The sequence below is a fragment of the Parablautia sp. Marseille-Q6255 genome (assembly GCF_951230155.1).
Taxonomy (GTDB): domain Bacteria; phylum Bacillota; class Clostridia; order Lachnospirales; family Lachnospiraceae; genus Choladousia.
In genome coordinates this window covers 115,344-173,014 of the sequence record NZ_CATNVD010000005.1, presented here as the reverse complement: position 1 = coordinate 173,014, position 57,671 = coordinate 115,344, and the positions used below count along the sequence as shown (strand labels likewise).

49 protein-coding genes (2 of these 49 cut by a window edge) are annotated in these 57,671 nt (G+C 51.1%); 7 read left to right on the top strand and 42 right to left on the bottom strand.

Annotated features, from left to right (window positions below):
• Nucleotides 1-1,017 carry the 5' portion of an ABC transporter substrate-binding protein gene (locus QOX44_RS05375; RefSeq protein WP_283681886.1) on the bottom strand. It extends 135 nt beyond the left edge of the window, so the window shows 1,017 of its 1,152 coding nt (coding positions 1-1,017); its start codon is at nt 1,015-1,017; the stop codon falls past the left edge of the window.
• A 348-nt stretch (nt 1,018-1,365) separates the two neighbouring features.
• Between QOX44_RS05375 and QOX44_RS05370 the strand changes: the two genes are divergently transcribed.
• A complete protein-coding gene (locus QOX44_RS05370; RefSeq protein ID WP_283681885.1) occupies nt 1,366-2,382 on the top strand; it encodes a LacI family DNA-binding transcriptional regulator in 1,017 nt (338 codons plus the stop codon).
• Nucleotides 2,383-2,498: 116 nt separating this feature from the next.
• Here QOX44_RS05370 and QOX44_RS05365 read toward each other — a convergent pair whose 3' ends face one another.
• The 7 genes from QOX44_RS05365 to nrdR all read right to left on the bottom strand — a co-directional run bounded on the left by QOX44_RS05365 (nt 2,499) and on the right by nrdR (nt 12,481).
• On the bottom strand, nt 2,499-3,026 hold the full coding sequence (locus QOX44_RS05365; protein WP_283681883.1) for a GNAT family N-acetyltransferase: 528 nt from the start codon (nt 3,024-3,026) through the stop codon (nt 2,499-2,501).
• Nucleotides 3,027-3,214: 188 nt separating this feature from the next.
• Nucleotides 3,215-4,489, bottom strand: a complete 1,275-nt coding sequence (locus tag QOX44_RS05360; RefSeq protein ID WP_283681882.1) for an adenylosuccinate synthase — start codon at nt 4,487-4,489, stop codon at nt 3,215-3,217.
• 128 nt (nt 4,490-4,617) lie between these two features.
• Nucleotides 4,618-6,051, bottom strand: a complete 1,434-nt coding sequence (gene purB / locus QOX44_RS05355; RefSeq protein ID WP_283681881.1) for an adenylosuccinate lyase — start codon at nt 6,049-6,051, stop codon at nt 4,618-4,620.
• A 116-nt stretch (nt 6,052-6,167) separates the two neighbouring features.
• A complete protein-coding gene (locus QOX44_RS05350; RefSeq protein ID WP_283681879.1) occupies nt 6,168-6,962 on the bottom strand; it encodes a hypothetical protein in 795 nt (264 codons plus the stop codon).
• Between the two features lie 46 nt (nt 6,963-7,008).
• Nucleotides 7,009-8,280 carry a DUF5716 family protein gene (locus tag QOX44_RS05345; RefSeq protein ID WP_283681877.1) on the bottom strand — a complete coding sequence of 424 codons (1,272 nt, stop codon included), beginning with the start codon at nt 8,278-8,280 and terminating at the stop codon, nt 7,009-7,011.
• Between the two features lie 15 nt (nt 8,281-8,295).
• Entirely contained in the window at nt 8,296-11,850 is a 3,555-nt protein-coding gene (locus QOX44_RS05340) for a DUF5717 family protein (RefSeq protein ID WP_283681873.1), read from the bottom strand.
• A 181-nt stretch (nt 11,851-12,031) separates the two neighbouring features.
• Nucleotides 12,032-12,481 (bottom strand): transcriptional regulator NrdR, encoded by a 450-nt coding sequence (nrdR, locus tag QOX44_RS05335; protein WP_283681872.1) that lies wholly within the window; start codon nt 12,479-12,481, stop codon nt 12,032-12,034.
• 189 nt (nt 12,482-12,670) lie between these two features.
• Here nrdR and QOX44_RS05330 point away from each other — a divergent pair, with 189 nt between their 5' ends.
• A complete protein-coding gene (locus QOX44_RS05330; RefSeq protein ID WP_283681942.1) occupies nt 12,671-12,928 on the top strand; it encodes a YlmC/YmxH family sporulation protein in 258 nt (85 codons plus the stop codon).
• A 10-nt stretch (nt 12,929-12,938) separates the two neighbouring features.
• On the opposite strand, the gene sigG is transcribed toward QOX44_RS05330, so the two are convergent.
• From sigG to aroD, 4 genes are all read right to left on the bottom strand, one after another.
• Nucleotides 12,939-13,718 carry an RNA polymerase sporulation sigma factor SigG gene (sigG, locus tag QOX44_RS05325; protein WP_283681871.1) on the bottom strand — a complete coding sequence of 260 codons (780 nt, stop codon included), beginning with the start codon at nt 13,716-13,718 and terminating at the stop codon, nt 12,939-12,941.
• 118 nt (nt 13,719-13,836) lie between these two features.
• Entirely contained in the window at nt 13,837-14,577 is a 741-nt protein-coding gene (gene sigE / locus QOX44_RS05320; RefSeq protein ID WP_283681869.1) for an RNA polymerase sporulation sigma factor SigE, read from the bottom strand.
• Nucleotides 14,492-15,367 carry a sigma-E processing peptidase SpoIIGA gene (locus tag QOX44_RS05315; protein ID WP_283681865.1) on the bottom strand — a complete coding sequence of 292 codons (876 nt, stop codon included), beginning with the start codon at nt 15,365-15,367 and terminating at the stop codon, nt 14,492-14,494. Before QOX44_RS05315 ends, sigE begins: the two co-directional genes overlap by 86 nt.
• A 188-nt stretch (nt 15,368-15,555) precedes the next feature.
• The gene (gene aroD, locus QOX44_RS05310; RefSeq protein WP_283681863.1) at nt 15,556-16,350 is read right to left on the bottom strand and encodes a type I 3-dehydroquinate dehydratase; all 795 of its coding nucleotides are present in this window, start codon (nt 16,348-16,350) and stop codon (nt 15,556-15,558) included.
• 222 nt (nt 16,351-16,572) lie between these two features.
• On the opposite strand from aroD, the gene aroE reads away from it, so the two are divergent.
• Entirely contained in the window at nt 16,573-17,439 is an 867-nt protein-coding gene (aroE, locus tag QOX44_RS05305) for a shikimate dehydrogenase (protein WP_283681861.1), read from the top strand.
• Nucleotides 17,440-17,523: 84 nt separating this feature from the next.
• A complete protein-coding gene (locus QOX44_RS05300; protein WP_283681860.1) occupies nt 17,524-18,282 on the top strand; it encodes a hypothetical protein in 759 nt (252 codons plus the stop codon).
• A 197-nt stretch (nt 18,283-18,479) separates the two neighbouring features.
• Here the strand turns inward: QOX44_RS05300 and ftsZ are convergent, their stop codons facing one another.
• From ftsZ to QOX44_RS05150, 30 genes are all read right to left on the bottom strand, one after another.
• Nucleotides 18,480-19,622, bottom strand: coding sequence for a cell division protein FtsZ (gene ftsZ, locus QOX44_RS05295; RefSeq protein WP_283681940.1), 1,143 nt, complete (start codon nt 19,620-19,622; stop codon nt 18,480-18,482).
• 246 nt (nt 19,623-19,868) lie between these two features.
• Nucleotides 19,869-21,005 (bottom strand): cell division protein FtsQ/DivIB, encoded by a 1,137-nt coding sequence (locus QOX44_RS05290; RefSeq protein ID WP_283681859.1) that lies wholly within the window; start codon nt 21,003-21,005, stop codon nt 19,869-19,871.
• 155 nt (nt 21,006-21,160) lie between these two features.
• Nucleotides 21,161-22,405, bottom strand: a complete 1,245-nt coding sequence (gene murA, locus QOX44_RS05285) for a UDP-N-acetylglucosamine 1-carboxyvinyltransferase (protein WP_283681858.1) — start codon at nt 22,403-22,405, stop codon at nt 21,161-21,163.
• Between the two features lie 66 nt (nt 22,406-22,471).
• Nucleotides 22,472-23,563, bottom strand: a complete 1,092-nt coding sequence (locus QOX44_RS05280; RefSeq protein ID WP_283681857.1) for an FtsW/RodA/SpoVE family cell cycle protein — start codon at nt 23,561-23,563, stop codon at nt 22,472-22,474.
• A gap of 11 nt (nt 23,564-23,574) precedes the next feature.
• Complete coding sequence (gene murD, locus QOX44_RS05275; RefSeq protein WP_283681855.1) at nt 23,575-24,933, bottom strand: UDP-N-acetylmuramoyl-L-alanine--D-glutamate ligase; 1,359 nt, start codon at nt 24,931-24,933, stop codon at nt 23,575-23,577.
• Nucleotides 24,934-24,963: 30 nt separating this feature from the next.
• Nucleotides 24,964-25,935 (bottom strand): phospho-N-acetylmuramoyl-pentapeptide-transferase, encoded by a 972-nt coding sequence (gene mraY / locus QOX44_RS05270; RefSeq protein WP_283681939.1) that lies wholly within the window; start codon nt 25,933-25,935, stop codon nt 24,964-24,966.
• A 67-nt stretch (nt 25,936-26,002) separates the two neighbouring features.
• Nucleotides 26,003-27,742 carry a peptidoglycan D,D-transpeptidase FtsI family protein gene (locus QOX44_RS05265; RefSeq protein WP_283681853.1) on the bottom strand — a complete coding sequence of 580 codons (1,740 nt, stop codon included), beginning with the start codon at nt 27,740-27,742 and terminating at the stop codon, nt 26,003-26,005.
• Nucleotides 27,743-27,974: 232 nt separating this feature from the next.
• The gene (locus QOX44_RS05260) at nt 27,975-30,254 is read right to left on the bottom strand and encodes a peptidoglycan D,D-transpeptidase FtsI family protein (RefSeq protein ID WP_283681852.1); all 2,280 of its coding nucleotides are present in this window, start codon (nt 30,252-30,254) and stop codon (nt 27,975-27,977) included.
• A 9-nt stretch (nt 30,255-30,263) separates the two neighbouring features.
• Nucleotides 30,264-30,773: a hypothetical protein gene (locus QOX44_RS05255; RefSeq protein ID WP_283681850.1), complete on the bottom strand. Its 510-nt coding sequence runs from the start codon at nt 30,771-30,773 to the stop codon at nt 30,264-30,266.
• 16 nt (nt 30,774-30,789) lie between these two features.
• Entirely contained in the window at nt 30,790-31,731 is a 942-nt protein-coding gene (gene rsmH, locus QOX44_RS05250; protein WP_283681849.1) for a 16S rRNA (cytosine(1402)-N(4))-methyltransferase RsmH, read from the bottom strand.
• Nucleotides 31,732-31,746: 15 nt separating this feature from the next.
• Complete coding sequence (gene mraZ / locus QOX44_RS05245; RefSeq protein WP_176850988.1) at nt 31,747-32,178, bottom strand: division/cell wall cluster transcriptional repressor MraZ; 432 nt, start codon at nt 32,176-32,178, stop codon at nt 31,747-31,749.
• A gap of 309 nt (nt 32,179-32,487) precedes the next feature.
• On the bottom strand, nt 32,488-32,658 hold the full coding sequence (locus QOX44_RS05240; RefSeq protein WP_283681848.1) for a hypothetical protein: 171 nt from the start codon (nt 32,656-32,658) through the stop codon (nt 32,488-32,490).
• Nucleotides 32,655-33,524 (bottom strand): prolipoprotein diacylglyceryl transferase, encoded by an 870-nt coding sequence (gene lgt / locus QOX44_RS05235; RefSeq protein WP_283681847.1) that lies wholly within the window; start codon nt 33,522-33,524, stop codon nt 32,655-32,657. The genes QOX44_RS05240 and lgt overlap by 4 nt, the downstream gene beginning before the upstream one ends.
• 29 nt (nt 33,525-33,553) lie before the next feature.
• Nucleotides 33,554-34,651 carry a redox-regulated ATPase YchF gene (ychF, locus tag QOX44_RS05230; RefSeq protein WP_283681846.1) on the bottom strand — a complete coding sequence of 366 codons (1,098 nt, stop codon included), beginning with the start codon at nt 34,649-34,651 and terminating at the stop codon, nt 33,554-33,556.
• A gap of 398 nt (nt 34,652-35,049) precedes the next feature.
• A complete protein-coding gene (rsgA, locus tag QOX44_RS05225) occupies nt 35,050-35,925 on the bottom strand; it encodes a ribosome small subunit-dependent GTPase A (RefSeq protein ID WP_283681845.1) in 876 nt (291 codons plus the stop codon).
• Nucleotides 35,925-38,312, bottom strand: coding sequence for a protein kinase domain-containing protein (locus QOX44_RS05220; protein ID WP_283681844.1), 2,388 nt, complete (start codon nt 38,310-38,312; stop codon nt 35,925-35,927). Before QOX44_RS05220 ends, rsgA begins: the two co-directional genes overlap by 1 nt.
• A gap of 17 nt (nt 38,313-38,329) precedes the next feature.
• Nucleotides 38,330-39,049: a Stp1/IreP family PP2C-type Ser/Thr phosphatase gene (locus QOX44_RS05215; RefSeq protein WP_283681843.1), complete on the bottom strand. Its 720-nt coding sequence runs from the start codon at nt 39,047-39,049 to the stop codon at nt 38,330-38,332.
• Nucleotides 39,046-40,101 carry a 23S rRNA (adenine(2503)-C(2))-methyltransferase RlmN gene (gene rlmN / locus QOX44_RS05210; RefSeq protein WP_283681842.1) on the bottom strand — a complete coding sequence of 352 codons (1,056 nt, stop codon included), beginning with the start codon at nt 40,099-40,101 and terminating at the stop codon, nt 39,046-39,048. Before rlmN ends, QOX44_RS05215 begins: the two co-directional genes overlap by 4 nt.
• The gene (gene rsmB / locus QOX44_RS05205; RefSeq protein WP_283681839.1) at nt 40,082-41,503 is read right to left on the bottom strand and encodes a 16S rRNA (cytosine(967)-C(5))-methyltransferase RsmB; all 1,422 of its coding nucleotides are present in this window, start codon (nt 41,501-41,503) and stop codon (nt 40,082-40,084) included. Before rsmB ends, rlmN begins: the two co-directional genes overlap by 20 nt.
• Complete coding sequence (locus tag QOX44_RS05200; protein ID WP_283681836.1) at nt 41,496-42,242, bottom strand: zinc metallopeptidase; 747 nt, start codon at nt 42,240-42,242, stop codon at nt 41,496-41,498. The genes rsmB and QOX44_RS05200 overlap by 8 nt, the downstream gene beginning before the upstream one ends.
• Nucleotides 42,243-42,247: 5 nt before the next feature.
• Entirely contained in the window at nt 42,248-43,207 is a 960-nt protein-coding gene (fmt, locus tag QOX44_RS05195) for a methionyl-tRNA formyltransferase (protein ID WP_283681834.1), read from the bottom strand.
• A 64-nt stretch (nt 43,208-43,271) separates the two neighbouring features.
• Nucleotides 43,272-43,769, bottom strand: coding sequence for a peptide deformylase (gene def / locus QOX44_RS05190; RefSeq protein ID WP_283681832.1), 498 nt, complete (start codon nt 43,767-43,769; stop codon nt 43,272-43,274).
• Between the two features lie 88 nt (nt 43,770-43,857).
• Complete coding sequence (gene priA, locus QOX44_RS05185) at nt 43,858-46,092, bottom strand: replication restart helicase PriA (RefSeq protein WP_283681830.1); 2,235 nt, start codon at nt 46,090-46,092, stop codon at nt 43,858-43,860.
• Nucleotides 46,093-46,101: 9 nt separating this feature from the next.
• On the bottom strand, nt 46,102-47,571 hold the full coding sequence (locus tag QOX44_RS05180; protein WP_283681829.1) for a UDP-N-acetylmuramoyl-L-alanyl-D-glutamate--2,6-diaminopimelate ligase: 1,470 nt from the start codon (nt 47,569-47,571) through the stop codon (nt 46,102-46,104).
• Nucleotides 47,572-47,745: 174 nt separating this feature from the next.
• On the bottom strand, nt 47,746-48,315 hold the full coding sequence (locus tag QOX44_RS05175) for a class I SAM-dependent methyltransferase (RefSeq protein ID WP_283681827.1): 570 nt from the start codon (nt 48,313-48,315) through the stop codon (nt 47,746-47,748).
• A 12-nt stretch (nt 48,316-48,327) separates the two neighbouring features.
• Nucleotides 48,328-48,963 (bottom strand): CPBP family intramembrane glutamic endopeptidase, encoded by a 636-nt coding sequence (locus QOX44_RS05170; RefSeq protein WP_283681825.1) that lies wholly within the window; start codon nt 48,961-48,963, stop codon nt 48,328-48,330.
• An 85-nt stretch (nt 48,964-49,048) separates the two neighbouring features.
• Nucleotides 49,049-50,188, bottom strand: a complete 1,140-nt coding sequence (locus tag QOX44_RS05165) for a hypothetical protein (protein ID WP_283681823.1) — start codon at nt 50,186-50,188, stop codon at nt 49,049-49,051.
• Nucleotides 50,189-50,200: 12 nt separating this feature from the next.
• The gene (locus QOX44_RS05160) at nt 50,201-51,190 is read right to left on the bottom strand and encodes a YARHG domain-containing protein (protein WP_283681821.1); all 990 of its coding nucleotides are present in this window, start codon (nt 51,188-51,190) and stop codon (nt 50,201-50,203) included.
• A gap of 62 nt (nt 51,191-51,252) precedes the next feature.
• A complete protein-coding gene (locus tag QOX44_RS05155; RefSeq protein WP_283681819.1) occupies nt 51,253-53,943 on the bottom strand; it encodes a hypothetical protein in 2,691 nt (896 codons plus the stop codon).
• On the bottom strand, nt 53,897-55,660 hold the full coding sequence (locus QOX44_RS05150; RefSeq protein ID WP_283681818.1) for a serine/threonine protein kinase: 1,764 nt from the start codon (nt 55,658-55,660) through the stop codon (nt 53,897-53,899). Before QOX44_RS05150 ends, QOX44_RS05155 begins: the two co-directional genes overlap by 47 nt.
• 231 nt (nt 55,661-55,891) lie before the next feature.
• Here QOX44_RS05150 and QOX44_RS05145 point away from each other — a divergent pair, with 231 nt between their 5' ends.
• The 3 genes from QOX44_RS05145 to QOX44_RS05135 form a co-directional block, all read left to right on the top strand.
• Entirely contained in the window at nt 55,892-56,584 is a 693-nt protein-coding gene (locus QOX44_RS05145) for a response regulator transcription factor (RefSeq protein ID WP_283681815.1), read from the top strand.
• A gap of 4 nt (nt 56,585-56,588) precedes the next feature.
• The gene (locus QOX44_RS05140) at nt 56,589-57,515 is read left to right on the top strand and encodes a sensor histidine kinase (RefSeq protein ID WP_283681812.1); all 927 of its coding nucleotides are present in this window, start codon (nt 56,589-56,591) and stop codon (nt 57,513-57,515) included.
• Between the two features lie 137 nt (nt 57,516-57,652).
• Nucleotides 57,653-57,671: the 5' end (the start) of an ABC transporter ATP-binding protein gene (locus QOX44_RS05135; RefSeq protein ID WP_283681810.1), read on the top strand. 908 nt of this gene lie beyond the right edge of the window; 19 of the gene's 927 nt are visible here — the first part of the coding sequence; the start codon lies at nt 57,653-57,655; the stop codon falls past the right edge of the window.

Here is a 57,671-nt window from a genome sequence, read left to right as displayed (position 1 = left end):
CATAGCGTCACGAACCTCTGTACGATCTGTTGAGCCTGCCGTCTCAATCGCCTCACAGATCACATAAATATGATCTCTAATCTGTGCAGCTGCTTTTGCACAGGCTTCATCATATGTCTCCTCATACTTTTTAGAAAATTCAGCCCCCATTTCATTTGGAGAGTCTGGTACCCAGGCTGTAATACTGTAAGCATCATTGATCGACTCTCCTGCCAGGTCAACCGTTACAGGATCACCAAACGCATTAGAACCATAAATCGGCTTCTCAATTCCCAGGGCCTTTGCCTGCTGAATCAAAATGGCTGCTTCAGTCTGAAGACAAGCTACAACCAATGCATCAGAATCTGACTGCATGGCTTGACTAAGTTGTGCGGTAAAATCTTTCGTTCCGTTTGTAAAAGGAATTACTTCATCAACGGTTCCGCCATTCGCTTCAATGCCTTCCTGAAACAGTCTTGCCTGATCAGCAGAAGCCGTTTCTGTATCATGAATGATCGTAAAACTTTTTGATCCCATTTCATTTACTGCATAATCCATAAGTGCCGCACAGAGTGTTGAATCACATGCTCTTAGCTGAAACAGCCATTCTCCAGCTTCACAAGTCTCCTGGAGGGTCGGGCTGGAACCTTGCGTAGTTGTCAAGATCTGAGATGCCTCTGCTGAAGCTGCAATTGCAATATTATCGTTTGAATTATCAGAGCCAATGATCGCAACGATGTCATCGTCTGCTGCCAATTTTAGATACGCATTTGTAGCGCCTACATCCGTCCCCGTTGTATCCTGCACCACCACTTCAATATCTTTTCCCAGAACTCCGCCTGCTGAATTAATTTCTTCTACAACCAGCTCCAGAGCATTCGTAGCATAACTTCCTTCTGAAGCGCGATCACCACTAAGCGGTACAGTCAGACCGATCTTAATCGTATCCCCTGCTGCAGATGTTGGTACAGCCCCCATAACTGTCCCTGTCACCATAAGCATTGAAAGAATCATTCCTGCCATTTTTTTGTTCATCATACCTTCCTCCTTTTCTGTAAACGTTTTCTCACTCACTAAAAAATATATGGAAAATCATGGAATTTATAGTGTTTTTATTTGTTTTCTATATTTCCACTTTTCCATTTTTTGTGAATACGTTTTCTTTATAGGCCTATTTTACACATTATACGAATACTTGTCAATATAACCTTCTATACTTTTAGATATTTCATCAGTTTTTCACAATTTTTCGATTATTTTTTTGTTATATTTAACGATCCATGGCGTTTTATTTTAGAAATCTCTTGCTTTTTTCATTTTTCTCATATATCATTTGAGTAAACCTTTTCTTGTGTTATATTTTAAATATTCTTTGAGGTGAATACTATGGCAAACCCAACTATAAAAGACGTAGCATGTGAAGCTGGTGTTTCTATTGCTACTGTCTCACGCGTATTAAATAAAAATGCATCTGTAAACAATGAACTGGCTGCAAAAGTCAATCTTGCTATAGAAAAGCTTGGATATTATCCCAATTTTATCGCGCGTACCTTAAAAAACGAAAGTTCGAAAACAATCGGTTTTGTAGTATCTGATATCGCTAACAGTTTTTTCACTACTATGGCCCGCGCAGTTGAAGATATTTTGAACCAGCACGGATATAATCTGTTTGTCTGTTCCACAGATGACAGTCAAGATCGAGAAGAGAAATATTTATCATTACTCCGTGAAAAACAGGTGGACGGTATTATCATCAACTCAAGCGGAAAAAATTATAAACTGATTACGCAAATCAGCCATCAGATTCCCATTGCACTTTTTAGCCGACGTGTACCTGATCCAGACTTCAAAGGAGATTTTGTTGACAACGACAACTTTTCCGGATTGCGGGATTTGACACAATATCTAATTCGTCTCGGGCACACAAAAATTGGACTGTTAAACGGGCAGTCTTACGTTTCTTCTTCTCAGGAACGTCTCTCTGGATTTCAATATGCAATGCGTGAAATCGGTATTAATGTAGACGAGAACTATCCTTATCTCTATCGCGGTCACTTTAATCGTCTTTCTACCGGTATGGAAGGCACCAAATATCTTTATGCCCAGGGAGCAACTGCTGTTATTTCCTCAAATAACCTTCTTGCGCTTGGTGCTATGAAATATTGTCGCAATGCTCACATTGCTATTCCTAAGGATTTATCTTTATGTAGTTTTGGAACTATTGAAAACCACGACTTACTTTATGTCCAGCCAACCTGTGTAGACCAGTCCTCAGCTTCTATGGGCACTCGGCTGGCTGAGCTCATTATCGAGCGAATCGAAGCTAAAAATGACATTCCCAACCGGGAAATACGTTTTTCTACTAATCTGATCATCGGTGACAGCACATATCCGCCAAAGTAGTCTGTTTAAACTGACGAAAAACAAACCGTTCGTTTCCAAACGGAGTGAGTCTCAATATAATCTACGACTCACTCCGATTGAACTGCATACGCATCCACCTTTATCTCACTATTCTCCTACACCCTGCACTCCATCTGGCAGTCATACGGTTCTGCCTCTGTGTGCTCCTGATTATAAACTGCTGCCTCCACACATCCCATGCTTCGATAGAACGCCTGCGTTTCCACTGCGGAATGAGCGGAAATATAAAGCTTCTCTGCGCCATGCGCCTTTGCCCAGTCCTTCGCGGTCAGAAACAGCGTCCTGCCGATCCCTTTACTTCTCATATCCTCTGAGACGTGCAGGCTCGACAGATCCAGATACTTCTCTTCTCCGCCGAATAGCCCTGCCTCAACGGACACAAATCCCTTCAGCTCACCCTGATAAAAGGCGCCGCAGACAAGGCCGCCTGTTTCAACGGTATTTTTCAGGCATCCGATCAGTACCTGATAATCTGCCTCACTCCAGTCATCAATAAACGCAGCAGTTTTGATCACCCATTCGCCGCCCTCTCTTCTCCAGCATTTTTCGACAATCTGATGCCTGATAAAATGCAAAAACAGCTCCCGGTTTATCTCATCCTTTGCTAATACTCTGTATTCCATTGTACCTGTAACCTCTTTCTGTCAAACTGCAAGAAAGAAACAGAGACTGTCCTCAGCCTGCCTCACGGATTCTGTCCGGGCGCTTTGCACAGTCTCTGGTCTTTCTTACCTGTATGGATTTCTTACCCTCATTTTTTCTTTCCCATATCGGCCGCCAAACGTTCCTTTTTCCTGTCCCGGAACGATCGTTATCTGTAAATGATATCGTCTCTTCCAGGGCCGTTTGATACCATCGTGATCGGGAAGCCGATCTGCTCTTCTACAAACTCTACATACTTTCTGCAGTTCGCCGGAAGATCCTCGTACTTCTTAATGCCGCGTATATCACAGTTCCATCCCGGCAGCTTCTTCAATACCGGCTTTGCCTTTTCAAGCAGAGCAGTCGTTGGAAACTCTGTTGTCACCTCGCCGTCGATCTCATACCCGACACATACCGGGATCTCCTCCAGATAGCCCAGAACGTCAAGCACGGTAAACGCCACATCTGTCGTACCCTGAATACGGCAGCCATATTTAGATGCCACGCAGTCAAACCATCCCATTCTTCTCGGACGTCCTGTTGTGGCGCCAAACTCACCGCCGTCGCCTCCGCGTCTGCGCAGCTCGTCTGCTTCCTCTCCGAAAATCTCACTGACAAATGCCCCCGCACCAACTGCACTGGAATAAGCCTTGCAGACAGTCACGACCTTCTTGATCTCATACGGCGGGATGCCTGCGCCGACTGCACCGTAACCTGCCAGCGTCGAGGAAGAGGTCACCATTGGATAAATACCGTGATCCGGGTCCTTTAAAGAGCCAAGCTGCCCTTCCAGAAGGATATTTTTCCCTTCCTTCAGCGCCTGATATAAAAATGCTGATGTATCGCACACAAACGGTCTGACCATCTCACGATAACCGTGCAGCTCCTCCAGAAGCCCTTCCGGTGTCAGAAGCGGCTTGTGGTAAAGATGCTCCAGTATCGGATTCTTGAGATCGCAGATGCGCTGTACCTTTTCTGCAAGCAGCTCCTCATCAAAAAGCTCGCTCACCTGGAAACCGATCTTGGAAAACTTATCTGAATAAAACGGCGCAATACCGGATTTTGTGGATCCGAATGATTTTCCGCCCAGCCGCTCCTCTTCATACTGATCAAAGAGAATGTGGTAGGACATCACGATCTGTGCACGGTCCGATACGAGAATCTTCGGTGCCGGAACGCCTCTGTCTACAATGCTTTTCACTTCATTGAACAGTACCGGGATATTAAGCGCTACTCCATTTCCGATAATGCTCGTTGTATGATCATAAAATACTCCGGACGGAAGTGTATGCAGAGCAAACTTGCCATAATTATTTACAATCGTATGACCGGCATTTGCTCCTCCCTGAAAGCGCACGATGATATCCGCCTTCTCCGCGAGCATATCTGTGATCTTTCCTTTACCTTCGTCTCCCCAATTGGCCCCTACTACTGCCTGTACCATAATAATTCCTCCTGAATCCACCGCAAAATCTGTGTGGTAATCCGTATTAAACATTTCCGTGCAGCCATGACCTGCACTCCGTGCACATTATACTACACTTTCTCTGATAAGTAAATTATATATTCTGATCAGACATTGATCTCCACCTGCACGCCAAGCAGCTCTTTATTTGCCGCAAGCACCGGGTTCACAACATCCGTGACAAACTTCTCTACCTGCTCTTTTGAGCGTCCCGTATAGCGTGATGGATCCATGGACTTTTTCAGATCCTCCAGTGACATATTAAAGGACGGGTCTGCCGCGATCAGCTCGAGAAGATTGTTTTCTTTTCCTTCTTCTTTGACATTGCGTCCTGCCTCCATAGACAGCGTGCGGATCTTCTCATGGAGTTCCTGACGGTCTCCTCCTGCCTTTACTGCATCCATCATGATGTTCTCTGTCGCCATAAACGGAAGCTCTGACATCAGGCGCTTCTCAATAACCTTCGGGTATACCTTCAGTCCGTCTGTCACGTTCAGGCACAGATCCAGTATACCGTCCACAGCCAGAAAACCTTCCGGGATGGACAGACGCTTGTTTGCAGAGTCATCCAGAGTACGCTCAAACCACTGACAGGAAGACGTGATCGCCGGGTTTAACGCATCACAGAGCACGTAGCGTGCCAGAGACGCGATACGCTCACTTCTCATCGGATTGCGCTTATATGCCATCGCAGAGGAACCGATCTGTGTCTTTTCAAACGGCTCTTCCACCTCTTTTAAGTGCTGCAGCAGACGGATGTCATTTGACATCTTGTGCGCGCTCGCGGCAATACCTGCAAGTACGTTCAGGACTCTCGTATCCGTCTTTCTGGAATACGTCTGACCGGATACTGCGACACATGCCTCAAAGCCCATCTTCTGTGCGATCATCGGATCGATCCGGTCGATCTTTTCCTGATCTCCGTCAAACAGTTCCAGGAAGCTTGCCTGTGTTCCTGTCGTTCCCTTGGAGCCAAGCAGCTTCATTGTAGAAAGCACGTGATCGAGATCCTCCAGGTCCATCAAAAACTCCTGTGCCCACAGGGTTGCTCTCTTGCCCACTGTCGTAGGCTGCGCCGGCTGGAAATGAGTAAATGCAAGTGTCGGAAGCTCTTTGTACTGCTGCGCAAAATCTGCCAGCTGAGCAATGACATTTACCAGTTTCTTCTTCACAAGCAAAAGCGCCTGCGTCATCACGATGATGTCTGTATTGTCCCCTACATAGCAGGAGGTCGCTCCGAGATGGATGATCGGCTTTGCCTTCGGGCACTGCACACCGTACGCATATACGTGTGACATAACATCATGGCGCACGATCTTCTCCCGCTCCTTTGCCACATCGTAATTAATATCATCCTGAAATGCCTTCAGCTCCTCGATCTGCTCGTCTGTAATATCGAGGCCAAGCTCTTTTTCTGTCTCAGCAAGTGCGATCCACAGTCTTCTCCATGTGCGGAATTTCATATCCGGAGAAAAAATATACTGCATCTCTTTGCTCGCATAACGCTCCGAAAGTGGACTCTGGTATCTGTCTGTACTCATAAGAATCTCCTTTTCTATCACTGTGTTAGCTTTTTCCTTTTACGTTCTGATTTTACATGATATATCTAAATAACGCAATAGCAACGTGCACATATCTTCAGACGGTTTCTCACGATTCAAAGCTTCGTACTTCTGCAATACTGCTCCTTCAGATCCTTTATCAGCATCTGCGTACTGCCGTCAAGGGTGCGCTGCATCTCTCTGCGAAATTCCTCTTTGCTTAATACCTTTGCATTATATTCCTGGATTTTCTGGACCAGATACGTGTCTGCCTGCAGCTTCTCAAGCCTTTCCCGGTACGCTTCCTCTGACAAGAACAGCGGAAGCGCGCTCACATATTTGCGGAAGGTCTCCTTTGTTTTCATCAGGCTGTAGGATTCCCAGTAACATTTTGCCGCCTGCTCAAACTGAAACAGCCCCGCATAGGCACATCCCAGATTATTCCAGACTGCCGCATAAAACTGTGTGCCAAGCTTGCCCGGATTTCTCCGTTCCAGGATCTGGTCATATTCCCATACCGCCCGTGCAAACATCTGCTCCTTTACCAGATAGTCGCCTCTTAGCTTCTGCTTCATATCCTCCGACTGCACTTCAAGCTTTGTCAGGCGCTCCTGAAACTCTCTTAACTCCTGCTGCGACAGATATCCTGCCTCGCGAAAGATCGGCATAATAAAAAATACCGCGCTTTCTTTTTTCTCAAGCTGTGCATAAAGCTGCCTGTACAGCCGCGTAAGTCCCAGCTCATCCCGGATCCAGTCGCACAGGCCTTCATTCATGATCGTCTCATCGATCAGACAGATATTGTGGTAAAGATAAAAACACAGCTCCTCCAGAGAATAAATGCCTGTCCGTATGCTTTCAATATAATATGGTTTTTCCGCCTGCTTTCGCAGACACAAATCGTAGCTCATAAAAAACACGCTCCTGACTGTGTATAAATCTTGGTCTTAAGGGCTGCTAAAATGTGACGGTCCGCTCCCATACCAGCCCTGACGGCTTATAAAAGCCTCCAAACCCCAGATCCTCCACCTCGATATGGCATCTGGACGGTGAGGAAAAATACACATCCAGACGCAGCCGCGTAGCGCGGTTTGGCCGGTCCGGAAGCCCGGGCAGACGCATCATATGCACGATGCTCTCACCCTCCGCCATCGGCTGTGAGATCACACGGATCTCCCGCTCGTGGTTCAATGTAAACTCGCAGACATGATGCGCCTCATACCAGTTCACACCTGCACTGATCAGAGGATAAAAGGTATCTTTTCCACGGATGCGCATCTCCATTCCCAGGTTCCGGTCTATCATATCACGGCCGCCAAACAGCAGATCCTTCATCACGATCAGACCTGCGCGCTCCATCGCCGCATAGCAGGCTCCCTTGGAATAGAGGTTTTTGCCCTGAAATGCATGCCGCTTGTAGCACAGATACTGGATGGACCGCTCCGCCCAGCTCTTATTAAAATAATCTCCCATCAGATAGCTCGTTGAGATCGTCCGTCGTTCAAATACCTTTTTCAGGAGCTCAAAAAACAGCCTGTCCTTCTCCTTTTTCCAGTCCTGCTCGCTGCGCCCCGCGCGCACCGTCTCATCCATCGGCTGTCTTGCCACCTTATCCACGCGCGCGATCGCGGGCTTTGTCGTGCGGTCGATATGCAGAATATATCCGACGATCGCTTCCTGCTCATACTCAAGCAGCGCCACATCCTGATACCACAGCTCTTTTTTCTGGTTGACTGTATAATAATAAAAGGAGGAAAGATAATCCTGCAGATAAATCCTGCGGCGGTCTACCCCGCTTTGTACCAGCGCTTCTACAAGGACTGCCCCGAGCTCCTCTGTCAGGTCACGTACCGTCACCATCACATGCAGCGTGGAATTATGCACAAGGAGCTTCAGCGTCTGAAAGCACTGTGTGAAGTAAATGCAAAACAGCTTTGCCGCAGGCATAAGCTCACCCTGATCTTCGATACGCTCCGAGCGGCAGATCTTCCCGAAAATATCAGAAATGCGAAACGCATCCGGCTTCTCCTCCTGCTGCGGCGCCCCATCCCAGAAATCCCAGTTCCCGGAGGCATCTCTGCGCAGCGCCATCGGAAACTGAAGCTGCTCAGAGGCATCCGGGGCGCCGACTGTGACGGGTTCCTTTACCGACTGATGATAATACGTAAGCTGCGCATACGCTTCATTTAGTTCTATCCCAAGTATCAATTCATTTGTTGCCTGTATCATAAGCTCTCCACCTACTTATACGAGTGTAAATACTTCTTTTGCCAGGTGCTCCATCGTCAGATAGGCCTCCAGCTCTTCTCTGACTTTTTGCTCATCACCTGAAGCTGCCGCACGTGAGATCCCGTTTAGCATCTCATACCGGGAGGTGCCTTTGCCGCATGCCGGGGCGGCCCGCAGCACACGGCGATCCGAGCACTGCTTTCCATTTTCCTGCTCCTCTTCCAGGCGACATTCCAGCTCCTCTCCCTCAAACAGAGTAAATTCTTTTACAAAAATCCCCTCAAAATAGTTTTTTACATCTTCTTTTACATACGTCTCTTCTCTGCCCAGAATACGGTAGCTGATCGAGACACGGCTACGCGGATCGCACACATACTCTGCAAACACACGTCCTGCCATCTGATAGGGCCGGAGCAGCTCTTCATCAAAGCGCTGCCAGAAAGCGAACCGCATACCCTTCGCTGAAAATTCTTCGAGCATTTTGGAAACCCGCGCGCGCTGTCCGTCGCTTAGGTGCACTGCCTTTGCATAATACTGCAGCAGCGCCAGACGGCACACTTCCTCCTGCTGGGCAAGCCTGCCTCTGTCATCCAGGTATTGATATTCCCGCTCAATATACCGGAACACGCAGTCCGCTACCGGTACATTTTTCACAAAGTACTCGTACGACTTCAGATTGACATAGGCGCGGCACAGCTTTTTACGCCCCATCTTTTTCAGATACGACTCAAAGATCTGCTCACTGCCCTGTGTCGCGCTTCGCGTAAACAGAAGCATCATCATAATTTTTTCTTCCAGGAGCATCGTATCCAGATCAAACTGCGTGGCTGCCTGCCAGATGCGCTCCATTTCACGCACCGGTCCTTCATAATACAGGAGGAGGTAGCGCAAAAGCTTGTCATCGTATTTCCCGCTCACAAAGCAGTAATGGCACAGCGCTGTGAGCATCGCATTCTCTCCAAATTCCAGCTCCAGAACCATGCGGCTGCAGATCCTTACGAGCTGTATCAGACCGATCCCCTCTGCTCCGTAGGCATCAAGAAGCGAAAATGCCTCCTGGCATCTGCCTTCCTCTGCCAGCAGTGTGATCAGAGCCGCCTTATCCACCCGGACATACTCCAGATACGAAATCTCATCCAAAAATCCCGGGAGGGACTCATCTCTGATATGTGCCGTATAGTAGTGCAGTACCTCCGCGCGCAGCTTTGTTCTGAACGCTTCCGCAAGCTCCGGCATCCGGCATGCGGCGCGGTAAAAGGGCAGAACCCTGCTGTTGATCAGCCCGTTGTCCAGGCACTCAATACAGATGCGCAGCACGATCCCCGGAAAATCACCCGCAAGCTCCACACACCATGCGAACATATCGGAATCTGCAAAAACAGCGCGGAAGCTGCACACAGGCTTCGCCGGATGACGGCTTCCATCTGCATACTCTGCAAAAAACGTGCTGTCCGGATCATAAACCGGGACTGCCGCCCGGCCCTCCTGCAGCAGCACTGCCTGCTCCGTCTGGAGCCTCTGCGAATGGACAATGATCTTCCGGGCCTTTGGCACGGCACACTGTACCTCTTGCGTACAGATGATCCTCGCAAGCTTCTCTGCCATGGCTTTTGTCAGCATATTTTTTCGCAGAAAGGTGCGGTAAAGCACTGCCAGATCATCATTGATCCTGCCTGCTTCGAGCTGGTCATATGCAAACCGCTCCATCGCAGCCCGGTAATTGCGGTAGGTCTGTGCGTCTCCTTCACGCCCCTCTACCATACGACGGTAAATTGCGGCTCTCTTCTTATAATCCAGAGAGCTGTCATATGCAAAATACATGCGGATGATCTGCGGCATCTTCTGTATGTCCGGTTCATCCATTGTTTCCATATAATACTCATAAAGTCCCGTAATCCGAAGTCCCTCTTCCACGCCCTTTGCATACCACGGAAAATAGACCGGATCCGTCTTTTCTCCCTTCATCAAAAGCACACAGATTGCCCGGATAAGCTCAGTAGAAGGGCAGAGCCGATATCCGGCTGCCAGTATTTCAAACAGCCTGGCATCAAACACCGGATGATGCAGCGCAAGCGCTGCCGTCTGCCGGATGATCTGCTCTGTGAGTATCCCCTCCCGCGAAGCAAACCGCAAAAGCTGCAGCTCATATGCGCCCAGATGTCGCATCAGGAAAGGATTCGACCGGAGCACCTCATATGCCTCCAGATACATGATCCGGCTGCGGCAGCCATAGCGAAACTGTTCTGCCACCGCTTCATAGCGGGCATTTTCATCCTTTAAGAAGGACTCCTTGAGATACAGGAGGATCCACTGCAGCTTCCAGTCCGTCTTGTCCCGCTGGAACAGCTTCGTGATCTCCTCTTCTACCCGATCCACATAGGAGGCCTCGTGGTAAAAGAAGGTCGTCATATAAAGATAAAATCCATATCGCTGCGGCGTATTGAGGCGGTATCTCTGATTATCAAAGCTTTCCAGCAGCCGATATGCTTTCTGCTTCCTTCCATCTGCAAAATAAAGCTGCACAAGAAACAGATCGGCAAACGGATCCTTTCCGCCTGCTCTGCGGTAATTGTTGATCACGCTGACGGAATGCTCCACCCAGTCCGCAAGATCTATCTTTTTGAGCCGGAAGCTGACATACAGCGCCTCAAGCTCTTTTATCTGAATCTTGCAGATATGCTGCTGTCCTCCCGTATTCAGCACTGCCGCCTTATGCGCCCGGATATTCACGCAGATCTGCTGCGATCCTCCCTTTAGTATAAGCCGCGCATAGTTGGTACCGGCATGCATCAGATTCGCGTCTACGATAAAATTCAGCTCATACGTGCTTCCGGCAAAGTCCTCTGTCGTAAGCTTCTTCTTTTCCGGGCGCAGAAATCCGGCATCTGACTCGATCGCAAGCTCTGTATAGCCCCATGTGTTTCTCATTATTTTCAGCGTCTGTCTGACAGGCTCTGACAAATCCGAAAGCTCGTACTGCGTCTGAGACACCGTAAGCTCCAGGCGCTCCTTTGCTCCCATCTCTGCCAGAAATTCTTCCATCCCGAAAGCCCCGGATTCCGGGATACGCAGGCCATCGTACAGTCCCAGCAGCTCCGGATGCTCCCGTTTAAGCAGAGTGCGAAATGTCGGCAGCACAAATGAATGGAACGCATGAAGGAAGTCCTCCTTCGCAGCTTCCACAAATGCCTCCAGATCTTCAAACGGCAGCTCCTCTTCCTGTGTCGTTTCCTCCACCTGAATGCAGTACGGAATATGGTACTCTCCGTGATCGCTGCACACCGTGATCTCTCCTTGCAGGCGATGCCCTCCTGGCAGCCCGCTGCAGTCCGCCTGGTAGCGTATCTCGTTTGACGTCCCCTGAAATTCTACCGGACTGCAGATGATCCGGGGATCAGAGGTATATAAAAAGCCTCTGAGTTTTTTCTGGTCCTCACTCTCCAGATAAAAAGAACCGCGCAGCACCTCATCCGGCTTTGCACACAGCTCCAGTTTTTCCGGCCGCACCAAAAGCGGAACCGGCTCATATTCAAATATTCCATTTAATAACTGTTCTATTCTTCTTTTCAATTGGTATCCCTCCGGCCAGTCCTCACTCACCGTTTTCTAAGTCTGTTTCAAGTATAACACTCATCTGCCTTTTGGCGCAACCTTTCTTCTGTGCAATCCTGTAAAAGGCTGTATGTCCGCTTTCCCATACCATAAAAAAGGATGCGGGGGTGTTCCGCATCCAGCTTACCATTCCATCTCCTTATTCCAGTACCTTTTTCAGCTCGTCCATGAATGTATTCACATCCTTAAACTCGCGGTACACTGACGCAAATCTCACGTATGCAACCGGGTCAAGCTCCTTTAGCCTGTCCATCACGATCTCACCGATGATCTTGCTGTCGATCTCTTTTTCTTCCCGGTTAAATATCTCCATCTCTGTCCCGTCAAGCATCTCCCTGATCTTCTGGATCGGTATCGGCCTCTTGTAGCAGGCGCGCATGACTCCATCCTCGATTTTGCGGCGGTCATACTGTTCCCTGGTCTGATCCTTTTTGATCACGATCAGCGGGATCGTCTCTACCTTTTCATAGGTCGTAAAACGCTTTCCGCACTCATCACACAGACGTCTCCTTCTGATAGAGGTGTTATCGTCTGCCGGTCGTGAATCCACAACCCGCGTATTGTCCTGATTGCAAAACGGACACTTCATGTGTTTTCCTCCTGCTCCTGCGATCTGTACTGCCTGCTGCGCCCTTACAATACCTTGAGTATAGCGGAAAGCAGCACCTCTGTCAATCAGAAATCATACAATACTGATAAGAAAGAGCGGTATCCGCGCGCACCTGTCTGGTGCGCAAAAAGCAGAAAAGAGGTTTACATGAAAGAAATGAAACCAACCATGCGCCTGTATGATCTAAAGCAAAAGGAAGTGATCAATATAAAGACCTGCTGTTCTCTTGGCTGCGTCAGCGATCTGGAGATCGACTGCAGAAGCGGCTGCATCACCGCGCTGATCATACCCGGTCCCGGAAAATTCTGCTGCTTTCTCGGCAGAGAATTTGAGCTCTTTATTCCGTGGCGCTGCATTGTGCAGATCGGCTGTGACATTATCCTTGTCGACATCAATGAAGAGGAATGCCGGCACAAATGTATCTAGACGTTTGCCGTCAGGATCTGAGATAGCTGCGCATACATTTTAGCGCATTCTTTTCCAGACGGCTGACCTGTGCCTGTGATATGCCGATCTCTGCCGCCACCTCCATCTGTGTCCTGCCCTCATAGAAGCGCAGCTCGATGATGTGGCGCTCCCTCTCATCGAGCCGCTTCATCGCTTCGCGAAGGGAAATCGACTCTACCCAGTTTTCCTCTTTATTTTTCTTATCGCTGATCTGATCCATGACGTACAGCGTGTCTCCGCCCTCCGTATAGACAGGCTCATACAGGCTGACCGGGCTTTGGATCGCGTCCATCGCATAGACGATCTCTTCCTTCGGGATTCCGATCTCTGAGGCGATCTCATTGATCGTAGGCTCTTTTAGATTCTTTTTCATATAATTTTCTTTTGCATAGATGGCTTTATAGGCAGTATCCCGCAGCGAACGGCTGACACGGATCGAATTATTATCCCGCAGATACCGCCGGATCTCTCCGATTATCATCGGCACGGCATACGTGGAAAATTTTACATTCAGACCTGTATCAAAATTGTCGATCGCTTTCATCAGACCGATACAGCCGATCTGAAACAGATCATCCACATTCTCATTACTGTTGGAAAAACGCTTAATGACGCTTAGGACCAGTCTCAGATTGCCCTTAATATACAGTTCACGCGCATTTTCATCCCCTGCCTTGATTCGCTCAAACAGGAACTCCTTTTCCTCTCCGGTCAAAAGAGGGAGCTTTGCTGTGTTGACGCCGCATATTTCTACTTTATTAAGTGCCATAGGATCATCCTCCAAAAAGTATCTTCTGGTAGAATGATTCACGTTTTCGGTCTGCGCTATTCGTTCCCGTTCAAAATTTTAAAAAGTTTTAGTCCTTGACATTTCTTTTTTGCATGCGTTACTCAAAACGGAGGATCTCCCGGCGAAGCCGCTTGATGATCCGTTTTTCCAGTCTCGAGATATACGACTGCGAGATCCCAAGCAGATCTGCCACCTCTTTCTGTGTCTTTTCTTCCCCGTCCTTCATATTGATGCCAAAACGGAGCTGCACGATCGTCTGCTCTCTGCTGGAAAGCTTTCCGATCGCCAGAGCAAGCTGCCTGTGCTCTGCCTGCGTCTCCATGTCCTTATAGATCACATCCTCATCTGTCCCCAGTATGTCAGAAAGCAGGAGCTCATTTCCATCCCAGTCTACATTAAGCGGTTCGTCGATGGATACCTCCAGCTTCGTCTTATTATTGCGCCGCAGATACATCAATATCTCATTTTCAATACAACGGGACGCATACGTTGCCAGCTTGATCTTTTTCTCCGGATTAAACGTATTGATCGCTTTGATCAGCCCGATCGTGCCAATCGAGATCAGATCCTCCACCCCGACTCCGGTATTGTCAAATTTTTTCGCTATGTATACTACAAGCCGAAGGTTATGTTCGATCAGAAGGCTTTTTGCTCTGGCATCCCCGTCTTTTCCAAGTGTACCGATCAGCTCTTTTTCCTGCTCCGGCTCAAGCGGCGCCGGAAGCACCTCTGTCCCTCCGATATAATGCGTATCATTTGTCCTGCGCAGCAGCACATCGGTGAAACCCGCTGCCATCCTGAACTGAAATTTCTGCGGTACAGCTACCTTTACTATCATTTTCTTTCCTCCTACCTCTTATCTGCATCGCCGCATGCATCGGATGAAGAATCATCTGATACTCTCCTCCGGCGCTGACTTGTCCTTCGTAAATCGCAATAACCGGACGCTTACATACTGCCGTATTTCTTCCTGTGCGTATCTTCATGCAGTCTATTGTGATACCCACAAGCCATCCTCTGCCTGTTCCAATGCTGTGATACGGGATCAGCAAAAACCCTTTTTCTTCCTCCCACCCCTCTGTAAGAAAAGGCAGCAGGGCGGCTCTGTCCACAATGCTCACCGGACGCCCTGTAAACGGCTCCGAAAGCCGGTTCCCGCTGTCAAAAAGGGCGGATACGCATACTGTTTTTTCTCCGCATACAAGCTCGGCCTGAGCGTATGCTTCCATGCTCATCCTTCTGCGCACAAAACTTCCGATCCACCGGAAAGCTGCGTCTGCCAGCACCACTCCTGCGATCACCGGCAAATGCCACATGGACAGAAGCGCTTCAAGGACTCCTGCAAAGCACACAGTCACAAATAGCAGTGCGCCCATTCCCTGCCAGAAGCCTCTGCGCGTTTTTCCTGAAAATACGAGTACCCCGGCTGCCGCTGTGCCAAGCAGGTAAAGGCCCGGAAGCCCCAATGCGATCGCCGTACACATCACGACAGCTTTTGCGGCTGCGGCAAACAGCACTCTGCCAACGGAGGCCTCCAGTCTTTGCAGACGCACTGCGGCAGACAAAAGCAAATATCCGGTCAGCAGATGTTCCACAAAAAAACGGTCTATGTAAAACTCATAATACACAAAGCACCCCCTGCGGCAGTAACTGATACACAGTATACTCCGCAGAGGGTGCTCATTTTGTCAAATCCGGTCCGCAAAACCGCTGTTTTCATCGACAGCTCTCGACACCGCGGCACCACGCCAAAAAAAGACCTCAAAGCGGACGTTTTTCTGGTCTGCTTTCAGGTCTTTTCCGTATAGATAAGATGTCAGGATAGTTTCTTTAATATGCCCTCTACGGTTCGTGCGTCCAGCTGTCCTGGCGCAGATGCCCTTCCGGCTGTCGCAAAGGTAACTGCCGACCCGCTCAGGGTGCCGCAGATCCGGCTGACTGCCCCCATCTTCCCCATAGACATGGTGATAAATGGCCGGTCCGCAAACTGTTTTTTCATATCAAGAGCTGCTTCTAAGAGTGTCAGCACATCCCGCTCCTCCCGCGGCATCACTGCAGCCTTTGTCAGATCTGCTCCAAGCTGCTGCATCCTGCACAGCGTCTCCACGATCTTATGCCTGGGCAAAGTTGTGTAAAAATCATGAAAGGACCCGACCGTGCAGACGCCCCGTCCGCACAGACTGTTCTGCGCATGCACCTTTTCTGTCAGCCTTTCAAACAGCTCCTCTCCCCGGTTGATTTCTATATCGATCAGGTCTGCAAGCCCGGAAGCGGCTACGCTCTCATTTAGCTGTTCATACTCCTCCAAAGAGATTTCGCGCTCTCCGCCCTCCTGCTTTGTGCGAAATGTAAACAAAAGCGGTCTGTCGGCAGCCGCATCCCGGATCCTGCGCAGAGGCTGCATATACCACCCGGTATCCTTCTCCTCACAGGTATGCTTTCGCAGCCCCTCCTCAAAAAAATCAGCTCTCCACTCGACCAGATCCCATGGCTCCTCTGTCAGTCCTTCCAGCTGCTGCTCAAGCTCCTCCATATTGCGCGCAGTCACCGGAATACAGATCTTCGCAAGCCCCTCCCCAAATACTGTATCGCGCACGCTTACTGTTTTCATATGCCCTGTTCTCCTTTTCTCTTATCCATCTGTTCATGCCTTACTTTCTGTTCTTTTATTGTGCTGTTTTTCCCTCCGGATGTCAAGAAAAATAAAGATTCTCCGTAGAAATATGCAGGGTGGCCGCCCCGCTCAAATCAGCCGTCCCAACTCCCTCAAAATGTGCTATAATAAGTGTTAACGAGCGGGAGCTTACAAAATCATGTCAAAGGAGTGTTGCCTATGTACAATCAGATCACCGGACATACGCGGCTTTGCTGTCTTCTGGGAAGCCCTGTTGCCCACAGTATTTCACCGATGATGCACAATGAAGCGTTCCGTCTGCTCGGACTGGACTATGTTTACCTGTGCTTTGATACAGGACATGCCGATCTGCAGACAATGATCCAGACGCTGCGTGAGATGAATGTGCTTGGATTTAATCTCACTATGCCGGATAAAGAGCGTGTGCTCCCGTATCTGGACGACCTTACGTCAGCCGCCGCAATGACAGGCGCAGTCAATACCGTCAAAAATGAAAATGGACGGCTGATCGGCCATAATACGGACGGGATCGGGTATATCCAGTCCTTAAAAGACGCCGGATATGATATTACCGGCGGTGAGATGACGCTCCTTGGCGCAGGCGGAGCTGCCTCCTCTATCGCAGTACAGGCAGCGCTCGATCAGGTGCCCGCACTCCATATCGTAAACCGGCGCGGGCGTTCCTGGGAAAACGCGAACCGGCTTGCCGCGCTGATCAACAGACAAACCGGCTGCCGCGCTGATGTCACAGATCTTGCTGACACAAAAGCAGTGCAGGAAGTGATCCAAAAAAGCAGTCTGCTTACGAATGCGACCTCTATCGGTATGGCGCCGCATGCCGGAGCATCTCCGATCGCAGATCCGTCCTGCTTCCACAAAGACCTTTTTGTCTCTGATATTATCTACAATCCCCGTCAGACAAAGCTGCTCGCAGACGCGCAGCAGGCAGGCTGCCGCACAGCAAACGGACTTTATATGCTGCTTTATCAGGGGGCTGCGGCTTTCTCGATCTGGACTGGTCAGGATATGCCGATCGGAGACATACGCGACAGATTTTTTTCCTGATTTTTCTATTTTTAATTTTTCTTTAATCTTTATGCACTACAATAACGTCATCAAATAACAAAGCAACTAGAAAGGAGCATTACTATGAAAGCATTAAAAGATACCATTCATTCACACAGCAGAAAGCTGTTTGCACTCGTTCTTCTGGGACTTATGGTCCTGTTCACCTTTTCTCTTCCCGCACTGGCTGACGATGACGTAAAGCCTTCCAAAATCCTGGCTGCCGGAAAAAAGACGATCACAGTCACTGCCGGAAGTGAGTTTCATCTGCGCGTGCGCACCAGACCGTACGATGCAGACGAGGATTTCTTAAAATGGAGCATCACATCTGGATCAAAATACGTGCGTTTTGACGATGATGACCGCTCCGACGATGAAATAGAACTGAGAGCCCGGAAAAAAGGTACGGCAAAGATCACCTGCTCCATCCGAGGCACAAAAAAGAAAGTGACCTTCACCGTAAAGGTCAGGGAAGCAAAGACTCCGCAAAAAAAGATCAAAATCTACGGCCCGGCAACAAGAACCGTTGAATCCGGAGATGATTTTGAGCTGAAGATCAAAAAGTACCGCGGCTTAAAAGACAGATACCTGCAGTGGAGTATCCAGGATCCGGATGTCATCCGTTTTGACGATGATGACCGCCGCGATGACGAAGTAGAATTTTACGCAAAAAAAGCAGGGACAACAAAGATCTCCTGCAAAAACACACAGACTGGTCAGACCGTCACCTTTACCGTAAAAGTTGTCCGCGGCCAGGATGACTGGGATGACCGTTACGACCATGATGACCACGATGACTGGGACGACCGTTACGACCACGATGACCACGACGACTGGGACTGATCCCTGCAACCGGGACTGATCCCTGCGACCGGGACTGACCTCTGCGTCCGTGCACACCCCGGTTCTATGGTTCAGGAGGGTGAGAGCTCTCCTGTACCATAAAAAATGGACTGCTGTAAAATACACCGAAAATCTATCGGAAACAGTATTTTACAGCAGTCCATTTTCACTTTTTTCTTATTTTTCCAAACCAGCTCTTAGCTTCTCTTCAGGAAGTCCGGAATCTGGATATCTCTCTCCTGCACCTTGCTTTCCGGTGTGCGCATCGAGTTAAGCTGCGGCGCACGAAGCGGCGTCGTCGGTGCTTTTGCAAAAGAGGAGGAGGACGATGTACTGTCCTTTCTCATAAAACCGAAATCCGGCATAGAACTTCTCTGCTTCGGCTGCTCCTTCGCAGCTGCCTTGTCGTCAAGACCTGTAGCGATGACTGTCACGCTTGCCTCATCTGCGTATGTATCATCGAACAGCGCACCAAAGATAATATTTGCATTTTCTCCTGCCAGCTCCTGAACATAGCTTGCAGCCTCATTTGCATCAATGAGGGAGATATCTCCTGAGATATTGATGATAACGTGAGTCGCACCCTCGATCGTTGTCTCAAGCAGCGGGCTCGATACAGCCTGCTTAACTGCCTCAAGTGCCTTATCATCACCCTTGGCCTGTCCGATACCGATATGTGCGATCCCCTTATCGATCATGACTGTCTGTACGTCAGCAAAGTCAAGATTGATCAGAGCCGGCAGATTGATCAGATCTGTAATGCCCTGTACTGCCTGCTGCAATACCTCATCTGCCTTCTTCAAAGACTCCGGCATCGTTGTCCGGCGATCCACGATCTCAAGAAGCTTGTCATTCGGGATAACGATCAGCGTATCTACGTTTGCTTTCAGGCGCTCAATACCTGCCAGCGCATTATTCATACGTGTCTTGCCCTCGAAGCGGAACGGCTTCGTCACAACACCTACCGTAAGGATCCCCATTTCCTTCGCAATGCCTGCCACAACCGGAGCCGCACCTGTACCGGTACCGCCTCCCATACCACAGGTGACAAATACCATGTCCGCACCCTGAACTGCCTGACGGATCTCCTCTGCGCTCTCCTCAGCAGCCTGCTGGCCTACCTCCGGTCTTGCACCCGCGCCGAGTCCCTTTGTAACCTTCTCGCCGATCTGGATCGTGGTCGGCGCCTTGCACAGGAGCAGTGCCTGTTTATCTGTATTCACTCCGATAAACTCTACTCCTCCGATCGTATCTTCAACCATTCTATTTACTGCATTATTTCCAGCGCCACCGACACCGATAACGATTATCTTTGCGGCTGCTTCCGTTTCATTTGACATAATCTCTAACACCGTAGTTCCTCCTTTTTGTAGCCCGGCATCCCCACTGTCACCGTACTATCTTTTATAATATAAGTATTTTGGGAATTTATCAAGTACCATTTTCAAAATAGTTGCAATTTCTGTAACAGTCCAGCCATGCACAAAGTTACAGAAATCTGAATTCAGGCTTGCCTGAGAACGAAGATTTTCTGTAATCTTTGTATATGGCTGAACTGTCACCACTTTCCGGCACATGATCACCGTTTACTGGATCAGCTCTCCCGTCTGTGGATCAAACTGATTCATGTATGCATCCTGAACGTTCCCGTTTTCATTTACGATCACGCCTGCGACCGGATTGCCGTTCGCATCTACTACGACCCCATTTTCCACATGCACATTGTAGACCAGCGTCCCTGAGGAGTCATATACCATTGGATAGACAGTGCCTGTATCCTCCTGTCCGTCTTCTTCCGGCGCTCCATCCGCGCCCTGTGCGTCTGCTCCCGGATCGTCTGTCCCTGCGCCGTCTGCTGTGTCCGCAGGATCTGCTCCCTGCGCCCCATCTGTACTGCCTGCATCGGCGCCGTCTCCACCGTCTTCCTCTGGTGCATCCGTTTCTGCATCGCCTCCGTTCGCTTCCCCGCCTGCTGCGTCCGCATCATCCGAGCCTCCCGGTCCCTCTGATACGTCCTCGATCTCGGGTCCCTGTGTAGGCGTAAACGATACTGGTTCGTTGCGCCCTGTGAAGCTCTCCAGATGCAGGGCGCCATACTGTCCTTCCAGCTTCGGCATGATCTTATTCAGATTCGCTATCTTTTCTTCCAGGTATTCGTCCTGACCAAGCTGTACCTCCACACCGTCGATAAATACGGTGATCTCCATATTATCTCCAAAACGTATCTCTGATGCGTTCAGTTCATAGTAGGCCAGCAGGTCTGTGAGACTTAAGATCGTTCGAAGCTGTGCACTGCTCTCTGTCGGGAGCTTCTGATACAGCGTCACTTCTCCCACCGGTACCCCTGTGATCAGAGGAATCTTTTCATATACCTCATCGGAGATCTCGAGCACTGTGCCGTCCTCGTCAAAATACACATACCCGCCCTTATCCATATAGGCAGTCAGCTTCTTCTCCTTCACCTGTACCTCTATGCTGGAAGGAGACTTCATCTGCACATGGAGGGAATCCAGAAACGGCAGGGTATCCGGGATCTCCCCATCCTTATACTTCCACAGAAGGTACAGCGTATTGCGCGTCAGAAAGTCATTCGACAGTCCCTGAGAGATTTCCTTTGACGAATGTCTGTCATTTCCATAAACTGTAATCTTTTTTACCTGAAACAAAAAGGCAGCTCCTGCCAGCAGTGCAAGCACTGTCAGCAGCACCCCTGCCCGGATCATTCTCCTTTTCCTTTTATTTCTTATGCCCATCTTCTCACCGTACCTTATCTGTATTTTCCGCTGATGTATCTTTGCTGTCTGTTTTTCTGCCTGTTTAGCCGCACTCTTGCATCCGCCGTGCAGGAATGTCATGCCGGAAATCAGCTTCCGGCGCTTTATATCCGCCTGATATCTGCCCCCAGGCAGGAGAGATCCCGGCTGATGTCCTCATAGCCGCGTTCGATATATCCCGTATCTGTGATTACGGTGCGCCCCTTTGCCTGCAAAGCAGCGATCACGAGTGCCGCTCCTCCCCGGAGGTCCGGCGCGCTCACAACGCTGCCTCGCAGGGCCGGCACACCCCGGATCTGTGCGCAGCGTCCTTCTACCGTGATCCTGGCGCCCATCTTCAAAAGCTCCTCCACGGTGCGGAACCTGTTTTCAAAAATCGTCTCGCAGATGCAGCTTGTTCCCTGCGTCCTGCAAAGCGCCGCCATCAGCGGAGACTGCAGGTCCGTCGGAAACCCCGGATACGGAGCTGTCTCTACATAAGAAAGCGCGGATACCGGACCGCCCTGTACGAAGGCTGCTCCGCCGCTGGTCCCGCAGTGCACTCCCATCTGCCGCAGAACAGAAAACAGGGAGGCCAGTGTCTGCCCTGCATCGTTTTGTATTTTTACATATCCTCCGGTCGCTGCGCCTGCCAGCAGATACGTCCCCGATACAATACGGTCCGCCTGCATACGGTATACGGCCGGTCCGAGCGGACGTCCGCCCTGTATGCGGATCGTGCCGTCTGCTTCTCTTGCAATGCAGCCGCCGCGCCTTTGCAAAAATGCGCATAGCTCATCAATCTCCGGCTCTTTCGCGGCATTTTGGATCACGGTCTCTCCATCTGCCATCATTGCTGCAAGCACTGCGTTCTCCGTCGCCCCCACACTCGGCATCGCCAGCGTGATCCGGGCTCCGTGCAGTCCCTGCGTCGACGCAGTGATCGTCTCATCGATACAAAAACGGGCGCCAAGCGCTTCCAGCGCGCATAAATGCTGATCGACCGGACGCTTTCCGATCGCGCAGCCGCCCGGCAGCGGGATCACCGCTTTTTTCATTTTACCAAGAAGTGCGCCTAAAAACAAGACAGAAGAGCGGATTCTGACTGCTTCTGCCCTTTTTATCTCATAAATCCCTGCGCCGGAAGCATGAATCTGCACCGTGTGCCCGCAGGTGCATACGCTGCATCCGAGTGCGCGCAGGATTTCCAGTGTATCCTCTACATCCCCTATCTGCGGACAGTTTTCAATCACACAGACGCCTTCTCCCAGAAGACATGCTGCCAGGATCGGAAGCACTGCATTCTTGGAACCCTGCACGCTGATCTCCCCGCAAAGCGTTCTTCCTCCAGAAATTTCCAGATAACTCACTTGTATCCTCCGGCTCCTTGTTCTTATATCTTAGTATATGCCGGAAAGGACATTTTGTTACACCTTTTACCGTTTTCCCGGATAACTGCAGTGTCTGCTGACAGAAAGCGCCAGCCCCATCTCGGAGAGCAGAAACAGCACAGAGGTGCCGCCATAGCTGATGAACGGAAGCGTGATACCCGTATTAGGGATCGTATTTGTCACAACCGCAATGTTTAAAATAACCTGAAGTGCAATGTGCCCCAGTATCCCGGCAGCGATCAGCGTCCCTGACAGATCCGGCGCATGCGTCGCGATCACCATAAACCGCCAGATCAGCAGCAGGAACAAAAGCATCAGAAGAAGCGCGCCGATCAGCCCCATTTCTTCGCAGATCACTGCAAAGATCATATCATTTTGTGCCTCCGGCACAAATCCGAGCTTTTGCAGGCTGTTCCCAAGCCCCCGCCCAAACAGGCCGCCCGAGCCGATCGCGTAAAGCCCCTGCATCGTCTGATAGCCCTTTTCGTAAAGCTCCGGGTTGCGCCAGATGGCAAGCCGCTCCAGACGGTAGGATTCCAGGCTCAGGAATATGCCAAGGAAGCCGCTCCCGGCCAGAACGATCCACAAAAACGGCAGATACCGCGGATTAGAAAGAAAGATCATCAGTACGGCGATCCCCAGTATGATCACTGCGGTGCTCAGATTATTTGTGCCAACCAGACCAATGACCGGAAGCACCAGAAGCAGCACTGCCCCGATCATGCGTCCGCTCTTTCGGTAGTCCATCCTCCCTACGATCCCTGCCAGAAGCAGGATAACGGCCGGCTTTGCATACTCTGCCGGCTGAAAAGAAAGAGGTCCGATGGACAGCCAGCGTCTGGAACCATTGTACGCATCTCCAAAGAGCAAAACTGCGCCGGAGAGTACAAGAGAAAGCATATATGCCGGTACAGAAAAACGCAGGAGCACGTGGTAATCCAGCGCCGCTATCTGGCACATCACCACCAGCCCCAGCGCTACCGCAAAGAATTGCTTCTTAAAATAATAGGCAGAGTCACCAAAGCGGACCTGCCCATTATATGCGCTCATACTGTAAAGAACGACCAGCCCGAAGGCGGTAAGAAATAATACGAGAACAAACAGTATCCCGTCTGTTTTCCCTGACTTTGACTGCAACCAATCACTTCCTATGATAATTGATTTACCAGTTCTTTGAATCGCCTTCCCCTCACCTCATAGTTCGGGAACATCCCCCAGCTTGCACACGCCGGAGAAAGGAGCACTGCGTCTCCGCTTGTTGCTCTGTCTGCACATATCCGGACCGCCTCTTCCAGCGTCTCGGCCATGATAACATCTGTAAAGCCGCAGTCCCGGGCAGCCTTTGCGATTTTTTCCTTTGTCTGCCCGATCAGTACCAGGTACTTCACCTTCCCCTCAAACGATTCGATCCACTCTGTGTAGGAGGAATCCTTGTCATATCCCCCGCCGATCAACAGCGTAGGACGATCCATCGCCTGGATCCCCTTTATCGCCGCGTCCGGGTTTGTTCCCTTGGAATCATTATAGTAAACAACCCCGTGCTTTTCCGTCACGTACTCGATCCGGTGCTCCACTGCCTGAAAATCAACAGCGACTGCGCGGATCACCTCCATCGGTACGCCGTATGCCAGTGCCATCGCAGCGGCAGCCATTACATTTTCGTGATTATGCCTGCCCGGAAGGTGCAGCTCCTTTGTCGAGCACAGCACCTGCTCCCCCGCTTCATCCCGATAACAGATCCTCTCTTTGTCCAGATACATTCCCTGTTCCAGTTTATGCAGACTGCTGAAATAAATGACCCTTGTTTTCAGTGTCTTTCCAAACTCACGCAAAAGAGCGTCCTCGTAATTCAGCACACACGTATCCTCCGGCCGCTGATTTTTAGTGATCAGCTCCTTCACTCGTATGTACTCCTCCATCGTATGATGACGGTTCAGATGATCTGGCGTGATATTGAGGATCGCGCTCACCTTCGGCGCAAATGTGTCGATCGTCTCAAGCTGAAAGCTGCTGATCTCCGCTACTGTGACCGCAGCCTCGCTCATATGCGGCGCCGCCTCTGTATAGGGATTGCCGATATTGCCCACAACGTAAGTCTCATCCTTCCATGCTTTCATGATCGCACCCAGAAGACTCGTTGTTGTCGTCTTTCCGTTTGTTCCTGTGATCGCAAGCACATCTCCTCTGCCGCACTGCCATGCCAGCTCTACCTCTCCCCAGATCGGAATATGGCGGCTGCGAAGCCGGCACACTGCCGGCAGATCCAGCGGTACGCCGGGACTTACTGCCACGAGATCCAGAGTATCCATGAGCGCATCCTCCAGCTCTCCCAGTACGATCTGCAGTCTGCCCCTGCAAGGAAGCTTCGCCTGCAGCTCCTCCTTATTTAACGACTCATTTCCATCATATAAAATAACCTCTGCCGATGCGTCAAGCAGCAGCTTCGCCGCACCGATCCCGCTGATCCCGGCGCCAAAGACCAGGACCCTTTTTCCTGAAAGTTTCATTTTTTTCCTCCCATCGCAACATCCGCCCGTCTATCCGTTGATGCCGACCAGCGCCAGCAGACAGAGAAAAGCTGTGAGCACGGTAAATACTGTCACCACGCGCGTCTCAGACCATCCGCACAGCTCAAAATGATGATGGATCGGCGCCATCTTAAAGAAACGCTTTCCCCCAGTCTTTTTGAAGTATGTGACCTGTATCATGACCGAGAGCACCTCGACAAAATAGATCAGTCCGACGATCGGGATAAAAAGCGGCATCTTCATCACGTACGCTGCTCCTGCCACAAAGCCGCCAAGCGCCAGAGATCCTGTATCTCCCATAAACACCTTGGCCGGATATACATTAAACAGCAAAAAGCCCAGCAGGGCGCCTGTCACAGCCGCTGTGAGCGGCTCAATACCGCCCCCAAGCACCAGGGACGCCAGCGTAAAAAACACAGCTACCATTGTCGTCACGCCGGTCGCCAGACCATCCAGACCGTCTGTGAAATTCACCCCATTTACCGTACCGATGATCGCCAGATATGCGATCGGCACCGCAATGATCCGTACCGTATCCCCGGAAAGCACTGTGCCCCCGGAAAACGGGATCAGAAACTCCAGACAGGAAGAATCCATATTCCATACATATACAATAAAGATCGTTGTCACTATGAGCTGTCCAAGCATCTTCTGCTTCGGGTAGAGTCCATCCGAGCGGCGCAGCACTACCTTCAGGTAGTCGTCGAGCAGTCCGATGATCCCAAAGCCCAGCACCAGAAATAATACCGGCACCATGCGCGGGAATCTGCCAATATAAAACAGAGAGGTCACGGCAATACTGATCAGGATGATCAGACCTCCCATGGTCGGGGTCCCTGCTTTTTTCAGGTGGGATTTTACTCCCTCCTCCCGCTCTGTCTGTCCGATCTTCAGCTTCTGAAGAAACGGTATCACAAAGGGGCTCAGCGCTACACTGATAATAAATGCTGCAAACAACGGAATCAATACATCCTGACTAATCACCATTTTTACACCTCGTCTTGTCTTTCTTACGTTTTTTATCACTTTATTTTTATCACATGCCATGCTATCTGTCAAATGATGCCGCACTTTTTTCAATTCCCAGATAAGGAAGGATGTTCTCAAACATTTCCCGGATCACCGGAGCCGCGATCGTACCTCCGTAGTACACGCCCTGCGGATTGTTGATGATGCACAGTCCCAGCACCTGCGGATCATCTGCCGGTGCGAAACCGATAAAGGAGGAAATATATTTATTCGCGCTTCGCGGCAGCGTCTCAGAGGTCGCAGTCTTTCCGCCGATGCGGTATCCCTCGATATAGGCGTTTTTTCCTGAGCCGCCGTCCACGACCTGCTCCAGGAGGTATCGCATTGTCTCAGAAGTCTCCTCTGAGAGGATCCTGTTGTCCTCCTCATAGCGCAGCACCTCCAGCAAAGCGCCGTCGCCGGACTGTACGCTGACGCCGAAGTGCGGCGTTATGCGTATCCCGCCGTTGATGATCGAGCTGACCGTCGCAGCAAGCTGGACCGGAGTGATCTGAAAGGACTGTCCGAATGCGATCGTGGCAAGCTCCACCTGCCCGACATTCTCTTTCCTGTGCATGATCGTCGCAGCCTCCCCGGGCAGATCGATCCCCGTTTTTTCCTTTAACCCGAACTGCTCAAAGTAAGAAAAGTAACGGTCTGTCCCAAGCCGCAGCCCTACCTCGATAAAAACCGGATTGCAGGAATTCTGAGTCGCCTGTAAAAAGTTCTCCGCACCGTGTCCGCCGACCTTGTGGCAGCGGATCCTCCTGTCCTCAACGATCTTAAAGCCGGGACACGAAAAATGATCCTCCAGTGTAACGACTCCCGCATCCAGCCCGGCTGCCGCAGTGATGATCTTAAAGGTCGATCCCGGCTCGTACGTATCATTGATGCATCCGTTCCTCCACATCTGGTTCAGTGCATCCTGCCTGCTCTGTCCGCTGTCCTGCTGCGCGGCTGCGGGCAGCGTATACGGATCATTGAGATCAAACTCCGGCACATTTGTCATCGCATAAATCTCTCCGTTTGACGGGTTCATGATCAGAATCGATACGCTGTCTGCCTGCTTCTGCTCCATGACGCGGCGCGCTGCCTGCTCTGCATACTGCTGGATATTGTAATCCATGCTGATCACCAGATCATTGCCTGCAACAGGCTCCTGCCTGCGCTCCCCGGTATCTGCAAGCTCTACCCCTCTTGCATCTGTGAGCGTAAGTATCCTCCCGGGTGTGCCGGAAAGCTTCTTTTCATACTCTACCTCCAGCCCGATGATCCCCTGATTATCCGCGCCTGTAAATCCAAGCACCTTTGACGCCATGCTCCCGTACGGATAGTATCTGCGATAGTCCTCATCCACCTTCACTCCTGCCAGATTATAATTGCGGATGCGGTCCCCGATCTCCTTATCGACATTTTTCCGGATCCGCTCAATGGAGCTTACCTTCTCCACACGTTTGCGCACCTCCTCCGGTTCCATATCCAGCTCCTTCGCAAGCACCTGCGTCACACGCTCCGGCTCCTTTATCTGACTGTGGATCACAGAGACCGTACAGACAGTGCGGTTATCTGCCAGGACTACTCCGTTGCGGTCGAGGATCTTTCCACGGGCTGCCTTGATCTCCCGCTCCCGCTCATGCAGATCCTGAGCCAGCGCCGCATAATACTCTGACCGGACGATCATCAGATACGCAAGTCTTCCCCCGAGCAGCACCAGGGCAAGCATACAGCCAAAGAATACCACCACCACCTTGCGCCGGTGAAACGGTTTTGTTTTCTGCATAAAACCCCTCATATCAAGTTTTAATACAGTATATTCCTCTTTTCGTAAAGCAATGCACGCATTTTCCCGCGCCGCATACACAGTGCCGGCAATGAAATTCTTTTTGCATCTGTACCACAAAAAAACCGGGATATCCTCCGGGAGTACATCACTGTCTCTCCCGGAAAATATCCCGTTTATGCTGTCTGCCAAGACCGGCTGTATCTGCCGGAAGCTTTTCATGCCTTTTCTGCTACAAAGCGGTGTCTTCCCCATCGTCCTCCACTGCAGTGGCGTCCCAGACGGTCGTATCTTCTGCAGCGTCATCGTTTTCACTTGGCGGAAGCGCGATCCCCGGGTTCTCTGTTTTCGGGTCGATCGCGTTTTGATTTGTCTGGTCGACCTCAACCGTTGACACGGGGTTCATATACGCATCGTATACCGTCCCGTCCTCTGCGATCGTCGCGCCCTCGACTACGGCGCCCGCGCCATTTATGACCTGTCCGCCCTCCACGCGCGCATCCTGATGGAGCGTACCGTAGGAGTCATATGCCTGGAAGGTCTTGACCACCTCTTCTCCGAGATCCTCTTCCTCAAGACCCAGGGAAGCAAGCAGCTCCGGCGTCACGTCCTCGGTCGGATAAATGCCGAGATACGGAAGCACTTCTGTCGCGATCTTCTGATAGATCTCCTGCGCATACGTACTGTTTGCCTGATTATCAACATTCGGCTCATCGACTACGACGTAGATGATCACCTCCGGATCATTGATCGGAGCCGCGCCGATAAAGGAAACGAGATACTTTCCTTCTGCACGCCGCCCGGTCTCTGGGTCGATCTTCTCCGCTGTACCCGTCTTTCCTCCGATCCGGTAGCCCGGCACCTGCGCCCGCCTTCCGGTACCTTCCTTTACAGCAGTCTCAAGATAGCCCCGCATCGTCTCTGAGACGTCTCCTGAGATCGTCTGCTTTAAAAGTAGGCCGGACGAATCCCGCACCAGCTTTCCATCCTCATTAAAGATCTTGTCTACCAGATGCGGCTGATAATAATATCCGCCGTTTATTACTGCCGCAAATGCAGCCGCCTGCTGCACCATCGTACAGGTAAGTCCCTGGCCGAAGGTACACGTGGCAAGCTCTACCTCATTCATCGTCTCCTGCGTATAAACTGCGCCGGAGGCTTCATTTGGCAGGTCAATGCCCGTTGGTCTGCCGAAATTAAACAGTGTCTGATACTCAATAAAGCGTGAAACGCCCATGGCTCTTCCGACCGCCATCAGACCGTCGTTGCACGAATTTTTCAGGACATCGCCAAGTGTTTCATCGCCGTGCGCATTTGGCCATGCATCACACCGGATATACGTATCCGTCACCTGCTCTCCGCTGTCACAGTAAAAGGAATCATTCTCCGTCACCGCTCCGCATTCAAGCGCGGCAGATATCGTGACCGGCTTAAACGTAGATCCCGGCTCGATCCCATCTGAGACGCAGAAATTTTTCCACATACTGTTGAGCGCCTCCACGTACTGCTCATCCGTCATTGCCTTGATCTCGGACTGCGTGTACCACGCTTCGAGGTTCTGCGGATCGTTCAGATTATAGCCGGAGTTTGTCGCCATCGCCAGAACACTCCCCGTATTTGGGTCCATGATCATGACGCCTACATTTTTCGCACCGTGCTTTGCTGTCCCATTGTCATTATCTGTGCCATACGCCTCGTCAAATTCTGCAATGTACTTCTCCACAATCTCCTGGACATTCACATCCAGCGTCGTCTGCAGCGTATACCCGTTCTGCGGCGGGATCGTCTTCCTCTCATACTCCTGGTTCTCATTGAGGTATCCAAACACACGACCGTTGGTTCCCTTTAGCTGCGTATCATAATAAGCCTCCAGCCCGGCGATCCCGTCTCCAACGGAATTGGAAAATCCGATCACCGTGCTCGCAACCGTATCGAGCGGATAGCGGCGCACAAATTCCTCTTCAAACCATACGCCTGTGACCTTCTGGAGCGCTTTGCGCTGCTCGTCTGAGATCTCGCGATCCGCATCAAGGGATACGTACGCCTCATATGCATCCTTCTGATCCTCTGTCACCTTTTCCAGAAGCACCTGATACTGGCTGTCACACGTTTTCTCCCCGACGATCACGTCTCTTACGATTCCGGCGTCCAGCTCCTCAAATACTGCTGTCAGCGCATCGATCGTCGGCTCAATGTAGATCTTCTCCCCGTCGACCTCCTGATTGACTGCCTTGCAGTCAAGGACCAGGTTATATACCTTTTCACTGTATGCCAGCAGTCTGCCGTTTGCGTCCTGGATCTCTCCCCGTCTGCTGTAAAGCGTCTGGCTGTCATAGTTCTCCTGCGACAGCACCTGCTTTGCATATCGTTTGCCACTGTGCACATTAATGTACACAATGCGCATTAAAATAAGAATTAAACATAATAAAATGAATGCAAATACAGCCAGAAGCTTTATTTGCATTTTTCTCGTAAATCTTCGTTCTTTTTTTGTACGGTTTCCTCTTGCCAACTACTTCACCTACTCTTCCGGCACATCGGAATACTGTCTCACATAATCACTGTCCTCGATCTCATACGTAACGATCTGTGATTTCTTTGCCTGGACCATGCCAAGCTCATTCATCGCGACATCTTTTACATGCTCCATATCCACACCTGTCATGATCCTGTTGTAGTCAGAATCATTTTCCAGAACCGCAGCGTCAAGCTGTGCCGCTAAAGCAGTCACCTCTTTTTGAAGCCTCGTCCCGTTTGCCTGAAGCTGAAGAAAATTCACACACATAAATACAGTAATAACAGCTGCAACAGTCAAAAATGTGACATATCCCAGATTCATCTGGAGCGCACGCGCTCTGTTCCTCCTCGTAGCAAGACTCGTAGAAGATTTCTTTTTTCTCTGAGGTCCCTCCTGCGGGGCGCTTTGAAGCTTACGTACTGCGGTACCATCCACATACGTATATACTCTTCTCCCCTGCGTATTCCTCTGCTGTTCGCGACCCTTCCCGCGCATATGTTCTACTCTTGCCATCCTGTATTACCTGCCTCTACTGTATTTTACGCTCAAAAACCCTAAGCTTTGAGCTTTTCGCCCTGCTGTTCTCTTCCAATTCCCGTTGTGATGGTACAATTGGCTTTCTCGTAATGACTCTCCCCTTTGACTTTTTCCCGCATACACATACAGGAAAATCCTTTGGGCATGTACATGGTGCCTCGCACTGCCGGAATTTATTTTTCACGATCCGGTCCTCCAGTGAATGAAAGGTGATCACACAGATCCTTCCCCCGTCATTCAGAAGATCGATCATATCCTCCAGTGAATCCTCCAGCACCTCCAGTTCCCGGTTCAGCTCGATCCGGATTGCCTGAAATGTCTTTTTGGCCGGGTGTCCTCCCACAGCTCTTACCTTTGCCGGTATCGCCGCTTTTATAACATGAATTAACTCCCCAGTTGTTTCCAGTGTTTTTTCTTTTCTCGCATTTACGATATGGCGCGCGATATTTTTTGCGAACCGGTCTTCCCCATAATCGCGGATGATGCGATATAGCTCCATCTCGCTGTACCCGTTCACGATATCCTTCGCCGTCATGGACTGCCGCTGATCCATTCTCATATCCAGCGGTACGTCCTCCCGATACGTAAATCCGCGGCTTGCTTCATCCAGCTGGTAGGAGGAGACCCCCAGATCCAAAATGACTCCATCTACGGATGTAATCCCTAATTTTCCGAGCTCCCCGCGCATATTGCAGTAATTGCTCCGCACGATCGTCACCCGGTCTTTAAACTCCCCTAAGCGCCCTGTGGCCGCCTCTATCGCCGCCTCATCCTGATCAATGCCGATCAGCCGTCCTTTCCCGGACAGTCTCCTGCATATCTCATAGGAATGTCCGCCGCCTCCAAGCGTGCCGTCTACATAAATTCCATCCGGCTTTATGCAAAGTGACTCAATGCTTTCTTCCAAAAGTACAGATTTATGTCTGAATTCCATACAATCCTCCCCAGGTTATATGCTTAAACCAAAATCCGTCATTTGTTCCGCGATGTCATCCATATCATCATAAGCATTGTTCTCGATCCAGTTTGCTTTACTCCAGATTTCAATGCGGTTCAGGTTTCCGGCAAGCACCACTTCTTTTTCCAGACCAGCAAAATCCCTCAGCACCTGTGGCAAAAGGATTCTCCCCTGCTTGTCCAATTCACACAGCGTTGCTCCGGCCACCAGAAAACGCGTGAATTTTCTGGCGCTCTTATTGTTCAGCGGCAGTGTGCGCAGCTTCTCTTCGATGATCTGCCATTCGTTTTTGGGAAACACAAACAGGCATCCGTCCAGTCCCTTCGTTACAATGAATTCTTCGCCTAAAAGGTCTCGGAATCTCGATGGGATGATCAGTCTGCCTTTGGTGTCGATCGTATGATTATACTCTCCCATGAACATAATGCCACACCTACTTCCGGCTGCCCTGTGATGTCCCTCCGCTGCGGCCTGCAGGGATTCTCCCTCCATTTACTTCCCATTTAGCACCACAACGCACCACTTTCTACCACTTCATGACTATCATACCGTAATCTCCGGGAAAAAACAAGGGAATTTGCAAATAAAATTATTACATTTTTATGCTGCACGAAAAAATGTGCACGCTGTACAGCCCATATTTCACAAAACATGCCAAAAGGCTGCCGCAGCATACGCCGCAGCAGCCTCCACATCCTTTGTGTTTTTTATCTGTTTTATCCACCGCTCCGGCTACGGCAGGACGATAAACTGCTCGATCAGCCGGTCGACAACAAGGCTCTGGGTATAGATCTCCTCTGTCTTTGCCCCGTGTGACAGCAACCGGTTCAGTACCAGGCGTTCTTCTTCTATATGCTTCATCAGGTGTTCCCTGCGGTTTATCTGCTGTTTCTCTGCACTCATGTCTTTGTGTTCCTTTCTCTGATCCATCCTGCCGCAAGCAGCACCAGAGCGCCGGCCGCAAGTACTGCGGACAGAACCTGTGATACCGCGATCCGGGTCCCCGGAAGCAAAAGCTGATCTGTCCTCAGTCCCTCGATCCAGAAACGCCCCGCTCCATACAGCAGAAAATACATCAAAACTGTCATTCCCTGAAACCGTTTTTTCACCCGAAAGATGACGAGCAGAAGAATCAGCAGCACACCGATATTCCAAAGAGATTCATAGAGGAAGGTCGGATGCACCTGAATGTACTCCACGCCATCGATCACCTGAAGGTGCTCTCTCATCTGTTCTGTGATCTCATGGGCCCTGACGTCACTTACAGGGAGCTGCATCGCCAAAAGGCCGTCAGTATAGCCGCCAAACGCTTCACGATTGAAGAAATTCCCCCACCGGCCTACCACCTGCCCCCACACGAGCCCCGGTACTGCCGTATCAAGCACTGTGCAAAAGCGAAGCTTTCTGACCCGGCAGAACAGCCAGACGGTCAGCACGCCGCCGATCACGCCGCCGTATATCGCAAGCCCGCCCTGACGGATATTCCATATCTCACTTAAATGTTCCCTGTAATAGTCCCATGAAAATACTACGTAATAAATGCGCGCGCAGATCACCGATACGATGATCGCAATGATGCCAAGATCAAAATAATCCTCCGGGTTCTGCCCCGTCTTTTCTGCCACCTTCATCGCAAGCAGCAGCCCTGTCACCATCGCAGCCGCGAGCACGATCCCGTAGCATGCGATCTCGATCCCGCCGACATGGACCGATCGGATCACATGCTCCAGCGTAATACCAAGATGCGGAAAACGTATCGTACCATTCATGCATTGCCACTCCTGTCTGTCACCGGATCTCAGACATTAAAGCGGAAGAGGATCACATCTCCGTCTTTTACGACGTAATCCTTGCCCTCCAGCCCTACAAGTCCTTTTTCCTTCGCAGCCGCATATGATCCGCAGTCCAGCAGATCCTGATAATTGACTACCTCCGCGCGGATAAATCCTCTCTCAAAGTCAGAATGGATCTTTCCGGCTGCCTGCGGTGCCTTTGTACCTTTTTTGATCGTCCATGCCCGTGTCTCTGTCTCTCCTGCTGTCAGATAGCTGAGCAGTCCCAGCAGAGAATAGCTTGCCCGGATCAGCTTTTCGAGTCCCGATTCCTTTAATCCAAGATCCTCAAGGAACATCTGTTTCTCGTCCTCATCCAGCTCTGCGATCTCCTGCTCGATCTGCGCGCAGATCACGAACACTTCGCTTCCTGTCTCCTTTGCGTACTGTCTTACTTCTCTTACGTATTCATTTGATGCGCCGTCATCGGCCAGATCGTCCTCTGCCACGTTTGCCGCAAAGATCACCGGCTTTGCGGTCAGCAGATTGTACTCTAAAAGCCATGCCTGCTCATCCTCATCCTCTGTCTCATAAGAAATCGCCAGTTTCTCTTCCTCCAGATGTGCTTTCAGCTTTTCAAGAAGCTGCAGCTCCTTCGCCTGGGTCTTGTCATTTCTGGCTGCGCGTGCCGTCTTTGCAATACGCCGCTCCAGGATCTCCAGATCCGAAAAGATCAGCTCCAGATTAATCGTCTCAATATCCCGCACCGGATCGACACTGCCATCTACATGGATGACGTTCGGATCTTCAAAGCAGCGAACCACATGAACGATCGCGTCTACCTCGCGGATATTTGCCAGAAACTGATTGCCAAGGCCTTCTCCCTTTGACGCGCCCTTTACCAGCCCTGCGATGTCGACAAACTCGATCACAGCCGGCGTCGTCTTTGCAGAATGATACAGATCTGTCAGCAGCTTCAGTCTCTCATCCGGAACCGCCACAACCCCCACATTCGGGTCGATCGTACAAAACGGATAATTTGCCGACTCTGCCCCTGCCTTTGTCAAAGAATTAAACAATGTACTTTTTCCTACATTCGGCAATCCTACAATACCAAGCTTCATGTTCTTTACTCTCCATTTCTTCTCTATCAGTTTTTTCCGCAGCGCTGCATCTTATACACCAAACCTGCTCAAAGCATCGTGCTGCAGGCTGCGCTCTTTCGTATCGTTTCTTCTTTATCCTTTGCCGCGTCCGTGCACTAAAGAGACCAGCCTTCTTCCTTTTCCGACTGTTTTTTCCCCTGTTCACCGGCGCTAGTCACAGTTTAGCACATAAACCGACAAGAAACAATAGCTTCTGCCAGAAACCGCTCGACACATTTCGCCCTCTGTCCCCTGAAAATATACAAAAAGGTACGCCGAAACACTCCGGCATACCTCTATTTTCCGCTGTTTATCAGGATTTTCCCGTACAGGACAGCGTATAAAAAAGAAAAACTTTGTCGAAAACTTTTTCCGTTTCAGTATTTCTTTTTATCCCTGAGCTCCTGCGCAAGCTGCACATAATTTTCATAGCGCGACTGTGAGATCCTCCCCTTTGCAAGCGCTTCCTTGACCGCGCAGTCAGGCTCGCTCAAATGCATGCAGCCCTGAAAACGGCAGTATGGCTCATACTGCAAAAATTCATGGAAATAATCCCTCAGCTCCCCATATTCGATCCCCTGCAGATACAGCGAGCTGAATCCGGGGGTATCCAGAAAATACGTATTTCTGCGAAGGACGATCAGCTCTGTATGCCGTGTCGTATGTCTGCCCCTCTCAATCCTGCTGATCTCCCCGACCTCCATACGGATGTCCGGCTGCAGCTCATTTGTCAAAGAGGACTTCCCGACGCCGGACGGTCCGGCTGCCACGGTCGTCTTTCCCTCAAGAAGAGCCTGAATCTCCTCGATCCCCTCTCTCCTTGCGACACTCGCAAAGCATATGCGGTATCCACTGCCGCGGTAGGTCTCTTCAAGCGCCTTTGCACACTCATCAGAAGCAATATCCATCTTGTTAAAACAGATGATCACCGGTATATCCTGCTGCTGCATGGAGATCAGAAAACGGTCAAGCAGATTGAGGTTCGGCTTCGGACTTGCCGCCGCAAATACCACGAGCGCCTGATCTACATTCGCTACTGCAGGACGGATCAGCGCGTTCCTGCGCGGAAGCAGCGCATCAACGTTCCCCGTCCTGGCCGTTTCATCTAGAACAGATATCTCCACATTATCACCGACCAGCGGTTTGATTTTATTTTTTCGGAAGATCCCCTTTGCCCTGCATTCATAAACGTTTCCGTCTGCAGCATCGACATAGTAAAAGCCCCCGACTCCTCTTATAATCTTTCCCTGCATCAATTCACCTGACTAAATGTAATCCCCGGATACTCGATCGTGCTGGTCACCTCTCCGGTGGCGCCATCAAGGAGATATACATACGCCGTACCTTCCGCCACACCGTTTTCTCCCTCCACCTGGAGGTGGTACGGGAATGTCGTTGTCCCCTCATACACGGTCTTTTCATTTCCGTTTTGTTTCAGTGTGATCCTCACCTTCTGTCCGCTGTACCCGGCCGGTTCGGACAGGCTTGCATCACATTTCCAGGCTCCCGCACCCTCGCTTTGGATGGTAATGTTTCCGTCTGCCTCTGCGCCGCCGGATGGTCCTGTACTGATAACGAGCGTTACGACAGAGCCTCTGGCCACCTTCTCATTCGCTGATACGCTCTGGCTGATCACCAGACCCTCGCCGACCTCGCTGCTCGCCTCATACTGATACTCCGCCTCCAGCTCCAGCATCGCAAGCGCCTCTGCTGCACGCTCCTTCGTATAGCCATACAGATCCCAAAGCTGTACATAATCCGAATCGTCGGCTGCTTTCTGGCTGATGAACAGTGTCACCGTGTCTCCCTGGCTGAGCGTCGTACCGGCAGCAGGATCTGTCGTGATCACATGTCCTTCCTCTACGGTATCGCTCTGTCTTGACGTATCAATCTCGCATTTGAGTCCCTTTGTAAGAAGAAAGGCCTGTGCCTGACTCTGCTCGATATTGCTCAAGTCAGACAGGATGATCTCATCTCCTGCCGCAGTGACCTCATAGGAAACCGCACTTCCCTTCGGAACTACCTCGCCCTCTCCCGGAGACTGACTGCATACCTCGCCTGTCGCGTGCTCCTCAGACGTCTTCTCTCCTGTCTTCTTTCCGGTAAGGCCAAAGCTCTCCAGAAGCTTGAGCGCTTCCTCCTCTGTATTTCCCACGATCCGCGGTACTGTCACTGACTTTGCCGCCTCTGTCGCTTTTTCTGTTGATTTTTCCGTAAGCGTTTCAGTCTGCGCCACATCCTGCGCCTCCGGCTTTTTCTGATGGCTTGCAAAGTTGAACAGACCAACTGCATTGGCAAGCAGAGCAAGGAATACGCAGCCTATGATCACTGCCACAATGATGCCTCCCACTGTGACGATCTTTTCAAGCCTGGGGTTTAGCCCCATCTCTTCCTCTCTTCCCTGGCGGCGCTCCTTTTTTGGTGCAAATCCTTCCTCCAGACGGTAGCTGCCCTCATGGATCGCATAGTCGTCCGGATCATCATACGCGTCAAAATACGGATCATACTGCCTTACGCCTTCCGGCTCCTGCGCATCATACTCGCCGTTCCAGGAGTCCCCCTCCTGAGTGCTCCGGCTGCCAGGCACTTCCTGAAAGGCACTTTTCTGATAATAGCTGCCCGGCTGATACGCTCTGTTGCGCTTTGGTTCATTCTCCCTGGCATGCAGAGACGCCGCCATCCCCACATCCATCGACTCGTCATAAGAAGGCCTGCTGTGTTTCCCTGCATCGAGCTCATTGAGCTGACTGACCTCCTCCTTAGACATCACGCGCGTCCGGTACGCATCCCCTATACCCTTTTGTACTACAAAATCCCCCTCCGGATTCACCAGAGATTCTCTGAGGTCACGGATCACCTCAGACATATTTGCATATCGCCTGTCAGGGCTCTTCTGCGTACACTTCAAAACGATCTGGTTGGTGCTGTATGGGATCTCCGGGATGAGCTCCTTTGGTCCGTGCACCTCCTCCTGAAGATGCTGGAGCGCGACTGCCACTGCCGTATCGCCGTCAAACGGAAGCTTTCCGGTCAGCATCTCATATATGGTGATGCCCAGGGAATAAATATCGCTTTTTTCATCACTGTAGCCCCCGCGCGACTGCTCCGGCGAACAGTAATGGACCGACCCCATCACGCCGGAATTGATCGTATTTGTGGTAGCCGCTCTGGCGATGCCAAAATCAGCCACCTTTACCTTTCCGTCTGTGGAGATTATGATATTCTGCGGCTTGATATCGCGGTGGATGATCCCGTTGTTGTGCGCAGCCTCCAGACCGGCTGAGATCTGAAGCGCGATGCTTGTCGCCTCGCGCGGAGAAAGATGCCCCTTGTTTTTAATGTATTCCTTAAGCGTCACGCCCTCCACAAGCTCCATTACAATATAATAGATGCCTGCTTCTTCCCCGACATCATACACATTAATGATATTGGCGTGCGCCAGTCCGGCAGCCGACTGTGCCTCTACACGGAATTTTGATATGAAGGCCTTATCATCTCCGAATTCCTTTTTCAGTACCTTTACAGCAACAAAACGGTTCAGCTTGTGATCCTTTGCTTTGTATACATCCGCCATACCGCCTGAGCCGATTCTTGAGATGATTTCATATCTGTTTTGTATGAACATTCCAACTTTTAACATATATCTACTCCCGTTACTTAAAATTCAGCCAGGACTACTGAAACGTTGTCTTTTCCGCCATTTTTGTTTGCCTCTGTCACAAGCCGCTGCGCCGCTTCCTGCGGCGAAGCGCACTTCTTTACAATATGCAGGATTTCATCATCATCGACCATATTGGTCAGGCCATCGGAACAGAGCAGTATTCTGTCCCCCTCTTCTAGCTTCATATCAAAAAAATCTATCTTTACGGGTGAATTTACCCCGATCGCTCTCGTGATCACATTCCGGTCCGGATGACTCCTTGCATCCTGACGCTGCAGCTCACCGATACGGATCATCTCCTCCACCAGAGAATGATCTCTCGTGATCTGCTCGATCTCTTGGTCGATCAGATAAAGCCTGCTGTCTCCGACGTTTGCCACATACAGGTAGCCATCCTGGATCGTGGCTGCCACAACCGTCGTCCCCATCCCCTCAAGGGCTTTATCTGTCTTTGCCTTTTCCATCACCAGATCGTTGGCATAATGGATCGCCATACTGAGGAGCGGGATCGGCCGCTTTTCTTCTGATCTCTCTATGTACGCTACCATGGACTCCACCGTATAACGCGAAGCAAGGTCTCCGGCATTGTGCCCGCCCATGCCGTCTGCAACGATCATCAGATTGGTAAGGTTGCCAACCGGCTGTTCTGATGCATAGACGAAATCCTGATTCGATGAACGTCTTTTTCCGATATCGGTGATGCTGTACGCTTTCATACGTTCTGTTTCCTTTCTTCTGCGTCAATATAGCTTTTTCGGAGCTGGCCGCACGCTCCGTTAATGTCACGGCCCATTTCTCTTCTAATAGTAACATTTATTCGGTATTTTTCAAGTTTATTTTTAAAGGCTGTGATCGCCGCCTGCTCCGATTCCACGTAGTCCCGCTCCTTGATCGGGTTGACGGGGATCAGATTTACGTGGCAGTTGATGTCTCCCACCAGCCGCGCAAGCTCCTGCGCATCCTGCTGCGTATCGTTTACACCGCCCACCAGACTGTATTCAAACGTGATCCGTCTGCCTGTCTTTTCAAAGTAATACCGGCAGGCATCCAGCACCTCCTCCAGATCATATTTATATGCGACCGGCATCAGTTCCTTTCGTTTTTCCTGACTGGAAGCGTGAAGTGAAAGCGCCAGTGTGATCTGAAGCTGCTCCTGCGCAAGGCTTCGCATCTTTTCCACGATACCGCAGGTTGAGACCGTCACATTTCTCTGGCTGATATGCAGCCCGTTCTCATCTGTCAAAAGTCTGAGGAAGCGAAGCAGATGATCGTAATTGTCAAGCGGCTCACCTGTGCCCATGACGACAAGATTGGAGATCCGCTCACCGCAGATCCGCTGGATACAATAGACCTGATCGAGCATCTCGGACGGCGTCAGGTTCCGTGTCAGACCGCCAAGTGTCGAGGCGCAGAACCGGCAGCCCATACGGCAGCCGACCTGCGAAGAGATACATACAGAATTGCCATGATGGTAACGCATCAGTACACTTTCGATCACATTTCCATCTGCGAGACGGAACAGATACTTCTCTGTCCCATCGAGTTTCGAGATCAGACGGTCTACCAGCTCCAGATCTGTATACTGGTACTTTTCTTTTAGCTGCTCCCGGAACTTCTGCGAAAGATTTGTCATTTCATCAAAGTCGCGGGCGAGCTTCTGGTGCATCCACTGATAAAGCTGTCCCGCCCGAAACTTTTTTTCTCCCATTTCTACCACTTCCGCCTGAAGCTCCTCAAGCGTGAGGGATTTAATATCTCTTTTTTCCATTCTCGTCTTCTTCATCCTCGTCAAAATAAAATCCTTCATCTCCCGGTGCATCCAGCCGACGCAGCCTTGCGATAAAAAAGCCATCTGACCGGTGTACCCCAGGCAAAAGCTGGATGTATCCGCCTTTTGTCGTTCTGTCCTTTAATTCGTCGCAGATATACGGATCAAGGCTCTCCAGCCGAAACGGATAGTTTTCCAGGAACCATTTTATGTTGTACTGATTTTCATCTGCTCCGATCGTACACGTGCTAAAGACCAGTACGCCGCCCGGCTTGACGTATTCCTGTACAACAGACAGGATCCTGCGCTGCAGCCGGATAATGTCCTGCTGCTGCTTTTCTGACATTTTATATTTAATATCCTGCTTTTTACCGATCACACCCAGACCGGAGCACGGGACGTCCGCGATCACGATATCTGCCTTCTGCACAGAAGCCTCATCGCGGACCGTCGCGTCGCGCAGCACTGCATGGATGTTGATCAGATTTGCTCTGTCGATATTTTCCTGCATCAGGCGCACCTTATACTCTGATACATCCCGCGCCTCCACATGTCCGCTTCCCATCAGCTTATCTGCGATATGCAGACTCTTTCCGCCCGGTGCAGCGCACACGTCAAAACAGGTATCTCCCCAGTTTGGCGCAGCGACCTCTGCTACGAGCATCGAGCTTACATCCTGCACCTGTATCCAGCCTTTCCGGAACGCAGAAACACTCTTGATATAATTGTAATCTGAGATTTCCAGCGCATAATCGAGATACGGATGCTGTCTGACCGTGATCCCCTGTGCCTCGAGATCTTCGATGATCTCCTCCTTGGAAGCTCTTGTCAGATTGCAGCGCACGACCGTCGGACGCTCCATATGAGAATCGCGGCATATCTGTTCTGTCTTTTCATAGCCAAACTGCGCGACCCATTTACTCAGCATCCAGATCGGAAACGAATATTTCACAGAGAGATAATGCAGCGGTTCCGTTTTGGGATCCGGATATTTTACATGATTGATCCTGCGCGCCGTATTCCTAAGCACGCCGTTTACAAAGCCTTTCAGATTGTAGAAGCCTTTTCTCTGCGCAAGCTTTACTGCCTCATTGCACACAGCGGCATCCGGGACACTGTCCATATATTTCATCTGATAGATCGACATCCGAAGCAGATTACGGATAAGCGGCTTCATATTATAGACCGGCACGTTGGAAAACTGCTCGATGATATAGTCCATCTGGATCATATGCTCAAGCGTCCCCTCCACGACACGGGTAATAAATGCACGGTCGCGTTTTTCCAGATACTGATATTTTTCCAGTACCTGCCGCAGCACAATGTGGCTGAATGCCTCCTCCTCTGTGATCTCCATCAAAATGCCAAGCGCAATTTCTCGTATATTTACCGGTTTAGTCATCGTCTCTTCCTCTCGCAAGAATCACCAGCCGCAAAAGCTGTAATACAGATGCCGCAAGGCTTGCCACATACGTAAGCGCGGCGGCTCCAAGCACCTTTTTGCCGGCTACAAGCTCTGTGCTCCCCAGCACATGTCCATCCTCCAGAATCCTGAGCGCACGGGAGGATGCATTAAATTCGACCGGAAGTGTCACAAGCTGAAAGATAACAGCAAGAGAAAACAGGATGATACCTGCCGTCAGAAGCGGTTTCATCGAAAAGATCAGTCCTGCAAAAAATACCGGCCAGGCCAGTGTTGACCCGAAATTTGCCGCCGGGACAAGCGTGCTGCGCAGCACAAGAGGGCCGTAGCTCTTCTGATGCTGGACGGCATGGCCGCACTCGTGCGCCGCTACGCAGACCGCCGCCACAGAATTGGAACCGTATGTGCTGTCAGACAGCCGCAGTACCTTTGACCTCGGATCGTAGTGATCGGTCAGATGTCCGGATACATGCTCGATCCTTACATCATAGATACCGGAAAGCTCCAGCACCTTCTGCGCTGCCTGCGCTCCTGTCAGCCCGCACATACTGCGCATGCGAGAATATTTTGCAAATGTTCCTTTCACGCGGGCAGACGCCACCATAGAAAGGACCAGCCCTGCGATCACGAGCAGATACGTCCAGTCAAACATATACCGGTAGCCTCCGTATCCCCCGTATCCATAAAATGCATTTGTCCCTGAAACCAGTAAGTTCATATTTGTCAACTCCTCTCGCCAAACAGCTCACCGGGCTCTACCGGATATCCACGTAAAAAAGCATCGACTGTCATCCGCTTCTTGCCCTCCGGCTGTACTTCCTTTATCGAAAGCACGCCATCGCCCGTCGCAATCTTCAGAGACGTCTTTGTCACTTCTACTGCCCGGCCCGGCTCCATTTTGTCTTTTGCCGCATCTGCTTCGCACACCTGCGCGCCCCATAGCTTCAGCGTTTTTTTGCGATACCTTGTATAGGCGCTCGGCCATGGATCAAGACCACGGATCAGACCTTCGATCTGAGATGCCGTTTTTGTCCAGTCGATCTCTCCGTCTTTCTTTGTCAGCATACCGGCATACGCCGTCGGACTGTCCTCCGGCTGCTTCTCATAGCTTGCCGTTCCATCACTGATCGCGTCAAGCGTCCGTACCAGCAGAGCTGCGCCGACTGTACTGAGCTTGTCGAACAGGCTTCCTCCCGTCTCCTTGCGATCGAGCAGCACGGCTTCTTTCATTATCATATCACCTGTGTCAATCCCTGTATCCATCCGCATGATCGTAACCCCGGATTCGCGTTCCTGATTGATCACGGCCCACTGGATCGGGGCTGCTCCGCGATACTTTGGAAGCAGGGACGCATGTACATTAATGCAGCCATATTCCGGAAGCTCCAGGATCGCCTGCGGGATGATCTGTCCAAATGCTACCACAACGATCACATCCGGGGTCAGTTCCTTTAACACCTCCAGCCACTGCGGATCTTTGATCCTCACAGGCTGGTATACCGGAATCCCCGCCTTTACTGCAAGCGCCTTTACCGGCGTCATCTGCAGCGCCTTACTGCGTCCCTTCGGCTTATCCGGCTGTGAAAATACTGCCTGTACCTGATACTGCTCTGCCTCGATCAGCGCCTGAAGCGTGCCGGCCGCAAAATCAGGCGTTCCCATAAAAACTACATTTTTAATCATGCTACCTCCAACCTGCCTTTACTGTCCGGGCAGCTTATGCCCGTTTTTGTCCTGTCTCTGCGCGTTATTCCGCGTCCTCCCAGTCTTCATCGGATTCTTCATCTGCTGTCACATCAAACAGCTCACCTTCTACATGTCTTACGTACATGATCCCATCCAGGTGATCGCATTCATGGCAGATCGCACGCGCCAGAAGCTCCTCTCCTTCCACCTCAAACGGTTTCATCTCTTCGTTCAGGGCTCTTGCCTTTACATAATTAGGCCGTGTGACGATCCCCGCCTGTCCCGGAAGGCTCAGACAGCCTTCCTGTCCGGTCTGTTCCCCGGATGTCTCCAGGATCTCCGGATTGATCATCACGAGCGGACCTTCTCCTACATCTATTACCACAATCCGCTTTAATATACCTACCTGCGGCGCTGCCAGGCCCACTCCATTTGCATCATACATGGTCTCCAGCATATCCGAGATCAGCTCCCGTGTCCGCGCCGTCATCTCCGTCACCGGTCTGCACACCTTTTCAAGCTTCTCGTCCCCCATGATCCTGATCTGTCTTAATGCCATTTTTCTGTCCTCCATTTTATCTGTATGATATTCTGCAGTCTCTGTCTGCTTTGTATACTCTTTTTATGAAATCCATGTACTGCTCCCTTTACCGTCGTTCGAAATGGATCCTGATATCCTGAAAACCGGCGTTTATCTCAATATACTGCTCCGCGATATTTTTTATGGAAGTCAGCACCTTTGCCTTCGGATGCTTGATATACAGCGCTTTGCGGTAGACATCGCTGATCCTCGCTACCGCCTCGTCTGCCGGTCCGATCACCACTGCCTGACAACGCGACGCTGCCTGTCTTAAAAATCCTGCCAGATAGCCGCACGCCGTCTCGAGCTTCTGCTGATCCTCTGCCGCACAGTGCACTGCCATCATGCCCCCGCACGGAGGGTAACCGGAAAGTTCCCGGTACCTCATCTCCTGCTCATAAAACAGCAGGTAATCCTGCTGTGCGGCGCTTGTGATCGCATAATGCTGCGGCGTATACGTCTGGATCACTACCTCGCCTGCCTGCCCGCCGCGCCCTGCTCTGCCTGCTGCCTGCGTCAAAAGCTGGAACGTCCGCTCTGATGCCTGATAATCGCTGATATTTAAAGAGGTGTCTGCCGCCAGGATCCCTACCAGCGTCACCCCCGGGAAATCATGTCCCTTCACGATCATCTGTGTCCCGATCAGGATATCGGCCTCCTGTGCGCCAAATGCGCGCAGGATCTCCGCGTGTCCATCCTTGCCCCGCGTCGTATCCGCATCCATGCGCAGCAGACGCGCCTGCGGAAATTCTTTCTTTATGAGCGTCTCTATCTGCTGCGTTCCTGCCTTAAACCCTCCGATATACGGTGAGCCGCACACAGGACATGTCGCCGGAGCCGCTTCCTCATAGCCGCAGTAATGGCAGATCAGCCTGCCATGGTTATGCAGAGAAAGCGATACATCGCAATGCGGACAGCGGATCACATGTCCGCAGGAGCGGCAGGAAATAAAACCGGCATACCCTCTCCGGTTCAAAAACAGCATGATCTGCTGATGCTTCTGCAGCCGGTCCTCTATGCGTTCGTACAGGGCTCTGCTCAGGATGGAACGGTTGCCTGCCCGAAGCTCCTCCCTCATATCTGTTACGAGCACTGCCGGAAGCCTTCCTCCTGCCGCACGCCTGTTCATCGTAAACAGTCTGCTCTGCCCGTTTTGAGTCCGGTAATACGTCTCCAGATCCGGCGTGGCAGAGCCAAGCACCAGTGCCGCCCCTTCCAGCTGCGCTCTTTTTCTGGCTGTCTCTCTGGCATCATAGCGGGGAACCGTCTCACTTTTGTAGGAATTTTCATGCTCCTCGTCTATAATAATGATGCCCAGCCTCTGAAACGGCGTAAACAGTGCTGATCTGGGACCGATCATCACATCGATCTCTCCTGCCTTTGCGCGCTCAAACTGGTCATACCGCTCAGACGCAGACAGACGCGAGTGGAGGATCGATACACGATTGCCAAATCTTTGATAAAACCGGAGCACATTCTGGTATGTCAGAGATATCTCCGGTATCAGCAGGATCGCCTGCTGCCCCCGGAAAAGCGCCTCCGCGATCAGTTCCATATATACTGCCGTTTTTCCGCTTCCAGTCACGCCGTGTATCAGGTACTCCTTTCCACGCCGTTCCTCCCACTCGCTTCGGACTGCCGCAATGATCTGCTGCTGCTCCTGCGTCAGCTCAAATGCAGACGCGGCCTTTTCTTCTTCCACAAGCTGCTCGATCATCAGCGGAGTACGGTACGACTGCTCCTCCTCGCACGACAGCACCCCCTGCTCCTGCATGGCGCGCAAAACGGGCAGCGTGATCTTAAGGCTTCCCGTCACCAGCTCCTGGGCAAGCACCGGCTGCCCGATCAGCGCCTCCAGAAGACGCGCCCGCGCCGTCTGATGCTTTTCTCTGTACCATGCAAGCTTTTGCACCGCTTCCTCCTGCGTAAGCTTCAGCACCACAGTCTTTTTCTTTTTCTGCGGCGCCTTCTGCCGGAAGGGCAGCACCGTGCGCAGTGCCTGCACCGTCGTAGAGCCATAATAATCCCTCATCCAAAGCGCCAGAGCAGTGAGCTTTGACTCTGCTCCGGCGAGATTGGTTTCTACCCGCACGATTTCTTTTAGCTTCTCCGGCGGATATGCACTGTGCTCCACAACCCGCAGCACGTATCCCTTTGTCAGCCTGTTCCCGCGTCCAAACGGGATCTCCACCACATTGCCCGGCTCGATCTGTTCGCAAAGCTGTGCCGGGATCCGGTACTGAAATGTCTGGTCGAGCTTACTGTGGGAGATGTCAATAATGACATCCGCAAATCGTTCCATGAATATTTTCTATCTTCCTTCCAGTATCTCCCGGATCAGCACGCGCTCATCCATCGGATATTTTTTCCCTTCTATCTCCTGATAATCCTCATGTCCCTTTCCTGCGAGGACAATGATATCTCCCGGCTGCCCGTTGTGGATCGCATATGCGATCGCTTCTTTCCGGTCCGTGATCCTGACATACTTTCCTTCTGTCCGCTCTATACCAGTCACGATATCTGCAATAATATCCTCGGGATTTTCATAGCGCGGATTATCCGAGGTGATGATCGTCAGATCCGCGATGTTTCCTGCCACCTCTCCCATCTCATAGCGGCGCATTTTAGAGCGGTTGCCGCCGCAGCCAAAGAGACATACCAGGCGGTGCGGCCGGTACGCCTTGAGCGTGGTTAAAAGGCTCTCCAGCGCCATGGCATTGTGCGCATAGTCGATCATCAGCGTAAATTCGTCTGATACCTTTACCATCTCCACACGGCCTTTGACCTTCGCAGTCTTAAGCGCCTTTTTAATATCCGCGGCGGCCACCTGGAAGTGGCGGCAGATCGCGATCGCAGTCAGTGAATTGTATACACTGAATTTTCCCGGTATATCGACCTCCACCTCAAAACGCTCTTCCGGCTCGCCTGCGCACACCGCCGTGTAGGCAATGCCCAGATAACCCGGCCGCATGACAAGATCTACATTCTCTGCCCGGATACTCGCATCCGGTGAAAAGCCAAAGGTCTCTACCTCACACGTATGCCCCTGTAAAATCGTCTCAAGCCGCGGATCGTCCGCATTAAAGATGCCCAGTCTGCACTGGCGGAAAAGCCTGCTCTTGCACTCAATATAATCTTCAAAACTCGAATGCTCTGCCGGACCGATATGATCCGGTTCAATGTTTGTAAAAATGCCGATTTCAAACGGGATCCCCGCCGTCCTGTGGAGCATCAGTCCCTGTGAAGAGACCTCCATAACGACAATCTGGCAGCCTGCATCCGCCATCTGGCGGAAATACTGCTGTATCGTGTAAGACTCCGGCGTTGTGTTTTTTGCCGGGATCACCTGATCCCCTATGATCACCTCAATGGTCCCGATCAGTCCTACCTTGTAGCCCGCAGACTCCAGGATCGACTTGACCATGTATGTCGTCGTCGTTTTCCCCTTTGTTCCTGTGATCCCGATGACCTTCATCTCCTGTGCCGGATATCCAAACCAGGCGGCCGAGATCATCGCCATCGCATACCTCGTATCCTCTACCTGGATCACAGTCACATCCTGCGGCGCTTCGACCGCATCCTGTACGACCAGCACCTTCGCGCCTCTTTCCAGGACCTCTGGCACATACCTGTGTCCGTCTGTCACGGCGCCCTTAATACAGAAAAATAAAGATCCTTCCTCTACTTTTCTCGAATCATTGATCACGCTCTCTACTTCCACGTCCACGCTGCCCTGCAGGCATTTCCATGACACGTGTTCCAACAGCTTTGTTAATTTCATTCCGGATTCCCTCCGCTCATCTATATATTATCATATGCATCTGCCGCATATTTCAAAAACCAGGCTCAAAAATACCATGCCAGGTGTCCCTGCTGTGCCATATCTGACGCACAGGCATGGCATACCAAGTGCTCCTATTGTATCATGGGAGCAAACACATCACAAGGATAATCGCTACATTTTTATGACCATCGCAGGGATCGGCGGGTCATTTGGCCGATTGTAATACCGGGTAAGCATTACCAGATACTTCCGGCAGTCCAGCGCCTTCAGCCACGCAAGCACTGCATCCCGCTCCTCATATCCGCTATCGCCGCCGCTGTAAATGCACACGCTCATCAGCCCATTCCTTTTTAAAAGGCGCAGCCCCTGCTCCAGCGCTTCTACTGTCGTTTCCGCCTTCGTAGCCACTGCATGACTGCCTCCCGGCAGGTAACCGAGATTAAATACGATACAGTCTGCTGACTCCGGCTTCGCATACCGCTCCATATGGGTGTGCGATTCCAGCAAAAGTTCATAATTGCAGTAGTCAAGCGTCTTTTCCAACCGCCGCCGCGTCTCCCGGATCGCCTCCTCCTGAATGTCAAACGCCAGCACTTTTCCCGCTTTTCCTGCCAGCAGACAAAGCTGCTGCGTGTCATTTCCCTTTCCCATTGTCGCGTCAATGCAAAATGCCCCTTCTGATACGTGTTCCCGCATCATGCGGCGGCACCATGCGGTAATCTGATAATCCTTTTTTTCCATGTGCTCCTCCTGCTATTTCTGTAAAAGGCTCAGCACGACTGCCGTCATATTTGCTCCGACATGGAACAGAACGGGGAACGCCAGGCTTTTCCCGTGCTCCATCACGGCAGCCAGCGCGACCGCCATGGGGAAGGCAAAGATCATCTGGATCGGATTGCCATGGTAGACTGCAAACAAAAGCGCCGAGAGAAAAATCGACACCTTTACCGGAAAAAAGTCTTTCATCCGCTCATAGATCAGCCCCCGGAAGATCAGCTCCTCTGCAAGCGGTACTGCAAATCCAAGCCCTGCCACCTGCACTGCAGCCCTGCCGGCAAGCAGCGCCTCCTGCGTCTCATTGGAAAAATGCTCCTGGATATGGATCATGTTTAATACACCGCTCCACGCCAGATTCAGCACACCTCCTGCAACCAGACAAAGCACTCCATATCCTGCATACCAGGAAACGCCGCGCGTCTCCCGCATGGATACCCGCTCCCTCTGCCGCATATCCTTTCTGTACATCCATACTGCGGCAGGCATGACCAATACGGCAGAGAGCATTGTGCACGAAGCCGCATCCATACTGGAGCCAAATACTGCTGCCGTCACAGTCGATACCACCATATGCAGCAGCAGGGGAGTTACCATCGAAATACATCCACTCATACCTTCTCCTTATCACGACAGGGGCCGCAGCAGCATGCATCTGTCCATTCCAGATCGCACATCTGCAGCAGCCCCTGTTTTTGGTTTATTTATTCTCTGGAATGACGGGAAGCTCCATGGATGAAAGCTTCCATTCTCCGTCCACAAAGGACAGGACAAATGTTGCCGTATTGTCTCCGGATTCTTCCTCCGTAAGCGTCTCTTCTACTGCCGTTCCATCCTCCAGTACCTCTCCTGTAGCTTCCATCACATCTGCACGCACCACATAATGGTAAGAAAGCTTCATTTCTACTGTGATCGCACCACTCTGATCCCCGGTAAACACGATATCGCCAAACTGCGCCGCAAAATCTGAGATCGCTGCATTTTTAAATACGCTGCCCTCCTGATGGAAAGAGCTCTCCTGATCTGCTGCAAATTTTTTCGCCTGCTTTTTGCAGTCATCAAACAGTGGATCCGGCTCCTCCTTCCCCTCTTTTGCCGCTGCGCTGTAAAGTTTTTTCAGCGCCTTCACGCCCAGCTCTGTGCACGCATCCTTCGCAGAGGATTTCAGTGCCATTTTGCTGCTGTAATCTGCGCCCTTTTCGGATACCTCCAATGTCGTATTTATGGATTCCAAAGCCGGATGCCGTACCGTAACACGGATATCTCCCGGCAGCATACCAGGTATCTCATAGCAGTCCACCGACGCCGGGACTTCATCTGTGACCAGCCAGTTGTCATCTGCCTTCTGATCATTCAGATAAAGCTGCGCTCCTGCCGGCACTGTGATCCGGAAATCCTTCACCATACAGTGCTCTGCCAGAACCTTCCAGGTATCAAAGATCCCGAGAACGGCTGCCGCCTGCTTGCGCACAGTAAACTGCTCTTTTGTTTTCACCTCATCCGCCGCATCCAGAAAGCTCACCTCATAATCCACGTACTCATTTCCGTCATTGTCACGGCGCTTTTCCAGCTCCTTGAGCGTATATTTTGAAAAGAGGCTGTATTTCCCAGCTGCAAGAGCCTGCTCGTACTCCTTTTGTGTCAGAGTATCCTCAGACTGATCCAAAAGCGCATATGCCTTATCTGCACTGTTGTCGATCAGACAGGTCAGATACTTCTCCATTGTATACTCAGGCGTACTCTGCTGATAGCCTCTCCAGCCGGCTGCAGCTGCACCCGCTGCTGCTACCGCTGCAAAAAAAATAACTGTTTTTATCAATACTCTCTTCCATACTTTCATGTTCCTACCTCCCTAATTTCCCGCCAGTGCTGCCTCATAATTCAGGATAACCTCCAGATTGGCCTCTTCATAGTCATTCAGGTAATAGAACATGTTCGCATCGAATTCTTCCGGTGAGTATGTCGGCACATACCATGATTTCTGGCTGAAATAATCGCGCAGATCCTGAGACTGAAATATGCGTCCATTCAGCGCAAAAATCTCATTTCGGATCAGACGCAGCTGACCTGCGTCATAATTGTACAGCTCGCTCTCATCAATATAACGGCTGCTAATATCCCAGATGATCACATCCGAAGGCGTGACTGCATCATTTCCGTCCGGGCTGCCGCCATCTTCTGCGCCGCTGCCATCTCCCGAGCCGCTGCCTGAGTCATCCCAGGAGCCGCTGTCTGAATTTCCTCCCGTGTTTCCGGTATTTCCGCCGTCATTGTACGAATAATCCCCGTTGCCCGGATCATAGATCTCAATCGACTGCCCGGATCCATCCCAGCTTTCGTCCCAGGAATCGTCAGTTCCTCCGCTCCATGAGCCATCAGACCCTCCGTTTGCACTTCCATCTGTGCTTCCGTCTCCCGAACCTGAGCCTTCATCCGGCGTGCTGCCGCTTCCGTCTGACGTCCCTGCTGTCTGTGAACCGTCATCCGTATCGCTTCCCTCATCCGATCCTGCGTCTGCATCTGTATACCCGATCACATTTCCCTGCTCGTCTGTCTGCGGTTCCCCGCTCTCCTGCGTCTGCTTCTCAGTCTCTACACCTTTGATGATATTACCGGAAGATGTCACAGTAAACGGGTCAGTCTCGTAAACCTTCTTTTCCGTCTCCTCCGGTTCCAGTCCGGCCACAGTCGCTTCCTGCGTTTCGTCGGACGGCTCCGGCGCCAGAGTCGGCAGCCCGTTTGTCATCGCAAAATCTGCTGCAAAAAAGGATGCTCCTGCAGCCAGTACACAGCCTGCTATAAATCCGCTGTTCCGTTTTATTACATTCTTTTTCTTTCCCATTCTTTCTATTTCACCCCTTTACGGGGCATCATAGCACACTTGTCGAAAAAAGTCTATGAAAACTATTTTGGTCTGTTTTTCCTTTTCCACGGAGCCAGAATGCAGGACAGAAGCGTCAGCGCAAACATCACTACGCCAAGGATAAGCAGAGCAGTACCCTCCAGACGCCCAAGCTGCTGCCTGCCACTTACAGATGTCTGTCTTAGTAGCGGCAGCTCCCGGTCACTCCCTGCCTCCTGCCGTTCCATCCGCTGTATGCTTCTGATATCGGGCAGTCCTGCCATACGTCGGCGCAGGTCCTTTTTCTTTTTCTGCTCCGTCTCCCTGGCGCTCGCCCTTACTTTGCGGTATTGCGGCACCTCCCGCGCACCACTTCTCACAAACACAGGGATTTCCCTGCTCCAGTATGTATTGCCTGACTGATCCTCCAGAAAAACCTGCACCGTCTGCCACTGCCCGTCCTGCTCCAGAGGGATCCTGACGGTAGCGTCCCTCTCATGAAATTCATTTTTTTCCAGAAGCAGCCTGCTGTTGTGATAGACCCTCATCTGCTTTAGTCCCATCTTATCATGCGGAGTCAGGCACGCTGTGACTGTCCCGTCTTCATAAATCCCCTGTTCTTCAATCCCGGTAATGACACACTCGGGCGCTGTCCAGTCCAGCACAAATGCCACCTGCTTTTTCTGCATCCCGGTGTCTGCCTTATTGTTTGCACGGTCAACAGACACAAGCAGCAGCTCATATATCCCTTCCTGACGAAAATACGCTTCCGGTATGGTATAGCAGTACCTCTTCCATGAATCGCGGCTGCCCTCCATGTCCACAAAATAATCCTTCTCCCGTTCCAGACGCTGCAGCTCGCCATCTCTTCTGCAATAAATCTGCGATTCTCCAATATAATCAATATTTGTCTCATAAAACGTCACTGCTGCAGGCCGGGAAAGAAAATATTTTTTCAGCGCCTGCTGTGTTTCCCTGGACAGATCGTAGACAGAACCACAGCGGTTCACAGAAAACTCCATGCTTTCTTCTATTATATTGCCCGCCAGATCCTCTGCCCGGACAAGCAGACGATATACATCATCATATGCTCTTTGTTTAGGGAAGTCGAAAAACTCCGTCACCGCCCCCTGTGCCGTCTCTTTTTTTCTGCACACCTCAGGCGCTTTCCCGGTGTTCTTTCCCTCCAGCTCAATCCGCAGCGTTCCCAGCTTATAATGCTCGTCTGTGCCTGTTACCACAAGCTTTACTTCTCCCGCATTCGCTGTCTGATCCTGTACCCCTTTGATCTGTATCCTGGGAGGCGTATGGTCCACACAAATGATCCTGCTTTTTGAAAATTCCGTATTTCCCACCTGATCCTCCGTCCTGACGAATACCTGAAACACCCCCTCTTCCTGTATCGCAACAGAAGAATTTTCATCACATGTTGTCCATTTCTCCCGGGAAGGGTCCTGCAGCAGACTCCCGTCCTCCTCACATGGAAGTACCAGATACGCCGCGGATCTCAGACCACTTTTTCCATCGGGAGCAACGGTGATGACTGCCTGCGCCTCCTTTGCTGTGTATACAATCCCATCCAGCCTCTCTCCCTGAACAGCAATATCCGCTAAAGGCGCCTCCCCGTCTACAAAATACCGCTCCTGCTTTATCTCAGACTCCTCCAGTACCTTTCCGGAAGCATCTGTTTTTTTCAGACAAAATGTAAATACTCCGTCCTGTTCCAGGTTCTCCAGTCCCTGTGCCTGATCATATCCGCTCCCGGACTTTGTTTCCACGCAGAGACTGCTCCCCGCGCGCACCCACAGGCGGTCTGCTTCGTCCCTGTACCAGGCGCCATCTTCTCCCCTGATATGATAATGCTTTCCCCGTATAATCTTCCGGGGCTTTCTTTGTGTCTCCTTCTTTTCCGTCTGCGGCTCCTCCTGCATCTCTGACTCCTGCATGGATTCCGTCTCCTCCTGCGCCCCCGGCTCCTGCACAGAGCCTGTCTCCTCCTGCATGGACTCCGGCTCCTTGTGCGTCTCCAACTCCTGTGCAGACTCTGACTCTTCCTGTGGCTCCGACTCCTGCACGGACTCTGGCTCTTCCTGCGTCTCCAACTCCTGTGCAGACTCCGGCTCCTTGTGCGTCTCCAACTCCTGTGCAGACTCCGGCTCCTCCTGCATCTGTTCTGGCGGATCTGACTGCGGCTGTGTCTCCTGTCCTCCATCCTGTGTCTGCATATCACCGTCTGCTTCGTCCCCGGGGTGTGTCTGTCCTGCTTCTCCCGCTTCGCTATCTGTCTGCTGTGGATCCATCACACTCTCTTCTTCTGTCTGATCCTCCTGTGCATCCGGCAATATCGGTTCTGGCTTCGGCGCCGGAGAGGGGCAAACGGTCATGTCATCCGAATCCTGTGGCTCTTCCTGCGGACGCATCTCACTTTGTGGCTGCGTCTGATTTTGTTCAGGGCTTTCCGCCTCACTTTCCGCCGCACTTTCCGGTTCGCTTTCTGTCTCGCTTTCCGCCTCACTTTCCGATTCGCTTTCCGTCTCGCTTTCACACTCCGTCTCTTCCGGAATACTGCTCGAGGCCGCATCTCCATATCCCGTTTCCAGATCTCCTCCTGCTGCAAGCGCCTGCCTCATTTGCCTTTGCTCCTGCAGCAATTCATCGCATACGGTCAGAAGCAGGGCTACTATGATACCGGCGGCTATGACTGCCTCAAGGATCTGTTTCTTTCTTTTCTGTGTCTTTTTCCTTTCTTTCAAATGTATTTCCCCTTTCATCCGCAAATACCCTCTCCACTGCCGCGCATGCAGCTTCGTACTGCGCCCAGTCCACCTCCTCGTTCTCCTGTAATGCTTCTGAGTGTAAAAACAGATCGAGTGACCGCAGCAGCCTCTGTGTCTCCTGCCAGCCTTCCCCCGCCTGCCGAAGCTCCGCCGCTCTCATAGTCAGGATGGAAAGCATCTCTTTTGCGATCTGCCATCTGATCACAGCTGCTGTCTGTTCCTTTTCCCCCAGGGTCCAAAGCTTTTTTAAATCTTTCCAGTAGACGCAAACATCTGCGTTGCGCTTTCCCTGCTCATCCGGCTTCCCCAGTGTCTCATAATAGGAAGCGATATCCGCGTAGATCCCGGCTGCCTCTCCCCACCCTCCGCTGTCCTTTCTATGCATTTTTGAACGGGCGGACTGTCCCTGCATCGCAGTTTCCCGCACCGCCCTGACACTTCTGTGTGCTTCTGCCGCCTCACGAAACCAGCTGGATGCTGCGGCCTTTCCTCCCGCCCCTTCATAAAAATACCAGTAGTCCACACCCAGCCTGTATGCAAAGGCTCCGTATTCCTCCGTGTGCTTCTTTAACAGATCCAGTGCTGTATGTCCATCCTCCACAGACAGATATATCAGCTCCTGCAGCATATGCTCCTCCTGCGTGCTGAAAATATAATCTCTCTCCAGCCAGTCAAATAGCTGCACATACCACCGCTCATCCTCCGGCATCCGTTTTACCGCCTCCTGATAGCAGGTCTGTGCCTGTGTCAGTCCCATTCCCTTTGCCCTTTCTAAAAAAGACAGATATTCCTCTTCCATTTCTGTCTGCCGATCCGGTCTGTCCGGCTTATTTACTTTTGCTCCAAACAGCACGACCATGATAAGAAGCACTGCTGCCCCTGACGCCTTGCGAATACTCTGCTTCTTTTTATATCTCTGATGCTGCCTGCAGACTGCCCGATATAGCTGTCTGCCATCTGCAAAGCGGTGCTGCTTATCTTTTTGCAGACATTTTGCAAGCAGCAGCTCTGCCGATCTTTTCCAGGAAAGCCTGTCCCCCGGCCACTTCTTTTCCCTTCGTGTCCCCTGCGTCTGTCTCTGCGGTACAGCACCATACAGATAGTAATACATCGTAGCGCCAAAAGCGTAGATATCTGCACGTGTGTCAGGCGCTTCATCGCCATATTGTTCCGGAGCTGCAAACCCCGGGGTCCCCATGCAGGCCTCCCGTCCGTCTGTATCTCCCTGAAAAACTGCTGTGCCAAAATCGATCAGTACCAGATGTCCGTCCGGATGCAGCAGCACGTTTGTCGGTTTGATATCCAGATGTAAAACCGGCACTGTCTGCGTATGCAGATACGCTATGACCTGCGCCAGCTGCTCTGCCGTCTCCCAAAACTGGCGTGCCTGCGTTGCCCTGCATTCCGGTTCGGAAAGCGTTCTTCCCCTGATGTACTCCATCACCAGCCACGTCTGCCCCCCGCACTCCAGGACATCTATGATCTGTGGTAAAGATGGGTGATGCAGACGCTTCATCATCTTCAGCTCATGCACACGCCTGCCTCCGTTTTCCTTTAGCTGCTTCGCCGCCCGAAGCTGCTCTGTCGGAAGGTAACGCACCAGATATACGGTACCGTCTCCCCCCTTTCCCAACCGTCTGATCTTCTGGTAATTCCCATCCATAAAGCGCTCCCTGGACGATTGGTCTTTCATACCTCCTCCTTTTTGTTTGTGTAATTATCTTTATATAATATGTAACTATATTATCGCTGATTTTCTGCTTTTCGTCAAGCACTTTTTGTCACTGCTGCCCACAAAATGTATGATTGTTCTGAAGGAAAAACTGTACTATACTAGGAAGATAAACAGAACCACAGCCTGCCGGGCTCAGACAGCGCAAAAAGGCAGCCTCAGACCGGACCGGGCAGGAAAAGGAGCAGTACGATGAATAAAATTTTGATTATTGACGATGACACAGCGCTCTGCAATTTAATCAGGCGCAGTGTACTTTCTGAAAATATAGAAGCTGACTTTTGTAATACCGGCAAAGAAGGCCTGCAGAAATTAAATGAAAAAGCCTATCAGCTTGTCATACTGGATGTTATGATGCCCGGTATGGACGGCTTCGAAACACTGGAGGAGATCCGAAAGGAAAAAAATTTGCCTGTTTTAATGTTCACTTCTAAAAATGACAGTATTTCTAAAGTACGGGGACTGCGTGCAGGCGCAGACGACTATCTGACAAAGCCCTTTGATATGGAGGAGCTGATCGCCCGCATTCTTTCCCTTATCCGCCGCTACACCCGCCTCAATCAGGAAGGAGAGCCCGCACAGAAGCTTGTATTTGACGGATTGACCATTGATCTGGAAAATCGCTGCGTCACTACCGTAAATGGCACCTTTGATCTTCCTCCGAAAGAGTTTGACGTGCTCTTATGCTGTGCAAAGCACCAGGGAAAAATCCTGACAAAGCAGCAGCTCTATGAAGAAGTGTGGGGCGAAGAATACGTTTATGATGACAGCAATATCATGGCAATCATCAGCCGGCTCCGCAGAAAACTGGAAATCAACCCCAAAAACCCGAACTATATCCAAACGGTCAAGGGGATCGGCTACCGCTTTAACAGGGAGGTATGAATCCATGCAGGCAATTATTTTATTATTGACCGTAACTGCAGTCTTATCCGTTCTCTTCTCCTGCCTGGCCATCCGCCACGTAAAAAAGCAGCTGGCGGCAATGACGGATGCTCTGACTGATGTAAAAAACGGAAATGGGAACAGGCGTATTCTGTCTGCGTCAACGCAGCTGACCGCACCTGTAGCCTATGAGATCAACGAGATCATCGTCTCCTATGAAAACCGGCTTTCTGCTCTCCGACAGGCAGAGGAAGCCAGCCGCCAGCTTATGACAAGCCTGTCCCATGACGTCCGAACGCCGCTTACGACTCTTATCGGATATCTCGACGCCGTACACAGAGGGATCGTTACAGGCAGGGAGCAGGAGGAATATATAGAGACTGCCCGTCAAAAGGCTCATGCGCTGAAAGAATACATTGATGTTCTTTTTGACTGGTCCAGACTGCATTCCAATGAATTTTCTATGAAAATAACTGATGTTGAGGCAGGGGAGCTGACAAGAATGATCCTGATCGACTGGATCCCCTTGCTGGAAGAAAAACAGATCGCTTATGACATCGCTATCCCCGACCAGCCCTTCTGGGTAAATCTTGACCCGGACTGCTACAGCCGGATCCTGAACAATCTGATGCAAAACATCTTCGCCCACAGCCAGGCTGACAGCATAAGCATAACCCTTTCAAAAGATGAGCAATATATGACACTTCTCTTATCCGATAATGGAGTCGGAATGGAGAAAGAGGATGCAGCGCATATTTTTGACCGGCTTTACAAATGCGACAAGGGAAGAAGCCAAAAAGGCAGCGGTCTGGGACTTTCCATTGTCCGTCAGCTTGCAGAAAAAATGGACGGTACAGTAACAGTAAAAAGCGCGCCGGATCAGGGAAGCCGATTTACTCTGCGCTTTCCCCTGACCAGAAAACAGGGCTGACAGGGCAAAACGCTTTTCCATCTCCAAAATCAGAGAAAAAACGCTTCTTTTGTGAATTGCAAGGTTCATGCAAGGTTGCGTTAAGGTTCCCGCAAGGTTTACGTAGTAGAATACCTTACAGAACAGGAGGTTGGAACATGAATACAAATTACATTA

What these genes read in the sequence shown, in the direction of transcription:
- QOX44_RS05370 (WP_283681885.1), top strand. Translation starts at nt 1,366, where the DNA reads ATGGCAAACCCAACTATAAAAGACGTAGCATGTGAAGCTGGTGTTTCT.
- QOX44_RS05365 (WP_283681883.1), bottom strand. Translation starts at nt 3,026, where the DNA reads ATGGAATACAGAGTATTAGCAAAGGATGAGATAAACCGGGAGCTGTTT.
- QOX44_RS05360 (WP_283681882.1), bottom strand. Translation starts at nt 4,489, where the DNA reads ATGGTACAGGCAGTAGTAGGGGCCAATTGGGGAGACGAAGGTAAAGGA.
- purB (WP_283681881.1), bottom strand. Translation starts at nt 6,051, where the DNA reads ATGAGTACAGACAGATACCAGAGTCCACTTTCGGAGCGTTATGCGAGC.
- QOX44_RS05350 (WP_283681879.1), bottom strand. Translation starts at nt 6,962, where the DNA reads ATGAGCTACGATTTGTGTCTGCGAAAGCAGGCGGAAAAACCATATTAT.
- QOX44_RS05345 (WP_283681877.1), bottom strand. Translation starts at nt 8,280, where the DNA reads ATGATACAGGCAACAAATGAATTGATACTTGGGATAGAACTAAATGAA.
- nrdR (WP_283681872.1), bottom strand. Translation starts at nt 12,481, where the DNA reads ATGAAGTGTCCGTTTTGCAATCAGGACAATACGCGGGTTGTGGATTCA.
- QOX44_RS05330 (WP_283681942.1), top strand. Translation starts at nt 12,671, where the DNA reads ATGCGCCTGTATGATCTAAAGCAAAAGGAAGTGATCAATATAAAGACC.
- sigG (WP_283681871.1), bottom strand. Translation starts at nt 13,718, where the DNA reads ATGGCACTTAATAAAGTAGAAATATGCGGCGTCAACACAGCAAAGCTC.
- sigE (WP_283681869.1), bottom strand. Translation starts at nt 14,577, where the DNA reads ATGATAGTAAAGGTAGCTGTACCGCAGAAATTTCAGTTCAGGATGGCA.
- aroD (WP_283681863.1), bottom strand. Translation starts at nt 16,350, where the DNA reads ATGAAAACAGTAAGCGTGCGCGATACAGTATTTGGGGAGGGGCTTGCG.
- aroE (WP_283681861.1), top strand. Translation starts at nt 16,573, where the DNA reads ATGTACAATCAGATCACCGGACATACGCGGCTTTGCTGTCTTCTGGGA.
- QOX44_RS05300 (WP_283681860.1), top strand. Translation starts at nt 17,524, where the DNA reads ATGAAAGCATTAAAAGATACCATTCATTCACACAGCAGAAAGCTGTTT.
- ftsZ (WP_283681940.1), bottom strand. Translation starts at nt 19,622, where the DNA reads ATGTCAAATGAAACGGAAGCAGCCGCAAAGATAATCGTTATCGGTGTC.
- QOX44_RS05290 (WP_283681859.1), bottom strand. Translation starts at nt 21,005, where the DNA reads ATGATCCGGGCAGGGGTGCTGCTGACAGTGCTTGCACTGCTGGCAGGA.
- murD (WP_283681855.1), bottom strand. Translation starts at nt 24,933, where the DNA reads ATGAAACTTTCAGGAAAAAGGGTCCTGGTCTTTGGCGCCGGGATCAGC.
- QOX44_RS05265 (WP_283681853.1), bottom strand. Translation starts at nt 27,742, where the DNA reads ATGCAGAAAACAAAACCGTTTCACCGGCGCAAGGTGGTGGTGGTATTC.
- QOX44_RS05255 (WP_283681850.1), bottom strand. Translation starts at nt 30,773, where the DNA reads ATGGCAAGAGTAGAACATATGCGCGGGAAGGGTCGCGAACAGCAGAGG.
- rsmH (WP_283681849.1), bottom strand. Translation starts at nt 31,731, where the DNA reads ATGGAATTCAGACATAAATCTGTACTTTTGGAAGAAAGCATTGAGTCA.
- mraZ (WP_176850988.1), bottom strand. Translation starts at nt 32,178, where the DNA reads ATGTTCATGGGAGAGTATAATCATACGATCGACACCAAAGGCAGACTG.
- QOX44_RS05240 (WP_283681848.1), bottom strand. Translation starts at nt 32,658, where the DNA reads ATGAGTGCAGAGAAACAGCAGATAAACCGCAGGGAACACCTGATGAAG.
- lgt (WP_283681847.1), bottom strand. Translation starts at nt 33,524, where the DNA reads ATGAATGGTACGATACGTTTTCCGCATCTTGGTATTACGCTGGAGCAT.
- ychF (WP_283681846.1), bottom strand. Translation starts at nt 34,651, where the DNA reads ATGAAGCTTGGTATTGTAGGATTGCCGAATGTAGGAAAAAGTACATTG.
- rsgA (WP_283681845.1), bottom strand. Translation starts at nt 35,925, where the DNA reads ATGCAGGGAAAGATTATAAGAGGAGTCGGGGGCTTTTACTATGTCGAT.
- QOX44_RS05220 (WP_283681844.1), bottom strand. Translation starts at nt 38,312, where the DNA reads ATGTTAAAAGTTGGAATGTTCATACAAAACAGATATGAAATCATCTCA.
- QOX44_RS05215 (WP_283681843.1), bottom strand. Translation starts at nt 39,049, where the DNA reads ATGAAAGCGTACAGCATCACCGATATCGGAAAAAGACGTTCATCGAAT.
- rlmN (WP_283681842.1), bottom strand. Translation starts at nt 40,101, where the DNA reads ATGGAAAAAAGAGATATTAAATCCCTCACGCTTGAGGAGCTTCAGGCG.
- rsmB (WP_283681839.1), bottom strand. Translation starts at nt 41,503, where the DNA reads ATGACTAAACCGGTAAATATACGAGAAATTGCGCTTGGCATTTTGATG.
- QOX44_RS05200 (WP_283681836.1), bottom strand. Translation starts at nt 42,242, where the DNA reads ATGAACTTACTGGTTTCAGGGACAAATGCATTTTATGGATACGGGGGA.
- fmt (WP_283681834.1), bottom strand. Translation starts at nt 43,207, where the DNA reads ATGATTAAAAATGTAGTTTTTATGGGAACGCCTGATTTTGCGGCCGGC.
- def (WP_283681832.1), bottom strand. Translation starts at nt 43,769, where the DNA reads ATGGCATTAAGACAGATCAGGATCATGGGGGACGAGAAGCTTGAAAAG.
- priA (WP_283681830.1), bottom strand. Translation starts at nt 46,092, where the DNA reads ATGGAACGATTTGCGGATGTCATTATTGACATCTCCCACAGTAAGCTC.
- QOX44_RS05180 (WP_283681829.1), bottom strand. Translation starts at nt 47,571, where the DNA reads ATGAAATTAACAAAGCTGTTGGAACACGTGTCATGGAAATGCCTGCAG.
- QOX44_RS05175 (WP_283681827.1), bottom strand. Translation starts at nt 48,315, where the DNA reads ATGGAAAAAAAGGATTATCAGATTACCGCATGGTGCCGCCGCATGATG.
- QOX44_RS05170 (WP_283681825.1), bottom strand. Translation starts at nt 48,963, where the DNA reads ATGAGTGGATGTATTTCGATGGTAACTCCCCTGCTGCTGCATATGGTG.
- QOX44_RS05165 (WP_283681823.1), bottom strand. Translation starts at nt 50,188, where the DNA reads ATGAAAGTATGGAAGAGAGTATTGATAAAAACAGTTATTTTTTTTGCA.
- QOX44_RS05160 (WP_283681821.1), bottom strand. Translation starts at nt 51,190, where the DNA reads ATGGGAAAGAAAAAGAATGTAATAAAACGGAACAGCGGATTTATAGCA.
- QOX44_RS05150 (WP_283681818.1), bottom strand. Translation starts at nt 55,660, where the DNA reads ATGAAAGACCAATCGTCCAGGGAGCGCTTTATGGATGGGAATTACCAG.
- QOX44_RS05145 (WP_283681815.1), top strand. Translation starts at nt 55,892, where the DNA reads ATGAATAAAATTTTGATTATTGACGATGACACAGCGCTCTGCAATTTA.
- QOX44_RS05140 (WP_283681812.1), top strand. Translation starts at nt 56,589, where the DNA reads ATGCAGGCAATTATTTTATTATTGACCGTAACTGCAGTCTTATCCGTT.